This is a genomic window from Sphingomonas sp. Leaf37, from assembly GCF_920939475.1.
Taxonomy (GTDB): Bacteria; Pseudomonadota; Alphaproteobacteria; order Sphingomonadales; family Sphingomonadaceae; genus Sphingomonas.
The window spans coordinates 1-57,671 of record NZ_CAKLAX010000007.1; the positions used below are offsets into that span (position 1 = coordinate 1).

The 57,671-nt window shown below is 61.3% G+C and carries 57 protein-coding genes, 4 pseudogenes and 2 riboswitches (1 of these 63 running past the window's edge); of the genes and pseudogenes, 20 read left to right on the forward strand and 41 right to left on the reverse strand.

Translation table 11 applies throughout. The features are described 5' to 3' along the window. On the reverse strand, nt 1-685 hold a 685-nt coding region (locus LRA87_RS17670), incomplete at its 3' end, for a relaxase/mobilization nuclease domain-containing protein (RefSeq protein WP_230782250.1). Next, nucleotides 682-1,245: a hypothetical protein gene (locus LRA87_RS17675; RefSeq protein ID WP_329958611.1), complete on the reverse strand. Its 564-nt coding sequence runs from the start codon at nt 1,243-1,245 to the stop codon at nt 682-684. The genes LRA87_RS17670 and LRA87_RS17675, both read right to left, overlap by 4 nt. Nucleotides 1,246-1,656: 411 nt before the next feature. Here LRA87_RS17675 and LRA87_RS18525 point away from each other — a divergent pair. Further along, nucleotides 1,657-1,773: pseudogene (locus tag LRA87_RS18525) on the forward strand (IS481 family transposase); the annotation flags it as partial. A 68-nt stretch (nt 1,774-1,841) separates the two neighbouring features. Here the strand turns inward: LRA87_RS18525 and LRA87_RS17685 are convergent. The 5 genes from LRA87_RS17685 to LRA87_RS17705 form a co-directional block, all read right to left on the reverse strand. Further along, nucleotides 1,842-2,333, reverse strand: a complete 492-nt coding sequence (locus tag LRA87_RS17685) for an RES family NAD+ phosphorylase (RefSeq protein ID WP_230782254.1) — start codon at nt 2,331-2,333, stop codon at nt 1,842-1,844. Next, a complete protein-coding gene (locus LRA87_RS17690) occupies nt 2,330-2,764 on the reverse strand; it encodes an antitoxin Xre/MbcA/ParS toxin-binding domain-containing protein (protein ID WP_230782255.1) in 435 nt (144 codons plus the stop codon). The genes LRA87_RS17685 and LRA87_RS17690 overlap by 4 nt, the downstream gene beginning before the upstream one ends. Nucleotides 2,765-2,824: 60 nt before the next feature. Next, nucleotides 2,825-3,331: a TIGR02594 family protein gene (locus LRA87_RS17695; RefSeq protein ID WP_230782263.1), complete on the reverse strand. Its 507-nt coding sequence runs from the start codon at nt 3,329-3,331 to the stop codon at nt 2,825-2,827. A 320-nt stretch (nt 3,332-3,651) separates the two neighbouring features. After that, entirely contained in the window at nt 3,652-4,023 is a 372-nt protein-coding gene (locus LRA87_RS17700) for a hypothetical protein (protein ID WP_230782266.1), read from the reverse strand. Beyond that, nucleotides 4,023-4,160: a hypothetical protein gene (locus LRA87_RS17705; protein ID WP_230782268.1), complete on the reverse strand. Its 138-nt coding sequence runs from the start codon at nt 4,158-4,160 to the stop codon at nt 4,023-4,025. Before LRA87_RS17705 ends, LRA87_RS17700 begins: the two co-directional genes overlap by 1 nt. Nucleotides 4,161-4,409: 249 nt before the next feature. Between LRA87_RS17705 and LRA87_RS17710 the strand changes: the two genes are divergently transcribed. The 7 genes from LRA87_RS17710 to LRA87_RS17735 all read left to right on the forward strand — a co-directional run bounded on the left by LRA87_RS17710 (nt 4,410) and on the right by LRA87_RS17735 (nt 10,045). Beyond that, nucleotides 4,410-4,559 (forward strand): hypothetical protein, encoded by a 150-nt coding sequence (locus LRA87_RS17710; protein ID WP_230782270.1) that lies wholly within the window; start codon nt 4,410-4,412, stop codon nt 4,557-4,559. 57 nt (nt 4,560-4,616) lie between these two features. Continuing rightward, a complete protein-coding gene (locus LRA87_RS18415; protein ID WP_268934884.1) occupies nt 4,617-4,745 on the forward strand; it encodes a hypothetical protein in 129 nt (42 codons plus the stop codon). A gap of 148 nt (nt 4,746-4,893) precedes the next feature. Continuing rightward, nucleotides 4,894-6,450, forward strand: coding sequence for a hypothetical protein (locus tag LRA87_RS17715; RefSeq protein ID WP_230782272.1), 1,557 nt, complete (start codon nt 4,894-4,896; stop codon nt 6,448-6,450). Nucleotides 6,451-6,560: 110 nt separating this feature from the next. Continuing rightward, a complete protein-coding gene (locus LRA87_RS17720) occupies nt 6,561-7,607 on the forward strand; it encodes a hypothetical protein (RefSeq protein WP_230782275.1) in 1,047 nt (348 codons plus the stop codon). Further along, nucleotides 7,604-9,070: a UbiA family prenyltransferase gene (locus LRA87_RS17725; protein WP_230782283.1), complete on the forward strand. Its 1,467-nt coding sequence runs from the start codon at nt 7,604-7,606 to the stop codon at nt 9,068-9,070. Before LRA87_RS17720 ends, LRA87_RS17725 begins: the two co-directional genes overlap by 4 nt. A 94-nt stretch (nt 9,071-9,164) precedes the next feature. After that, a complete protein-coding gene (locus tag LRA87_RS17730; RefSeq protein WP_230782285.1) occupies nt 9,165-9,515 on the forward strand; it encodes a hypothetical protein in 351 nt (116 codons plus the stop codon). Between the two features lie 41 nt (nt 9,516-9,556). Further along, entirely contained in the window at nt 9,557-10,045 is a 489-nt protein-coding gene (locus LRA87_RS17735; protein ID WP_230782287.1) for an RES family NAD+ phosphorylase, read from the forward strand. Here the strand turns inward: LRA87_RS17735 and LRA87_RS17740 are convergent, their stop codons facing one another. Further along, nucleotides 10,046-11,743, reverse strand: coding sequence for a hypothetical protein (locus LRA87_RS17740; protein WP_230782290.1), 1,698 nt, complete (start codon nt 11,741-11,743; stop codon nt 10,046-10,048). It abuts the gene before it with no gap. Beyond that, on the reverse strand, nt 11,740-12,630 hold the full coding sequence (locus LRA87_RS17745) for a phosphatase PAP2 family protein (RefSeq protein ID WP_230782292.1): 891 nt from the start codon (nt 12,628-12,630) through the stop codon (nt 11,740-11,742). The genes LRA87_RS17740 and LRA87_RS17745 overlap by 4 nt, the downstream gene beginning before the upstream one ends. A gap of 471 nt (nt 12,631-13,101) precedes the next feature. On the opposite strand from LRA87_RS17745, the gene LRA87_RS17750 reads away from it, so the two are divergent. Further along, nucleotides 13,102-13,395, forward strand: coding sequence for a type IV secretory system conjugative DNA transfer family protein (locus LRA87_RS17750; RefSeq protein ID WP_230782306.1), 294 nt, complete (start codon nt 13,102-13,104; stop codon nt 13,393-13,395). Nucleotides 13,396-13,987: 592 nt separating this feature from the next. After that, nucleotides 13,988-14,722, forward strand: a complete 735-nt coding sequence (locus tag LRA87_RS17755) for a helix-turn-helix domain-containing protein (RefSeq protein WP_230782309.1) — start codon at nt 13,988-13,990, stop codon at nt 14,720-14,722. A gap of 28 nt (nt 14,723-14,750) precedes the next feature. On the opposite strand, the gene LRA87_RS17760 is transcribed toward LRA87_RS17755, so the two are convergent. Continuing rightward, nucleotides 14,751-15,131 carry a hypothetical protein gene (locus tag LRA87_RS17760; RefSeq protein ID WP_230782311.1) on the reverse strand — a complete coding sequence of 127 codons (381 nt, stop codon included), beginning with the start codon at nt 15,129-15,131 and terminating at the stop codon, nt 14,751-14,753. Nucleotides 15,132-15,510: 379 nt separating this feature from the next. Here LRA87_RS17760 and LRA87_RS17765 point away from each other — a divergent pair, with 379 nt between their 5' ends. From LRA87_RS17765 to LRA87_RS17785, 5 genes are all read left to right on the forward strand, one after another. Further along, entirely contained in the window at nt 15,511-16,089 is a 579-nt protein-coding gene (locus LRA87_RS17765) for a hypothetical protein (RefSeq protein WP_230782319.1), read from the forward strand. Nucleotides 16,090-16,235: 146 nt separating this feature from the next. Beyond that, nucleotides 16,236-17,018, forward strand: a complete 783-nt coding sequence (locus LRA87_RS17770) for a hypothetical protein (protein ID WP_230782321.1) — start codon at nt 16,236-16,238, stop codon at nt 17,016-17,018. 240 nt (nt 17,019-17,258) lie between these two features. Next, the gene (locus LRA87_RS17775) at nt 17,259-17,963 is read left to right on the forward strand and encodes a molecular chaperone (protein ID WP_230782323.1); all 705 of its coding nucleotides are present in this window, start codon (nt 17,259-17,261) and stop codon (nt 17,961-17,963) included. Nucleotides 17,964-18,124: 161 nt separating this feature from the next. After that, on the forward strand, nt 18,125-20,620 hold the full coding sequence (locus LRA87_RS17780) for a hypothetical protein (protein ID WP_230782325.1): 2,496 nt from the start codon (nt 18,125-18,127) through the stop codon (nt 20,618-20,620). Nucleotides 20,621-20,628: 8 nt separating this feature from the next. Further along, nucleotides 20,629-21,594 carry a hypothetical protein gene (locus tag LRA87_RS17785; RefSeq protein ID WP_230782327.1) on the forward strand — a complete coding sequence of 322 codons (966 nt, stop codon included), beginning with the start codon at nt 20,629-20,631 and terminating at the stop codon, nt 21,592-21,594. 195 nt (nt 21,595-21,789) lie between these two features. Here LRA87_RS17785 and LRA87_RS17790 read toward each other — a convergent pair whose 3' ends face one another. The 9 genes from LRA87_RS17790 to rfbC all read right to left on the reverse strand — a co-directional run bounded on the left by LRA87_RS17790 (nt 21,790) and on the right by rfbC (nt 32,317). Continuing rightward, on the reverse strand, nt 21,790-22,791 hold the full coding sequence (locus LRA87_RS17790; protein ID WP_230782329.1) for a site-specific integrase: 1,002 nt from the start codon (nt 22,789-22,791) through the stop codon (nt 21,790-21,792). 309 nt (nt 22,792-23,100) lie between these two features. Next, the gene (locus LRA87_RS17795; RefSeq protein WP_230782337.1) at nt 23,101-24,357 is read right to left on the reverse strand and encodes a hypothetical protein; all 1,257 of its coding nucleotides are present in this window, start codon (nt 24,355-24,357) and stop codon (nt 23,101-23,103) included. After that, entirely contained in the window at nt 24,332-26,428 is a 2,097-nt protein-coding gene (locus LRA87_RS17800; protein WP_230782339.1) for a GumC family protein, read from the reverse strand. Before LRA87_RS17800 ends, LRA87_RS17795 begins: the two co-directional genes overlap by 26 nt. A 124-nt stretch (nt 26,429-26,552) precedes the next feature. Beyond that, a complete protein-coding gene (locus LRA87_RS17805; RefSeq protein ID WP_230782341.1) occupies nt 26,553-27,263 on the reverse strand; it encodes a polysaccharide biosynthesis/export family protein in 711 nt (236 codons plus the stop codon). A gap of 40 nt (nt 27,264-27,303) precedes the next feature. Next, entirely contained in the window at nt 27,304-28,677 is a 1,374-nt protein-coding gene (locus tag LRA87_RS17810) for an O-antigen ligase family protein (protein WP_230782343.1), read from the reverse strand. Nucleotides 28,678-28,865: 188 nt separating this feature from the next. Then, nucleotides 28,866-29,747: a glucose-1-phosphate thymidylyltransferase RfbA gene (gene rfbA / locus LRA87_RS17815; protein WP_230782352.1), complete on the reverse strand. Its 882-nt coding sequence runs from the start codon at nt 29,745-29,747 to the stop codon at nt 28,866-28,868. Beyond that, nucleotides 29,744-30,643, reverse strand: a complete 900-nt coding sequence (rfbD, locus tag LRA87_RS17820) for a dTDP-4-dehydrorhamnose reductase (RefSeq protein ID WP_230782359.1) — start codon at nt 30,641-30,643, stop codon at nt 29,744-29,746. The genes rfbA and rfbD overlap by 4 nt, the downstream gene beginning before the upstream one ends. Before the next feature lie 39 nt (nt 30,644-30,682). Then, nucleotides 30,683-31,732 (reverse strand): dTDP-glucose 4,6-dehydratase, encoded by a 1,050-nt coding sequence (gene rfbB, locus LRA87_RS17825; RefSeq protein WP_230782360.1) that lies wholly within the window; start codon nt 31,730-31,732, stop codon nt 30,683-30,685. 12 nt (nt 31,733-31,744) lie between these two features. Further along, entirely contained in the window at nt 31,745-32,317 is a 573-nt protein-coding gene (rfbC, locus tag LRA87_RS17830) for a dTDP-4-dehydrorhamnose 3,5-epimerase (RefSeq protein WP_230782368.1), read from the reverse strand. A gap of 288 nt (nt 32,318-32,605) precedes the next feature. Between rfbC and LRA87_RS17835 the strand changes: the two genes are divergently transcribed. Then, nucleotides 32,606-33,784, forward strand: coding sequence for an O-antigen polymerase (locus tag LRA87_RS17835; RefSeq protein ID WP_268934885.1), 1,179 nt, complete (start codon nt 32,606-32,608; stop codon nt 33,782-33,784). Here LRA87_RS17835 and LRA87_RS17840 read toward each other — a convergent pair. The 22 genes and pseudogenes from LRA87_RS17840 to LRA87_RS18470 all read right to left on the reverse strand — a co-directional run. Next, a pseudogene (locus LRA87_RS17840) lies at nt 33,768-33,962 on the reverse strand (hypothetical protein); the annotation flags it as partial. The gene LRA87_RS17835 and the pseudogene LRA87_RS17840 sit on opposite strands and share 17 nt — an antisense overlap. An 81-nt stretch (nt 33,963-34,043) precedes the next feature. Next, nucleotides 34,044-35,102: a glycosyltransferase family 2 protein gene (locus LRA87_RS17845; protein ID WP_230782372.1), complete on the reverse strand. Its 1,059-nt coding sequence runs from the start codon at nt 35,100-35,102 to the stop codon at nt 34,044-34,046. Then, on the reverse strand, nt 35,099-36,367 hold the full coding sequence (locus tag LRA87_RS17850) for a hypothetical protein (RefSeq protein ID WP_230782374.1): 1,269 nt from the start codon (nt 36,365-36,367) through the stop codon (nt 35,099-35,101). The genes LRA87_RS17845 and LRA87_RS17850 overlap by 4 nt, the downstream gene beginning before the upstream one ends. 198 nt (nt 36,368-36,565) lie before the next feature. Next, nucleotides 36,566-37,489 (reverse strand): NAD-dependent epimerase/dehydratase family protein, encoded by a 924-nt coding sequence (locus tag LRA87_RS17855; protein WP_230782375.1) that lies wholly within the window; start codon nt 37,487-37,489, stop codon nt 36,566-36,568. A 9-nt stretch (nt 37,490-37,498) separates the two neighbouring features. Beyond that, on the reverse strand, nt 37,499-39,307 hold the full coding sequence (locus tag LRA87_RS17860; RefSeq protein WP_230782377.1) for a thiamine pyrophosphate-binding protein: 1,809 nt from the start codon (nt 39,305-39,307) through the stop codon (nt 37,499-37,501). 90 nt (nt 39,308-39,397) lie between these two features. Beyond that, nucleotides 39,398-40,414, reverse strand: coding sequence for an NAD-dependent epimerase/dehydratase family protein (locus LRA87_RS17865; RefSeq protein WP_230782379.1), 1,017 nt, complete (start codon nt 40,412-40,414; stop codon nt 39,398-39,400). Next, nucleotides 40,407-41,426, reverse strand: coding sequence for a 4-hydroxy-2-oxovalerate aldolase (dmpG, locus tag LRA87_RS17870; protein ID WP_230782381.1), 1,020 nt, complete (start codon nt 41,424-41,426; stop codon nt 40,407-40,409). The genes LRA87_RS17865 and dmpG overlap by 8 nt, the downstream gene beginning before the upstream one ends. Continuing rightward, nucleotides 41,423-42,340, reverse strand: a complete 918-nt coding sequence (locus LRA87_RS17875; RefSeq protein ID WP_230782383.1) for an acetaldehyde dehydrogenase (acetylating) — start codon at nt 42,338-42,340, stop codon at nt 41,423-41,425. The genes dmpG and LRA87_RS17875 overlap by 4 nt, the downstream gene beginning before the upstream one ends. A 250-nt stretch (nt 42,341-42,590) precedes the next feature. Beyond that, entirely contained in the window at nt 42,591-43,904 is a 1,314-nt protein-coding gene (gene rfbH, locus LRA87_RS17880; RefSeq protein ID WP_230782385.1) for a lipopolysaccharide biosynthesis protein RfbH, read from the reverse strand. An 11-nt stretch (nt 43,905-43,915) separates the two neighbouring features. Beyond that, a complete protein-coding gene (rfbG, locus tag LRA87_RS17885; protein WP_230782457.1) occupies nt 43,916-45,016 on the reverse strand; it encodes a CDP-glucose 4,6-dehydratase in 1,101 nt (366 codons plus the stop codon). Then, nucleotides 45,010-45,780, reverse strand: a complete 771-nt coding sequence (gene rfbF, locus LRA87_RS17890) for a glucose-1-phosphate cytidylyltransferase (RefSeq protein ID WP_230782387.1) — start codon at nt 45,778-45,780, stop codon at nt 45,010-45,012. Before rfbF ends, rfbG begins: the two co-directional genes overlap by 7 nt. A gap of 10 nt (nt 45,781-45,790) precedes the next feature. Continuing rightward, nucleotides 45,791-46,780: an FAD-binding oxidoreductase gene (locus tag LRA87_RS17895; protein WP_230782389.1), complete on the reverse strand. Its 990-nt coding sequence runs from the start codon at nt 46,778-46,780 to the stop codon at nt 45,791-45,793. 78 nt (nt 46,781-46,858) lie between these two features. Continuing rightward, complete coding sequence (locus LRA87_RS17900; RefSeq protein ID WP_230782391.1) at nt 46,859-47,824, reverse strand: glycosyltransferase family 2 protein; 966 nt, start codon at nt 47,822-47,824, stop codon at nt 46,859-46,861. After that, nucleotides 47,808-49,097 (reverse strand): sugar transferase, encoded by a 1,290-nt coding sequence (locus LRA87_RS17905; RefSeq protein WP_230782392.1) that lies wholly within the window; start codon nt 49,095-49,097, stop codon nt 47,808-47,810. The genes LRA87_RS17900 and LRA87_RS17905 overlap by 17 nt, the downstream gene beginning before the upstream one ends. A gap of 331 nt (nt 49,098-49,428) precedes the next feature. Then, a complete protein-coding gene (locus LRA87_RS17910) occupies nt 49,429-49,803 on the reverse strand; it encodes a hypothetical protein (RefSeq protein WP_230782394.1) in 375 nt (124 codons plus the stop codon). A 5-nt stretch (nt 49,804-49,808) separates the two neighbouring features. Beyond that, nucleotides 49,809-51,695 (reverse strand): glycoside hydrolase family 55 protein, encoded by a 1,887-nt coding sequence (locus tag LRA87_RS17915; protein ID WP_230782396.1) that lies wholly within the window; start codon nt 51,693-51,695, stop codon nt 49,809-49,811. Nucleotides 51,696-51,740: 45 nt separating this feature from the next. Then, complete coding sequence (locus tag LRA87_RS17920; RefSeq protein ID WP_230782398.1) at nt 51,741-52,709, reverse strand: glycosyltransferase family A protein; 969 nt, start codon at nt 52,707-52,709, stop codon at nt 51,741-51,743. Between the two features lie 60 nt (nt 52,710-52,769). Further along, on the reverse strand, nt 52,770-53,054 hold the full coding sequence (locus LRA87_RS17925) for a ribbon-helix-helix domain-containing protein (RefSeq protein ID WP_230782401.1): 285 nt from the start codon (nt 53,052-53,054) through the stop codon (nt 52,770-52,772). Beyond that, a complete protein-coding gene (parA, locus tag LRA87_RS17930) occupies nt 53,051-53,710 on the reverse strand; it encodes a ParA family partition ATPase (protein WP_230782402.1) in 660 nt (219 codons plus the stop codon). Before parA ends, LRA87_RS17925 begins: the two co-directional genes overlap by 4 nt. 232 nt (nt 53,711-53,942) lie before the next feature. Beyond that, a pseudogene (locus LRA87_RS17935) lies at nt 53,943-54,159 on the reverse strand (integrase core domain-containing protein); the annotation flags it as partial. Between the two features lie 31 nt (nt 54,160-54,190). Beyond that, nucleotides 54,191-54,265 (reverse strand): annotated as a pseudogene (locus tag LRA87_RS18465) (hypothetical protein); the annotation flags it as partial. A 134-nt stretch (nt 54,266-54,399) separates the two neighbouring features. Then, a complete protein-coding gene (locus LRA87_RS18470; protein WP_329958612.1) occupies nt 54,400-54,708 on the reverse strand; it encodes a replication initiator protein A in 309 nt (102 codons plus the stop codon). 598 nt (nt 54,709-55,306) lie between these two features. On the opposite strand from LRA87_RS18470, the gene LRA87_RS17945 reads away from it, so the two are divergent. The 4 genes from LRA87_RS17945 to LRA87_RS17960 form a co-directional block, all read left to right on the forward strand. Then, nucleotides 55,307-55,567: a hypothetical protein gene (locus LRA87_RS17945; RefSeq protein ID WP_230782408.1), complete on the forward strand. Its 261-nt coding sequence runs from the start codon at nt 55,307-55,309 to the stop codon at nt 55,565-55,567. A 436-nt stretch (nt 55,568-56,003) separates the two neighbouring features. Beyond that, a complete protein-coding gene (locus LRA87_RS17950; protein WP_230782410.1) occupies nt 56,004-56,195 on the forward strand; it encodes a hypothetical protein in 192 nt (63 codons plus the stop codon). Between the two features lie 143 nt (nt 56,196-56,338). Beyond that, nucleotides 56,339-56,590 (forward strand): hypothetical protein, encoded by a 252-nt coding sequence (locus LRA87_RS17955; RefSeq protein ID WP_230782412.1) that lies wholly within the window; start codon nt 56,339-56,341, stop codon nt 56,588-56,590. 63 nt (nt 56,591-56,653) lie between these two features. Next, nucleotides 56,654-56,742: riboswitch (glycine riboswitch) on the forward strand. A gap of 8 nt (nt 56,743-56,750) precedes the next feature. Next, nucleotides 56,751-56,831: riboswitch (glycine riboswitch) on the forward strand. Nucleotides 56,832-56,860: 29 nt separating this feature from the next. After that, nucleotides 56,861-57,671, forward strand: partial view of an L-serine ammonia-lyase gene (locus LRA87_RS17960; RefSeq protein ID WP_230782420.1) — the 5' portion only. Its footprint extends 599 nt past the window's final position; only the first 811 of its 1,410 coding nucleotides appear in the window; it begins with the start codon at nt 56,861-56,863; the stop codon falls past the right edge of the window.

The following is a 57,671-nucleotide window of genomic DNA, read 5'->3' on the forward strand; positions in this document are numbered from 1 at the left end:
GATGGAAGCGGCGCCCATCGAAATCGCGACGTGCGATCGTGATGTGAACGTGGGGATGATCGCGATCGACGTGGAGGCCGGCAACCCACGACCGGTTCGCAAACTCCTCGCGTGCGAAGTCCAGGGCGGCCGCTTTCAAACGCTCCGGATCGGTCCCCGACGGCATCGAGAGGATCATCGAAATGGACGTCGCACCTTTTCGTCTGGCGTCCCCGTCCATCTCGAAGTCATGCCAATCCTTCGCGAGGATCTGCATGTCGCGTCCGTCATGCAGCACGACGCCCTCACTGGTTTCAAGCCCGAGTTCCTCGTCGGAACCGTGACCCAGGCGGCTGATGTAAGCGAAGTTGGCAAGGACATGTCCGCCGCCATGCTGACGCCCCGTGATCCGCACCATGACCTCGGGGACGCGACGCGATGTGCGATCCGCAGCCATGATCGCCCGGCCGCTCATCCGGGCCTGCGATCCGCCCCCGAAAGCGTGCTTTGCCTGCACACTGGCACGCGACGTGGCCGACGAAGATACGGCCTTCGGGAACATCGACGCGACGGCCAAGCCGAGCATCGTGCTCCCGGTTTTCGGGCCCTTTGCGCTGCCGCCTCCGGTCCCGAGGCGGTACTTCTTGGGGGAAGCGAAGACGCCCGCCATGGAGTCCATCGTTCCAGAAGAGAAGCGGAAGCTCACGCTCCTGACGCTCGGTAGGTTTCGGTCCAGTACCCGACCTCTGCCCCGATCGAAGCAGATAGGCCCAGCCGGGTCGTAAACAGCAGCGTCTTCAGTTCCTCACATTTCTCGATGAAGGGATCGGCGATGCGGGCGATGTCGAGCGAGCTTTCGGGCTGGTTCGCTGCGTTCATCGCATGAACCGCCTGGTTGATGTTTCTGCCAATCAGAAGCACCTGCTTGCGCAGTTTGACGATCTCAGCCTGGGTGGCCGGAGCCAGTCTCAGCACGCCCGCCTTGTCCCAGAGCTGCCAGCGAAGCGTGCGTTTGACCCACTCGTTTCGCGTCATCCTCATTGGCGCAGACACGGTGTCGATACCTTCGATCTCGCTCCTCCCGAGCCGGACCGTGACGCGAACGAGATCGTCGGGATCCCCCCTGCCCTGGATTGGCAGCACCGGGATGTCGTCGTTCTCCGGAGCCAGCACGGCGCTGGCCAGCACGCTTGCGATCCAGCTACTTCGGGTCTGCCCATTCGCCGCGGCAACGCGGTCGATCTCGGCGACCAAATCGTCCTTCAACCGTAGGCCTACATTCATCTTAAAAGCCCCGTGCAGCGGCGCCCCACGAGCCAATGTTAAACATTGGTGCCGTGAGACATATCCTGCCATCCCTAGTAATTGCCTATCCTCATGAAACAACGACCCCTTTGGAGCTAAATCACTCCAAACGCGGAGGTGATAAATAATTGACTGTGTGCTTGCCACAAATAGCCTTCGGTCTTGTGGTTCCGGCGCAATGCATTTGCACGATCAATCATACCTCCCTGCCATCTCCTGCACTGCCTGCATCGTGGTAAGTTGCTCTCTATTGGAACCGGATCCGAAGAATGGCCCGATCAAGAAACGTCGTCGATCTCGCAACAATCGAGGCTCGGCGGGAAGCTCTAAAAGCGGAACTTGCTCATCGGGACGAACAGGCAAAGGCGGCGGAGCAGACGGCTCGGGACGCTGCGGGGCCTCACACCATACGAGTTCATATGCAAAGCCTGGGCCGACGATCCCCAGCGCTTCACCGTCAACCCGCACCACCAATCAACGGGACCAAACACCTACGGCAGCAGCCGAACCGGCAGCAGCTCACGTAAGCATTTGCAGGTGCGGGTGAGGGCGATCCCTCAGCCGTAGAGCCGCTCGTCCCACCACACCAGTTCGGGCAGATCCCAAGTGATCGGTGCCGCGTCCGGGTGGCGCGGGTTGATCAGGATGTTGCGCTCCAGCCGCGCCGGGATCGGCGGCACCAGCAGCAGCGCGCTGCGTGCCTCCTCGTACCACGCCGCGCCGAACGCCTTGCAGATCCCTTCGTCCTTGCCGTCCCAACCGGGATGCTCGGCCGTCCGGAACACCTCGTAGCGGGTGCCGTTGGGAATGGTGATGCGGATGCAATGCTGGTTGGGCGGCAGCACGCTGTTGGCGTGGGCCAGCTTCTCCAGCATCGCGGTCGAATAATGTTCGGACGTGTAGATCACCGGGCTCGCCGGCGTGTTCCAGCGGCCGGGATAGAGGCGTGCGCCCTCGCTGTCGTAGATCGGGTGTGCGCCCTCGGGATCGCCGATGCAGAAACAGGTGAGGACGCGGTCGGTCTTGCGACCGGTCGCGCGCGCCGTCATGCGCCCCCGCCGTAGGCCGCCCGTCCCAACAGATTGATGACGAGGTCCGCACCCGGCCCCGTCGCCAGCGCCACGTCGAGCGGCGGCTTGCCGTCGAGCATCGGGTGCGGGCGGCCGAGGAATTCGCGCGCCTTTTCGGGCGCTCGATAGATATCGAGCGCGAAGCTGAACACCTTGGCGAGCCGCGCCAGCCGGTCGCCTTCCTCGCTGGTCAGCCGCTGCGAGGTCGACTTGCGCCGGCGCTCCAGCGTCGCCTTGGGGATCAGCCGGAACTTGAAGCGCGGATCATCGGGGGCGACGCTGTCGGCCAGCCGGTCGAGCGCCGCCACCGGCAACCCGCCCTCGATCGAATAGGCCAGCGCCAGCCGCGATGCCGGCTGCCCCGCGGCGACACCCAGCAGCGTCTCGATCGATGCCATTTGCGTCGCCATGACGTACCTCCGTCCCAGATGAACCTGAAATAAGCCTCATCTGGTACTTCGCACGCTCGCTCACGCCTCATCCCGCGATATCGGCTTGCCCTTGGCGGCGATCTGCACCGGCTTGCCGATCACCGGACGGTCCGCGGGCCAGCGTCGCGCGATACAGCGGCCCTTGGCGATGCGCGCGATGGTGACCGCATCGCCCTGATTGCCGCCAAGGACGTGATAGGCCACGGCATCCTCGCCGACGTAGAAACCGACATGGCCGCCGCCCGGCCGCTCGAACACCAGCACCGCGCCCGGCGCGAGCCGCTCGGGGCGCAGCGCCAGCCCCCAGTCTACCCAGGACATCGCCCGCACCGCGATCGGCGCGGCCGCGATCCCGTCCTCCGCCAGACAGGACGCGACGAACACGCCGCACCACGGCACGCTGTCGGCATTGTAGATCATGCCAAGCACGCGGGTGCCGAGCCGCTTCGCCCAGCCGAGGATGGTGGCGTTGTTCGCCGTCCCCGCCGCCTCGCGCGTGCCCAGTCGCCCGCGGGCGGCGCGCAGCCATGCCGGATCCTTCGCCACGTCACGTCTCCCGTCCGGCACCCTGTGGCCCGGCACCCTTTGGCCCGACACCCTGTGGCGCAGCGCCGACCCGCCCGCAATCCGGTCGAGCGGTCCGGCCGCCCGACGACGGCCGGTCAGGTGCGATAGAGCGCGATGCCGAGCGCGAGCATCCCCGCCATCGCCACGCCGAGAAAGACGATCATGACCAGGATGATCCGGCGCACGATGGGACGATTTTCCATAGCGGCGTCCCTAAGCGCCGATCCGCGTCATGGCCACGCCCGCGTCGGGACGAAGCTTACGCATCCGCTCGGGCAGGCGACGCACACCGCTGTCCACTAATAGCCGCCCTGGAACGCGAAGGCGAAGCGCGACGATGCGTCGCGCGCCGACCGGCCGGCGTCACGCGCGGGCGTCACCGCGACGAGCGTCAGCTTGCCATCGGCGACATCGACCGGGACGCCGAGGATCAGGTCCATCGGCTTCGACCACGCGCCGCCATATATCGTCGCGCGCAGCACGACGCGGCCCGCCCAGACGCAGGTGGTGCGCACCGGGCAGCGGCTGTCCTCGATCACCCGCTCGGGCATCACCCGCGGCCCGCCGACATAGGCCATCTGGCCGATCCTCACCGGTCCCTCGATCGCCTGCGGTGCGCTGCATCCGGCGAGGCAGAGGGCCGCAGCGATCCCCGTCCGACGCCTGCGCATTACGTACCGAGCGGATCGAACATGTCGTCCGGATCGACATCGTGGGTGGTCCGCTCGTGCACGTCCGCCTCGGTCTCGGGTCCCAGCGGCGCGCTGTCGGGGCTTTCGACGGGTTCGGGATTGTCCGGGTCGGCCATATGCGCTCCTGTCATTGCTCGTGCGGGTCCTTGACGAACCCCTCCAGATCTTCCGCCTCGAGATCCTCCTGCCGCGTGCCCTCGTTGGCATCATCGTCGTCGGCGTCGCTCGGATGTACGGGGTCGGGCATGTCGCGTCCTCTTGCTGGAACGCCCTCAACGGCTCTCCCGGCAGATCGGCACCCGATCCGCCCGCACACGCGTTCACCGCCATGGAATTATAGACCACGAAATCCACAGGAGCGCATCATGTCCGACGATACCGACACCAGCCCCGACACCGATCTGCCCGCCACGCCGGCCGATGCGGTCACCCATCCCGAACAGCCCCCGATGGACGACGACACCCCTGACGCCGAGGTCGAGGACGAGGCGGCCAAGCTGGGGGATTTCGCCTAGAACGGCAGGCCGATACCGGTTCAGCCTGTGTGAACGCTACTGTCCTATACCTGCGCCATGGCCAGGCGTCCGAACAGCAAGCGTGTGCGCCGCCCGATCGATCGTCCCCGCGGCGAGCGGTCGGCGCGGGAGAGTGTGTGGCAGCGGATCAGGCGCTGGTGGCGGGTGATCCGCACCGGGTTCTGACCGGAGACCATCGTCGACGTGTATACACATCGACATATAGACCTGCATACAGGATGATCGCTGGCGACGGCGTGCGATTTCCGCCGGGCTTCCGGGCGACGCTGATGTAAGACGCATTTCCCGTCCCCTGTCCCGGTATGCCCGCCGCATGACTTCCAGCCCCGCGCGATCCGCATCGCCCGCCTGCGCATGGCGCCGCTTCACCGCGCAGCCCCTCGTCGCACAACCCTTGCCGTGGCTGTTGCTGCTCGCGGCATTGCTGCGGACGATCGCGGCGTTCCAGCCGGGCTTTCATCATCCGGACGCGATCTACCAATATCTCGAGCCCGCGCACCGGATCCTGACCGGCGACGGTGCGGTGACGTGGGAATGGCGCGTCGGCATGCGCAGCTGGCTGCTGCCGATGCTGCTGATGCCGCCGATGGCGCTGGGCGAGGCGCTGGGGCCGGCCGGGCCGTGGCCGGTCGCCCTGCCACGGCTGGCGATGGGTGCCGCGTCGCTGTCGATCGTCTGGTCGGCGTGGCGGCTGGGCTGTCGCCGGTCGCCCTATGCCGGGCTGCTCGCCGGCTTCGTCGCGGCGAGCTGGTTCGAATGCGTCTATTTCGGGGTGCAGACGCTCGCCGAGCCGGCTGCGACCGCCGCCTTCCTGCCCGCCGCGGTGCTGGTCACCGCCGCCCGGCCGACCCGGCGCGGCGCGGCGATCGCGGGGGCGCTGCTGACGTTCGCGGTGCTGATGCGCCCGCATTACGCACCGGCCGCCGCCACGCTCGTCCTCGCCGGCTGTTGGCCGTGGCGCGCGGAACGGGTGGCATGGCGCAACTGGGGCGCATTGATCGGCGGAGCGCTGACGATGGCCGCCATCGGCGCCGGTATCGACATCGCGAACGGCGCGCGCCCCTTCGCCTGGATCGTCGAGAACGTCCGCCAGAACATCGTCAGCGGCGTCGCGGCGCGATACGGCGTCTCGCCGCCACTCACCTATCTCACCTGGCTGCTGCAGATCTGGATCGTCTGGGCGATCCCGCTCGTCATCGGCCTGCGCTTCGGCTGGCGCGCCTGCCCGCCGCTGCTCGCGGCCGCGGCGGTGACGATCGCCGTCCACATGCTGATCGGGCACAAGGAATATCGCTTCATCTATCTGGCGGTGGTGACGATCGTCATCCTGTCGGCGATCGGCTGGAGCGACATCGTCGAGGCCGCCGTCGCCCGCTGGGGAGAGCGGACCCGGCCGCGCCTGCGCCTCGCGGTCGTCGCGGCGTGGGGCATCGCCTCGCTGCTGCTCGCGTTCGGTCCGCTTGCGCAGGCGCATCGCCGGCAGGGCGGGCCGGGATCGCGCGTCTTCGCCCTGCTCCGCGACGATCCGCGGACCTGCGGCGTCGCGCTCGTCTACGGCACCAGCTACGCCGACATCCCGGGCACAGCCGCGTTGCGGCCAGGCACCCCGATAGGGCTGTTCTGGTTCGCCGATCCCGCCGCACCGGGCGCCACCCCGTGGCAGAGCGTGGCGCGCCATCAGGCGGGCTTCAACCGCATCGTCAGCTCGGTCCCCCGAACCGGCTCGCCCCCGCCGGGCTATCGCACGATCCGCTGCGAACCGGCGAGCGACGTGATCGGCATGTGCCTCTACGCCCGCCCCGGGGGCTGCACCGCGACACAGGGCTCGCCGTTCCGGCTCAACCGCGTCCTCGCCCGGATGGGATTCTAGGGGCCGCACCCATCCGGAAAACACGATTACCGCGCCGTTTACGATTTATAAGTCGCTGCCGTCCTACGTCGTGGCGATCAGGATCGGCCAGAGGACGCCCCGGGGAACAGATGGTGAGCGGCTCGACGCTGAAGGCGATCCGTCTGGTCGCACTGCTCCTGCTCTCCTGCGCGATCGCGGGCGCCAGCTTCAGCGGCTACATGCAGAAATGGGGATTCCGCAACGATGCGCGGCTGTCGCTGAAGGCGCATTTCGACGGAACCGTCGAACGCCCGTTCGCCTATCGCCGCCTGTTCGTCGATATCGCCGATGCGGTCGCGCCGCAGCCAACCGCAACCGACCCACACGAGGTCGAGCGCGTCCGGATCGTCTACGCCCTGACCTTCGCGAGCCTGCTGCTGCTGCTCTGGTCGGGCTATCGCCTGTTGCGGGACAGCGGCTTTTCCGCCCTCGTCGCCTACGCCGCCAGCGCCGCGATCGTGCTGCTGTTCCCGATGATCCAGGCGCAGGGCGGCTATTGGTACGATTTCGCCGAAACCGCCTTCTTCTGCCTGTTCCTCGTCGCCGCGCGGCAGGGATCGTGGCCGGCGATGCTGCTGATCGCCGCGATCGGCGCCTGGAACAAGGAAAGCGTCCTCTTCTTCACGCTGACCGCCTGGCCGCTGCTCCGGGAGGAGCGGTCGCGCCGGTTCGCGACGCTGTCCATCGGTGCGGCCGCAACCGTCGCGGGGATCGTCTATGCATGGCAGCGGGTCCGCTTCGCCGGGCGGGGCGGGGGCGCGACCGAATTCCACCTCTGGGACCAGTGGCGCTTCTTCACGCGGCCGGTCGACTGGTTGCTGCCCGACTGGACCTATGGACTGCCGCTGCCGCATGCGCTGGGCATCGTCAGCCTCGGCGCGATCGCCGGCCTCGTCTACACCGGCTGGGCGACGCTCCCCGCCGTCTGGCGCGCGCACGCCCGGATCGCCGCGGCGGTCAACCTGCCGCTGTTCCTGCTGTTCTGCGCCGCGGGCGAGGCGCGCAATCTCAGCATGCTGTTCCCGACGCTGCTGCTGCTGATCGCCATCGCGATCCGGCAGGCGGAGGGGCAGGGGATGCGACCGGATGACGCAGCCTGTCCGGCAAAGGCGTATCCCGTGAGGACGGGCGCATGATCCACAGCGATATCCTGCGCGCGCACCGCGTCCCGTTATGCGTCGATCTCGACCATACGCTGGTCCGCTGCGACCTGCTGCACGAAGCCATGCTTCAGGTCGCCAAGGCCGCACCGCTGCGGCTGTTCGCGATGGCGGCGACGCTGACGCGCGGCCGGCTGGCGCTGAAGGATTATGTCGCCCGCCATGCGACGTTCGACGCGGCGGCACTGCCCTATCGCGCCGACCTCGTCGACCATATCGCCCGCGAACGCGCTGCGGGGCGGCCGGTCCATCTCGTCACCGCCTCGCCGCGGCCGTGGGCGGAGGCGGTCGCGCAGCACCTCGGCCTGTTCGATTCCGTCCACGCCTCCGGTCCCGTCAACCTCAAGGGCGCGGACAAGGCGGCACTGCTCGCCGGCCTCCACCCAGACGGTTACGACTACGTCGGCGATGCCCGCGTCGATCGGCCCGTCTGGCGGCAGGCGCGCCACGCCCTGCGCGCGGGACGCGGCACGCGCATCGCGCTCGACGACGGCCGCGTCTCGGCCGGGGATTTCCCCGATACCGGCCGTTTCGCCGCCAGCCTGTCGCGCGCGATGCGGCCGCATCAATGGCTCAAGAACCTGCTGGTCTTCGCCCCGCTCGTCGCCGCGCACCGCGTGACCGAACCCGGCGCGCTGCTCGCGACGATCCTGGCGATGGTCGGCTTCTCGCTGCTGGCGTCGGCGACCTATCTGCTCAACGACATGCTCGATATCGCGGCCGATCGCGCCCATCCGCGCAAGTGCCGGCGGCCGTTCGCGGCGGGCGACCTGTCGGTGACGCAGGGGCTGGCGGCGTTCGCGCTGCTGCTTGCCGGCGCGGCGATCACCACGATGGCGCTGCCGGCCGGATTCGCGGTTGCGCTGGGCGGCTACACGCTGCTGACGGTGACCTATTCCTTCTACTGGAAGCGCGTCGCGCTGGCCGACCTGTTCGTGCTCGCGACGCTCTATTCGATGCGGATCATCGCCGGCGGGGTCGCGACCGGCATCCCGCTGTCGCCGTGGATGCTCGGCTTTTCGATGTTCGTCTTCCTCGCACTCGCCGCGATCAAGCGCTGCGCCGAACTGGGCGATCGCCGCATCGCCGGCGATGGTCCGATCGCCGGTCGTGGCTATCGCCGCGACGATTTGCCGGTGATCCGCACGCTCGCCTCGTCGTCCAGCTTCGCCGCGGTCATCATCTTCGCGCTCTACGTGACGCAAGCCGACGTCCGGGGGCTGTATTCGAACCCCGCCCTGCTCTGGCTGATCGTGCCGCTGCTGCTCTACTGGCTGGGGCGGATGCTGCTGCTGACGCATCGCGGGGCGATGCACGACGATCCGGTGATCTTCACGATGCGCGATCCCAACAGCCTGATCCTCTTTGCCGCCTGTGCCGTCGTGATGCTGGCGGCGAGCCACACGACGATGCCACCCGGCCTGATCCTGACACCCTGATCCTGGCGCCCCGAACCTGACACCTTGGGCGGTGCCGGCCTCTTCATTGTGCGATAGCACTTTCAGGTGCATATAAACGGCAAGGAGTGCATTCATGCTTGCCGCTTTCCTCGACGATATCCGTGATCGCGACATGATCGCCCCACGCCGCATGGCAGAGCGCCTGCGCGTGCCGATGGCGCGACTGGCACGGCTGGCGCATGTCAATCGCAACACGATGACCGCCAAACCGGAAAGCCCCGCGGTTCAGGCCAAGCTGGGCGAGATCGCACGGATCATCGCCCGCGCAGCCGAATTGTCGGGTGACGAGGGCAAGGCGATCATCTGGTTCCGGCACCAGCCGATCGCAGGTTTCGGCAAGACCGCCGAGGAACTCGTCGAAGCCGGGGAGGCCGCGGCCGTGCTGTGGACCCTCGATACGATGGAACAGGGCGTATATGCCTGACGGCGGTAACACCGGCTTCCACACGCGGCTCTGATCCACGCATGACGATCATGCCCGCTTCACTCACCGGCCGTTTCTGGCGGATGCTCGGCGTCCGCTGGCAGGCCCGCCCGTTCGACAGCGGATCCCACCTGACCGGCGGTCGCTGGAATCCACCCGGCACGCGCGCGCTTTACCTGTCCGCGGACTACAACACCGCGATCCGTGAGATGCACCAGGATCTCGTGCGACCCGGCACGCTCGTCGCATACGACCTCGATGCCACCGCGATCGCCGACCTGCGCGATGCCGATCCCGCGATCCTCGCCTGCGAATGGCGCCGCATCTTCAAGCTGGAGGATGGCGTTCCAGCCAGTTGGGACCTGGCGGGGCAATGCCTTGCGGCAGGAGCGCAGGGCGCTCTGGTTCCTTCGATCCAGCATCGCGGTGGCACCAATCTGGTATTGTGGCGCTGGCACGATGCACGGACCTCCGGCGAAGGTGCCGCATTGACGCTGCTCGATCCCGAAGCGGTGCTGACCGGACGATAGTCAGGCCGCGAACCACCGCTGCTGCCGGCGGACGTCCAGCCCGCACAGGCCGGTCAGCCGGTGCCGGCCGGCATAGGTCCGGACGCGGTGCAGGTAATCGGGGGCATCCGGGTAGGACAGCCGCCAGTCGGGCGGGTTGAACGACGAATAGCCGTTGATCGTCGGCCGGCCGTAATAGCTCGCCAGCAGCATCGCATCGACATTGTGGCGATAGAACATCGCGCCGCGATCGACGCCGTCGCCGCCCCAGGCGAGGTCGATCGCCCGCGCCTCGGCCAGCAGCGGATAGTCCGCCGGCCGCGCCGCCACGACGAAGAATGCGGTGCAGGCGCGGGGCGGGGGGCCGACATCGGCGAGCATCCGCATCTGCGCGTCGCGATCGAGCGCCAGCGGCGCGTCGAGCTGCACCTGCTCGACGAACAGCCCGGCGAGGATCAGCGCGGTCACCCACCCGCGCCGCGGGGCACGATCGAGGAAGACGACGACGATGACGACGATGCCCACCGATGCGAACAGCAGCAAGCGCTGCACCACCCGTATCGCGGACGCACCCGGCACCCAGGAATAGACGTACCACCACGCCGAATGATCGCCTGGCCAGCGCAGCGCGAGCGCGACGATGACCGCGATGGCGATCCCGACCGGCAGCACGATGCCGCTCCGCAGGCGCTCCCGCCCCGCCCACAGCATCGCGAACAGCGTCACCGCCATCATGCCGATCGGGAAACCGAAGCGCGTCTCGCCGCCCGGGAACGGCATGTCGTTGCCCAGCCAGGCCGGCAGGGAACCCCAGACCAGATTGCCCGATCCGACGTTGAACAGCGTCATGATGCCCGGCAGATAGAGGTGGGGGCCATCCTCCCACGCATGCCGCGCACCGGCGCCGACCTTGGGCAGATAGAGCAGCAGCACCGGGATCAGCGCGACGACGCCGGTTGCCACGCAGATCAACAGCGATCGCCAGTGCCGCACGATCGCCGCGAACAGCGCGCGCCGGGCATCCGCCGTCATCAGCAGCAGCGCGACGGGCGCATAGACGACGAGGAACAGCGAGAAGAACCACAGTCCGTAAAAGGCATTGAAGGCCGTCGCACCGTACAGCAATGCAAAGCCGCATCCGCAGGCGACCAGCGCGTGCGGGCGATCCTCGCGCAAGGCGGCGACGGCCTGCAGCGCGAGGAAGCCGAGCCACGGCAGCAGCCCGACGCTGAGCAATTGCCCGTGGTACATGTGGAGCAGCGAGACGTTGGCGGTCGCGAACAGCGCCGCGCCGGCGAGCGCGAGGGGCAGGCGGATGGCGATCCCGCGGCGCAGCAGCACGTACATCCCGGCGAACCCCAGCGCCTTCATCGCGACATGCGACGCAAAGGCGGCAAGGAACGGATCGGCCCCCAGGATCCGCGCGATCGTGAAGGGGATGCCCGGCAGGATATAGGTGTCGTTATAGCCGAGCGTCGCCGGATAGGGGTGGAAATACCCCATGACATCCCACGCCGCCCCCTCGACGAATACGCGATACCAGTGGTTGAGGATCGCGACCTCAATCACGCCGTCGTAGCTGTCGCCGTACAGGACGTGCAGGCCGGTCGCCAGCGCATCGCGAAAGAACCACGCGAGGCACAGCAGCATCGTCGCCGTCACCAACGCGCGCCGCATCAGGGGCGACGCCTCCGCATCGCGGCCCGGCCGGACGCTCATCGGACCAGCCGGCAGGACAGACCGATCGCCGCCAGCGCGACAAGCGAGCCGGCGACCATATCCACCAGATAATGTCCGCCGACGATCAGCGCCGATGCCATCATAAGCGCATTCAGTACCAGCCCCGCTACCCGTAGCCGTGGAACACCCCACCAGCCCCATGCCAGCATCACCGCGCCCGCGGCATGGAAGCTGGGGAAGGTGATGATCCCCGAAATCGCATCGACGCCCAGCGTGGTCAGGCTCCCGTCCCGCGCGCCCGTCAGGATGTCCATGAATTTCAGTGCGTAGGGCGGTGTGCCATAGGCCGGGACCAATGCCGATACGCCGATCGCGACGGCGACGGCGATGATCCACGCCAGCACGAACCGCCACAGGCGTCGCTGGTCGTCGATCCCCACCAGCAGCAGGATCACCGCGAACGGCTGGACGATGATGCTGTTGTAGATCCAGTTGGTCGCGGCGAACGGCAGCGGCCAGCGATCGAAACCGGTCACGAACACCCGCCGGTCGAACCCGAAGAACAGTGCGGCATCGGCTGCCGCCAGCACCCGGTCCGCGATCGGCCATGCCGCGGTCGCGGCGACGACGGCGCAGAGCGGGCTGACCAGCGAGATCGCCAGCATCAGGCATGTCGCCTCCAGCGCCGCGGCGGGTCCGGACCAGCGATAGCCGCGCAGCACCCAGGCCAGCAGCACGAACCCGCCGAGCTTCAGCCCCGCGCCATCCAGCAGCTCCCCCGACCAGGCGAAGCGCCCCGCGACGACGCTCACGCCGATCGCCGCGATGCCGGCGACCAGCAGCAGGTACACCCCGAACGCCCGCGGCTCGACGGCCAGGGCCGATCGCCTGGGTCGGAACGGCATACGAACGAGGGCCAGTCTCATCGCCCCGGCATGCAGAAACATAGCTAAATTTGCGTTTACGGGTGCTTCAATCCGGGGAACCGACGATCGGGCTTATTCCCGCATCGTCATCGCGACTGATCTCGATAGTACAGCGCACCACCTTCTTCGTCCTCCCGGCTGTCATGTAGCAGGCTTGCACAGCTTTGCGGTTGGCGGTGCGATCCGGTCGGCCGCCGCGATGTTGGCGAACGCATCCGGCGCTGCGGCCCGGCTTCCCATTCGGCAAGTCGAGCGTGTCGCGACGACGATCAGGCCCTGCCGGTCACGGCCATGGGCGCGCACTGAAGCCAAGGCAACGGATCAATCCGCTACTGCGGCCTTCGTCGCCTTCGTGACGCTGATGACGAGTAACGCCTGGCTCAAGCATTTCCGGTTATAGCGAGATAGCGACGGACATTCCGGTCCTGCTGGCCGACGCGATCCTGTTCTTGGCTTGACGGTTCAACCGACGTGCCGAGCAACCAGCGGGGCGGTCTGCTCGGCTCCGCCCGTTTCGGCGACCGCGCCGGCGTGCGGAAGCTGGAGGCGAACGGGGAGCTCTTGATCGGCCGCTGGGCGAGGGCGGGGAAGCTGCTGCGTTACGACGGCGCGGCGCATCTCGTGACGATTGCCCCCGCCCGCTCGGGCACGATCATCCCCAACCTGCTGCTGCTCTATCGCTCGGTGATCTGCATCGCCCCCAAAGACGGGAATGCCCGCATCACGGCCTGTGAGCGTCGCCAAGGACAAAGTCTGGTGCCTTGATCCGTTCGGCGTGTCGGGTCAGCGCCCTGCCTGCTGCAATCCGCTCGATACTCATGCCGATGGCTGCGATTGCCGGTGAACCACGTCGTCACCGAGATGGCGCGACAGCGCTTGTTCGTGCGAATCGGCCTCTCCAGTTCGTATATGTTTAATCATCCGCATCGCAGCGTGGCTGATCTCTGCAGATGGAGGATCGGTATGGGTCGAAGTGCAGGGCCGAAACTCTACTCCTATTGAAACGATCCGCTCGACGATATGGACGACGCAACCGTCTTCATCCGGAACAGAATTAGTTCTAACACCCTGTTTACCAACGGATCGGTTATAATTCATACGTTCACCCGTGAAACGATTTGCTGCTCCTCCTGCTTCCGATGCTCCAACGCTGGAGTTCGTGCCGGTGTTCGACACTGCCACTCTTCAGGACACCGACACCTATGCCGCTTGGCGTGAGGGTGGGGGGGATTTGAAGCGGGTGTTCGACACCTTGCCGCTTCAACCGTTCGCATGCTCCGCGCATTGGTTAAGCCTCGGAACAACCGATCTGGGCTTTGCCCAATTCACGTCTCAGCAGTGGACACGGACGCCAGCAATGGCGGCACGCGACGATTACGACCAGATGGTCATCAACTGCCGCTTCGCAGGTGGCGCGCGGGGCGACATGGCGGGACGAACGCTCGACGCCGGTGCCGGCACGATCATCATCAACGATCTCGCCCAACCCCAAACGCATATATCGGAGGCCTCGGACAGCGTAGCGCTGGTTCTGCAACGCGCCGAAGCGGAAGCGATCTTCGGCCCGGTCCGAGCGCTGCACGGCCATGTTGTCGCCCCGCACCACGCCTCGATAGTGCTGTCCTTCATGGACGCGTTGCGCCGCAACGCGCACCATTACCCGATCACCGCAGCCGCTGCGCTAGGTGAGACGGTGGTCGACCTGATCACAATGGCGATCAAGACCAGCCTACACGAGGACGTGAAGGACATCGTCCTTCAGGAGAAAACTCTCGGTGTGCGCGTCCGCTATATGATCGAGCGCGAACTGGGCTCGCCGACGCTCAATGTAACCCGACTCGGCCGGATGCTCGGCATCTCGCGCGCGTCGCTGTATCGGGTAATGGAGGCAGAGGGGGGCGTGCAGGCCTATATCGCCGCACGCCGGCTGGAGAAGGTTGCCGAAGCGCTCCGCGCGACCGGGCCTCAGCAGACACTGGCGACGCTGGCGCAGCGCTGGGGCTTCTGCGACGCGGCCTATCTCGGACGCAGCTTCCGCGAGGCGTTCGGGATGACGCCCGGCGATTACCGCGAGGTGCACCGTCGCCGCTGACGCGCAAAGCGGAGGCCGGCACTGACACTCAGTTGGCGACGATCGCAAAATCCAGCTTGTCGGTGTCGAAACCGTTGCGGCCGGGCTCCGCGACGATCGTCCGGTCGCGTATGCGCGGGCCAGGTGCGCGGCTGACGACGGTCTGCCCCGATCCGTCCAGTGTCACGCGATCATCGCCGATCGTCACCACCGCGCCACGCATCGAGCCGGGCACGTAGCTGACTTGAACGTCATAGCCAGCCGGCGCGTTGCAGAATTCAATCAGCTCGCCAAGTCGATACCCTTTGCCTGCCGGCGACAGGGCCGGTTCGTGGCGCAGCGTGCATTGCACCGGCACCATCATCCGCAGGCCGAAGCCGCTGCTGCTGAAGGTCGCGCCGAAGGCGGAGGACGATGTAACCAGGAGCACGATGGCACCTGCGGACGTTAGGCGTTTCAGCATGGTCTTACCCGTTCCGTGTTACCCCGCCATGCCACTGCACCTCTTAAGATTAAGTTATGTCAGCGATAGCGATCATCTTGCCAGGGAACGAGCTGCACCCATCCTACGTTCCCCCAACTAGCAATAGGTCATCAACCGCTGTTCGGATGCGGAAGTCGCCGCACCGCGCTATCGCTGCATTGATCGTGACCAGCTTATCTCACTGAAAAAACAATGCTTTCTCGTGTACCATAGTATTGGTGCATCATCGTGCAATCTTAGCCCAACCTTATTAACTCTTTATTTACTCGACGGACTAACACCTTGGTAAGTATCTGACCCCGACAGCAAAGGGGGCTGCGGGGACATGGCTACAGGGAAAGGATCACCGCCGCGCAAGCGAGCGGGCAAAGGGATTTGCGTCCTTTTTGCCATGATAGCGTCGGCACTACTTTTCTTCTCGTCCAATGCTGCGTCCGCTGAAGGCGCACATCAGAACCGGCTGCAATTGAGTGTACACGGCAGCATTCCCGAACATTGCGCGATCGGCAGCGTTGGGGACATGGCATTCGGCGATCTCAGCAAAACCGGAATCCAGCGCGTCGCGGCCGTCGGCTTCAACTGTAATATTCCATTTCAGATCAGTATTCGTTCCGCCAACGGCGGTCTTGCCAATGAAGCGTTTCCGCACGGGCAGGGTCCTTACGCCGGGCTGGTTCCGTATTCGATTGCGCTGTCCATTCCACTACGCCGCCCGAACAGCGACGTATTGACCAAGAGCTTTACCAGCACGGCGCTGATGGCGGGCGCGAGCCTGACCAGCGGAGGCGGGATCGCGGTGGACGGCATGCGGCTGACGGTCGCGCTGGCCCCGCCGACGGCCGAGGCCGGCCTGCTGGGCGGGCGCTATTCCGAAACGGTGACCATCACGGTGGCGCCAATCTGATTTTCAGGGTTCGTGCTGCCGAAATCCCGCGATGCGGCAGCACCGAGTAGGCGGTCATTCGAACCGTAAACGACAGATCGCGGCAAAGACAATGTGATGGAAACCGGGCGGCGATCATGCCGAACGGCACTAAAAGGGATAAGAGCATGAAGAGCATTCTGAAGGCCGGCGTCGCCGTCGCCGTCATCCTGTCGTCGGCCGGTGCGGCCAACGCGCAGACCACCAACACCGTGTATTCGGCTGCACCGACCCCGACCACGATTGGTTCGCAGACCTACCCCCTGCCATTCGGTGGGTCGATCACCCTGCCGGTCATCGTACCAGGCAAGACTTCGGCAGAGCAGTTCGCAGCTGGCGTCGGTAGCCGCTATCAGGACAGCGCAACTGTTTCGGGCAATACCGAAAGCGCTAGCACCAGCGTCGTCAACAGCTTCACGCTGACCGGCAACGTCACCAAGGATTGCTCGTTCTACGGTGGCGGCACCACCGCGCATGACATCAACCTGGGCACGATCGGCGTTCGCACCGGCAACAACGACAACGTGTCGCAGGCGTTCAACCAGCGCGATCAGATGACGGTCAACGTTAACAGCGCGACCGCCGGCTGCAACTTCAACAACACCGTCACGATCGCCAAGGACAACGGTTCGGCCGGCCTGCTCAACAAGGCACCGGGCGGCTATGATCCTGCACAGTTCACCGACCGTATTCCCTACACGATCGACGCATCGTGGACCGGCAGCGCGGTGGACGGCAAGACGACGCTGGCCCGCACTCTTCAGGTCGGCGCTCAGGCTGGCACCAACAACCTGCAGAGCGGCGCATGGCGCTCGGCATTCGACATGGACGTGACCATCCCGGCACAGTCGAAGGCGCTGGTCGCTGGCACCTATTCGGACAAGATCACGGTGACGCTCGCCACCATCTGATCCGAAGGATTGCAGGGGCGGGGGACATGAGTCCCCCGCCCTTTTTCTTTACCGATACGCGCTAACCCGTGGCCAACACGCGGTTTTCTAAAAGGTTAGGCAAGTACGATGGCGTTCCGGTGCCGTTTCCTCGCAGCGCGCATGATGCGCCCCGCCGTTCTTGTCCCCATCCTAGCGACAACGGCGATCGTCGCGATCAGCGCCGCACACGCCATGCGCGTATCGCCGATGGTGGTGGAAATGACGACCAAGGGCGCCGGCGCGACCGCCCGCGTCGAGGTCCAGAATCTCAACCCCGGTGCGCTGCCGTTCGAAACGCGGATCACCCGCATCGATTACGACGACAAGGGCGTGATGAGCGAAACGCCGGCGGACGCCGACTTCCTGGTGTTCCCGCCGCAGGGAATCCTGCCCCCCGGCGCGCGCCAGGTGATCCGCCTGCAATGGGTGGGGGACGCCGACATGCCCGCGAGCCGCGGCTATTATCTGTCGGTCAACCAGCTGCCCGTCGATCTGGCGCCCGGCCAGGCATCCAGCGGTGCGCAGGTTCAGGTCGTCTACCACATGAAAGCATTGGTCACCGTCGCCCCGCCCAATGCGGTACCGAAGGTCGAGGTCATCAGTGTAAAGCCGGTGACGATCGCCGCCAAGGAACCGCCAGCCCTGCCCGGCGCGCCGGCAGCGACGACGGCCGCGGCACCATCGCCCGGTATCGAGGTCGTCGTGCGCAACACCGGCACCCGCTACGCCATGATGGCGGGCACCAACTGGACGATCGAAGGCACCGGCACGAACGGCAAGCCGGTCAAGCTGACACTGGCGGGCGACGATCTCAGCCGGGCGATCGGCGTCGGCTATCTCGCGCCGCTCGGCGGGCTGCGGACGCTGCAGGTTCCGACCGGCACCGCCCTGACCGGACCGATCAAGGTTCGCTTCGGCAAATGACGCGGCGGGCGCGGCACCTGTGTGCCGCCTCCCTGATCGCCTTGGGCTGTGCCGCGCCCGGTGCCGCACAGGTCAGTGTGCGTTTACCTGGCCAGGCACAGCCCAATCCCGGACAAGCGTCCGATCCCGGGCAAACGCCACGCCCCTCGGTCGGCGTCCCCTTGCCCGGCGCACCCGCGGGCCCTGCGCAGCAACAGCCACCGGTCAGCGTGCCGCTGCCCGGTGCGCCGGTCGCGCCATCCGTCCCCGCCGTGCCGATCGGCAAATATGGTCGCCCCGACATCAATCCCTATGAGCGCGACATCAACCTGACGGTGCCGCTCACCTATCGCACCCGGCCGCTCGGCGAAGTGCCGGTGCTGCTGACCCATGACGACCGCTTCATCGTCGAGACCGCCCCGTTTCTCAAACTCCTCGACCCGTTGCTCAATCCCGGGGCGCAGGCGAAGCTCGCCGCCCTGCTCGGCAACAAGGCGAGCTTCTCAGGCGAGGAACTGGCGCAGAGCGGCGTGTCGCTGGATTACGATCCGGGATCGCTATCGGTCGTCGTGCTCCAGATCGCGCCCACCGAACGGGCGTTGGAATCATTGTTCAAGACGCCAACCGATGATGACGAGCAGGTTGACCTCGTTCCCGCATTCGTATCCGGTTACGTCAACGGCAACATGCTCGCCAGCCGGCTGTGGGGCGCGAACGGACGTTGGAGCAAGCCGAGCTTCTATCTCAACGGCGCCGCACGGGTCGGGCCGGTGGTGCTGGAAAGCGACGTGCAATATGCCGAGGACTTCGGGCTCGCCGGCTCCGGCTATCGCTTCGATCGCAACTATGCGCGGCTGGTCTATGACGAACCGACGCATTTCCGCCGCTGGCTGGCGGGCGACCTGACGCCGGAAATTCGCGGACAGCAGGGCTATGTCCAGCTCGGCGGCATTGGCGTGTCGCGGCAACGGCGCCGGTTCGACCAATTCCGCTCGGCAATCCTGCAGGGCAACCGCCAGATCGTCCTGCAGCGCAATGCCACCGTCGACATCTATCGCAACGGCGCCCTGATGAAGCAGTTGCGGCTCGATGCCGGTTCCTACGATCTCAGCGCGCTGCCGTTGGTCACCGGGTCGAACGACGTCGAGATCCGCGTCCGCGACGATGCCGGCGGAGTGCAGAACGTCGCCTATCGCTCGTATCTCGATCCGATCGATCTGCAGCCCGGCGACCATGAATATGCCGCTTATATCGGCCGCACCAGTCAACGCTTCGGGCGAACGCCGACCTATGGCGGCCCCCTCTCTTTCACCGGCTTCTACCGCAAGGCGTTCCTCGACAAGCCGGCGATCGGCGTCGGCATCCAGGCGAGTGCGGCCGTGCAGGTGGCGACCGGCCAGACCCAGATCGTCCTGCCCAACGGCGGCCGTATCCAATTCGACCTTGGGGTCAGCCGCACGCGCCGCTACGGCACCGGCCAATCGATCGGCGTCTCCTACGACCAGATTTTCGATCGCGGCGGCAAGATCGACTCGTTCAGCATCCGCGGCGACTATCTGTCACGGCGCTTCGGCGGGCTGGGCTATGCCGAACCCGACAATTCGACTGGCTGGAGCATCAATGCGCAATATGCGCGGGCGCTCACTTTCGACCTGACGTTGCTGATGGGGGCAAGCTATCTCAAAAGCCGGTCGAGCACGGGCGACACCTATCGCCTCGATGCCAGCAGCGCCTACCGCCTGACCCCGCGCTGGAGCGTCAGGGGCGGTATCAACTATACCCGCTACGGCGTCACCAGCACGCGCGAGGGCGTGGGCTTCAGCTTCGGCCTGGTGTACCAGCCGGGTTATCGCGACCGGGCAGAGGCGCGTTACGACAGCGGCACCGACACCAGCACCGTGTCCTACGCGCACTCGTCGACCGGCCAGATCGGCAGCGTCGGCTACGGCGCGTTGGCCGGGCGCGATCTCGGTTCGGCCAACCTTCAGGGTTATGCCGATTATACCGGCAACCGCTTCGATGCCTCGGCCAGTCATGCCGCCTATGGCAACGGCTTCGGCTCGATCACCAACCAGCAGGTCTCGACGGTGCGGGTCGGCAGCTCGATCGCCTTCGCCGGCGGGCATGTCGGCATCGGTCGACGGATAAACGACAGCTTCGCCCTGCTGTATCCCCACGCGACGCTGAAGGGGCGCAGCGTCGTCGCGGGACAGTCGTTGGTCAACAACGACTATCTCAGCAAGAGCGGCCTGCTCGGCGCCGCGGTCAACGGCTATCTGACCTCCTATGTCACGCAGTCGGTGCAATATGACGTCGCCGACGTGCCGACCGGTTACGACATCGGCCCGGGTGTGGCGCGGGTAAAGCCGCCCTATCGCAGCGGCTATGCGTTGCGCATCGGCACCGATGCCTTCGTCAGCGCGACGGGAACGCTCGACATGGCGGATGGCAAGCCGATACCGCTTGCCGGCGGTCGCATCGTCGCCAAGGACGGCAAGGGCACCTCGCAATCGTTCTTCACCAATTCGGTCGGTCGCTTCGCGATGCAGAACCTGCGGCCAGGCGTCACCTATCGGGTCGAATTGTTCAGCACCGCGGACAGTTTCGAATTCGCCGTACCGGCGGACAGCGACGGATTAGTCGACCTCGGGACAGTCAAATTGGGGACGGGAAAATGAGGCTCCGCATGATTCGAACCGCAATTCGGCCCACGATCCGGCGGGCTGCCCTGCGCATCGCGGCGCTCGCCGCGGTCGTCCTGGTGTCCGCGCCTATGTCGGCCCAGGCACAGGTTTCGCCGGCGCGCGCGTCCACCGAATGCCGGCTGCGCATCGACACCGTGGCGACCAACTGGGTCATCGACAATTACGACCCCTTCGCGGGCGGTGCGGCGAACAGCGCGTTCGACGTGTTGTTCGTCAATGAAGGCGACGGTGAATGCCGCTTCTATCCGCGCTTCGACACCGATCAGGCGACGCTGGGCCTGCGCGGCGACGGCGGTCTGCGGATGGGCGCGGCAATACCCTACACGTTGCTCGACACTTACGGTCAATATGACGCGACGCCGATCGCCGGCCGCACCATCCGCCGTACCACCAACCAGCCGGTGGTGATCGCGGCGCGTGGGCAGCAACTGGTCCGCTACGTCTTCGACGTTCCCGGCGAGGGGATCGGCGGAGACGGCCTGTTCACCCAAAGACTGCTGCTTGCCACGGAGGATCTGTCGGGCGTGCCGCTCGGGCAGCGGCAGGTGGTGGTCGGCGTGCGGGTCGCGCCATCGGCGACGTTGAGCCTCGCCGGCGCCTTCACCCGGACCGGATCGCAGGCCGACATCGACCTCGGCAATCTGACCGAAGGGCTGGCGGCGGTGCCGCTTCAACTGCACGTGATGAGCACACGGGGCTATCGCCTGTCTGTGGAATCGCTGAACAGCGGGCGGTTGCGGCTGGCGGGGACGGACTGGACGATCCCCTATACGCTATCGGTGCAGGGCACGCCGATCCGCTTCGGCGAGGGCGCTGGCTATGTGTCGGGCAGCAAGAGCGGGCTTCATCGTGACGTGCTGTCGTTGGCCTTTATCATCCCCTCGCTCGCGAATATGCGGGCGGGCAACTATGGCGACGTGCTGACGATATCGGTGGCGACAATCTAGTCGAGCCGGTCAACCACCGCTTACATGCGGCGTTGGCCGCTAGGCAAAGCCATACAATCATACATGTCGACGTGTCTGAATTTCTACACTTCTACATTTATATATTTCTACGTGCCTGATTGTCGATCACGAGACATGTCTACCGGTGTCTTCAGCATTAACGCGGTGGCGAACGCCCGTACCAGCGGCATCACATCACAAAAAGCGCTCGCCGGCGTGGTCCTTGAACAGCTCGGCATTGCGGACGTAATCCGACAGCACCTGCACCGATTTATGACGGCTGACTTCCTGCAGCTTGAAGATGGTCGCCCCCTGCGCGGCGCCCTCGGTCAGGAAGCCCGCCCGCAGCGAATGTCCGGCGAACTCGGCCGGGTCGTACCCCGCCGCGCCGGCATGATGCTGTACCAGCCGCGCGATCGCACGGTCCGACATCGCCGCGGGCGTCAGCAGATCGGTCCGCGTCAGCCGCCGGAACAACGGCCCTTCGGCATGTCCGGCCGCTGCCATCCACGCCAGAAGCAGCGCCTTGGGCCGAATTCGCGATCCTTCGGGAATGGCGATGACCGCGCCTTGTCGCACCTGATCGGTCTTCGATCGCGCGATCGTCAGCCTCAGTCCCTCGGGCACGATGCCGACATGGCCGACCTCGAGCGCGACGATCTCCGACCGGCGCAGCGCGGCGGCCATGCCGATCGCTAGGATGGCCCGATCCCGTATCGCGCGCAGGCCGTCCCCCTCGATCGCCGCCAGCATGTTGCGCAGCGCAGCGGCATCGGCGGGCCGCTTCTGTCGCCTGGCGCCGCCATGCTCCGTCCGAATGCCGGCGAGCACCTCGGCCAACCGCCCGGCACTTGGCATCGCCGTCGGTGCCGGATGGCCATTGCTGCGATGATGATGCCCGATCGCCGCGATCCGCCGGTTGATCGTCGAGGGGTTGAGCCCGGCGGTCGCCTGATCGCTCGCGAACACCGCGACGACTTCGGGTGTCGCCGGCAGCGCCCCCAGCCCATGCGCGGCACACCACGCCGTAAAAATAGCCCAGTCAGAACCATACGCCCGCCTCGTAGCCCCCGACCGCGCCAATTTGGCGTAGGCGGCGGCTATCTCGATCTTGTCGTTCAGGATTGCGGGAAGCGTTGGCTGCGCGAAGACGGTCGGCAGTGACGTTACACCGGTGGTGTCGTCAGACTGGATCATGAGCGCAGGAGAAGATGGATCAACAGCCATGACGGATGTGTGCCATGCCCGTTTTCATAGAACCAGCGCTATGTCCGAGAATCATTGTTATCGGACATAGCGCTATTCTCTTGCCTGAGGTTGAAACCCTAACATTGCACCCGAGACTGGTCGATCGCATTGCGAGCAAGCGGTCAGTCACTAATTGCGGGTCGGGTCGTTTTCCTTCTTGGCTAAACACCGGACGGCCCATCCTTTCCGGCATGCCGCGATCCACCCTGAGCTCCGGTGTAGCTTGATCATGTCCGCAAGCATGATCATAATTACGCTTCAGCGGGCGGGAGCCAATTCCACTTCTTGGATCTGTCCAGAGAATCCCGTAATTCGATCCGTAGGCCGCGCAACAAGAGATAGAACCTGTATAGGGCAGTCTTTTGGCACATCGAAAGCATCAGAAAAAACAAACCCCGCGCTCTCCTGCTGCCCTTCGATTCTAGCAATTTGTTTCCCGTCAAGGCACGCAACTGACCAATACACATTGGCAGTCCCGCTATTCGAGTATTTTCCACGACTTTTGAAAACATAGCGACCGGCAGGAAGCATTTCACTTTGCCGCAGCATGACACTTTCGATACTGCCAGATGCAGTATAGCCAAACACGTTTCGGCCACTATCTTCTTGTATCGAAGTATTGATTTTACCATCGTTGATAAGCGACCAATCGAACAGAGATGGAGAATTGGTTACGTTATCAAAATTTCCATCACGGACTCGTTGACGAGCAACCCCCGGATGATTTAGCGCATAATAGTCCCAAGCTCTATCAAATTGACCAGCCGAAGCAAGCGCATCTATAGTACGCGCTTGGGTAACTTGTGGAACCGGAATATGGTTAAGCGCCAATTCGCGGAAAAGAAGTACCGTAATAGATGGATCAATGCCGCCGACCGACATAAAATTGATGAAATTTTCACCCCACCGTGGCCGCTGACGCAATTTTTTGACCAGTGCCGTCCGAATGGCAGGCTCGCTACTTGATTTTCCAAGTATCGGAAACAGCATTGCAGCCATGCCCGGTTTCACGCGCAACATGATATCGTAGTGGTTTACTGCTTCCTGAACATCACCGCGCTGAACTGCATCTTCGATAGCCCACATCTGGGTCACGACGTCGCGCCGGGATAGCTTTTCGCTGTAAGAGAACCAGCGCCGCGCTGTTTTGATATCGCCATCGAATTGCGCGATGACTCCAAGCACCGTTGCCGCACCCAACGCCGTCGGATCCTGCTTCAACGCCAGCAGGGCCAGTCGCCTTGGACGGACGCGCTCGGACGCGGTCATATCCGCTTTCATCAGACTGCCTGCAAGACCCGCCGTGATCTGGCCATCGTAAGGAGCAAAAGTGTGAGCTGTGCTTGCGTCCCTCGTCACTAAATATTGTGCAAGCGAAAAAGTTACGCCAGCATAGCTCAGAATCGCAGCTAATATGCCGCCTCCGATCCTCAGCCCCAATGCTTTTCGGGGACGATCCATAGACCGTGTCTGCTTCACCAAAGCCGCATCAGGATTTCGACTCTTCTCGGCCATAGCCATAGCCATATTCATAACCGTAGCCGTAATGTGCCTTACGAGCCTGGAACTTGGTCAGAATTCCTCCAAAAATACGGCCATTTGATCCAGCAAGTCGCTTGATGGCAATCTTGACGAGGCTCGATCGGATACCCTGCGCTTCCACAGCGTAAACGACGCCTTCGACCTGACTGGCAATGAGCAGGGCGTCCGCAAGCCCCATGATGGGAGGAGAGTCGATCACGACGTGATCGTAGCGCTGGAGCAGCAGCTCGATCAGCACCGACAACCTGCCCCCGGACAACAGCTCGGCGGCATTCGGCGGTATCGGCCCGGCAGACATCGCGGTGAAATCGAGACCTTCCATATGGAAGGTCAGGGCATCGATATGGTCGTCCCCGGCAAGAAAATTGCTGAGTCCCACCTTGTGATCGACGCCACCAAGATGGTGGACAGATGGTGAGCGCATATCGCCATCGACCAGGATCACCTTCCGCCGCCCGCGGGCCAGCATGGTGGCCAAGGCCAACGCGGTAATCGACTTGCCCTCACCAGGCCGCGTTGAGGTAACCGCGAAGGATCGGGGCACGCCATGTTCGGTTGTAAGCGCAAGATTGGTTTGCACCGCCAGATAGGCGTCGACCATTTCCGATTTGCGATCCTGGAGCGCCTCCTTCGGAGTGCCATTCGTCACCTTTGGAACAGAACCCAGCAGCGGCAGACCCAACAACCGCTCGAGTTCGGACGGGTCCGAAATCGCTTCGTCGATTTGTTCAAGCGCGAACGCCGTCAGAGCACCAAGTCCGAGACCGGCAAGCAGCGCAATAGCCAGATTGATCAGAAGGCGAGGACTGGACGGCTTCTGCGGAACATCAGCCGGATCGACAATGGATATATTGTTGACACCGACGCCACCGGCAACACCGATCTCCTTGAATCTTTGCAACAGGCCATCGTACAATGCCCTGTTTGTATCGACCTCTTGCTGGTAGATATTATACTGAATGCTGCGGCGACGAAGGTCCAAGTAACTCGTCTTCAGGCTCTCGACTTTCGCCTGAAGTGCACGTTCCCGATCCTGCGCCTCGCGATAATCGGCCTGCTGGGAACTAGTAATCCGGCTTTCTTCACGCGTCAGCGAGCGGTCCAACTGGTCGAGCTGTGACTTTATCGCCTTTGCAGCAGGATACTCCGGCTCAAACTGAACCATCAATCGCTGGTAATCTGCGGCCAGCTCTGCCCGACGCTGACGAAGGGTATTGATCGCCTGATTTCGCAAAGCTTCCGTCGATGCACCTGACCGTCCCGCCTGTGCATAGCGGGCTTCGGCTTGGATGCGGTCCGCCGTAGCCTGCGTCAGTGCGGTATTAAGCGCCGCAAGATTATCCGCGACTATGGAACGCTCGGACGTCGTGGTGCCGTTACTGGATTGCGCCGGCAGATTGATGATCTGCTGCGACGTGGCGTAATCGACCAGCTGGCGCTGGGATTCATCAAGCTTCTGTTTGGCCTGACCCAGCTGTCCTTGCAGCAGGTTGCGTCCATAGGATGTCGCCTGAACCCGCCGCTCCAGATTTGTCTGAATGAAGCTATCTGCCCAAGTATTCACGACCAGTGCCGAGAATGCGCCATCCGGACTAGTGAACTCGATATTGACCAGACGCGAAAGACGCGTCGGATCGATCGTCAGATGCTTCAGCAGGAACTCGCTCGCCACACGCTGACGCTCGACGCGCCCGCTGGCCGGATACCGGTTGTTGACCAAGGTAAAGGCGGGTGTATCATCTGCTATGTCGAACCGCTCGAAGAACTTGGGATCGTCGACTAGACGCAGTTGATTTGCAACACGCTCCGCCAATGAGCGGGCCTCCAGCAAACCGTATTGCGTCTGGTAGAACTCCTGATCGGCGACGCTTGTCTCCCGCTCGACGCCTTCAAAATTACTGACCTTGTTGGAATCGCGCGAAACCTCGACCGTAGCGACCGCCGTGTACTTCGGCGTCATTAGCAGGGTTACGATAGTCCCGATCAGCAGGCAGCCCACCACTATGCCGATGATCGCGTAACGCCATCGGTACGCGATCAGCATGAACCGGCGAATAGGCGGAGTCGGATTGCCCCCCTGATTCAGCAAATCCGTTTCAGGTGATCCGGATACGTCAAGCGCAGTTCCGCGCAAAGATGAGGATAGATTATTCATGATGATCTCAACTTTACTGCAGAATCGCAATTAGCGGAGCAGCTAATATCGGGGATACCGCCACCAGATCCCTAAAGAGGCGGCGTTGCGGTGAGTCTCCAACAACGATGACGTCGTTCGCATAGATCGCCGGATCGTCGTAGGCACCGCGCCGGATGGCATTCATGTCATACAGCCCCGCCATCCTGCGACCGCCGACCGTACGCAGGATCACGACTTCGTCGTCGCGCGCGAATTCGGACATACCCTTGGCGGATGCGATAGCACGCAGCAGCGTCATCTGGTTGGTCACCGGATACAGACCAGGTTCGACCACCTGGCCGTCGATGGTAACGACTTGGCTGACCGAACTCTTGATGTTGACGGTCACCGCGGGGTTGCGCACGGAATGAGCTCGCAAGGCGGACTCGATGGATCCCGCCAGTTCGCTGGCAGTCCGCCCGCGTGCATCGATCGTACCCGCAAGCGGCATGGCGACACGACCGCTAGCGTCCACCTGCACCTCCCGATTGAGTTCGGGAATGTTGAATACGTCGACCTGAATGGTATCAAGCGGCCCGATCAGCGAAGGCCTATCGGGTGCGACGAGATCCTCGCGAGCGGGTGCGGGGAGCGACTCACTATTTTGCACCACCGTCAATTGCTCGGTCGAAACCAATGGCTTTCTACCGCCGCAACCGGATACGATCATGGCCAGCAGTAAGGCCATAGCGATTTTACGCATGCGCTTGAAAAACTTTCAATTTGGGAGCCAGGCCGGATGGCTATAGATGTTCGTCGGATTTAGGTAAAGCGGATGAACCCGCCTCTCCCAGCCAGACACCAGCGATAACGGCAAGGACCATGATCACGGGAGTGCGTGCAGGGTAATCGACTATACTGGCAATCAGTATGATGAGTATCATCGCAGAGCCCAGCTTTGGCAGCATCGTTTCTGATCCTTGAGTGCGCCACGCGCGCCAGCTCATCCTCGTCCACCAGCCGGTACCGAGCAGTAGCAGGACAAGCCCGATTATTCCCGTATCCAGCACGATCTCGACAAAATCGTTATGAGCGCGATTGAAGTACGTCGGCTTCAACAGGCTCAAAGGCTCACGCATACGAAACACGGCATCGAAACCGCCCAACCCGGAGCCAACCGGGAAATACTGCGTAACCATGGCAATAACGGTATTAAATGCCATGCTCCGCATATCTTGGGCAGGATCTATCGTCAGCGCGCGGGTGATCGAAACAGCCCGATCTGCTTCTATGCTGATGGCGATGATCAAAGCTATCGTCGCGATGATACCGGCCGGCACGACGAAGAAGACCCACCGCGGATAGTGTTCGAAGGCCCGGCGCAGCCTGTGTCTGATCATCACTAAAGAGCAGCCAATCGCCACAGCCCCCACGAGCATGCCCGCCCGCGACCCGCTTGCAAGGATGGAAAGGACCAGCATTACGGCGATCGCCATTCCAATGGACCCTTTCCACCGCAAGGAACCGCCTCTGGATACGGCCCAGGCCGCAGTCAGTAGAAAACCGGTGGCCATTACGAGGGCGAAGTGGTTGCGATTCGCCAGGGTCCCGCTGACGTCGACGCTGCCATTCACCAATGGATTTCTGATGCCCAGACCGGCGAACTGCAACAGGCCGACCACCATGGTACAGACGACGAGGCCCAACATGACCTTGATCAAAGAGCCGTCGTCGATCCGGACACGCCCTGTCACGAAGACCAACGCCACCACCGGCACGATCAACGATCCGAGAGCATTAATCGTGCCGGTGGGATAAATTGCCAGCGGTCGCCATGGAGCCGGCTCGCCGGCGATGCTGGCGGCCTCCTGGAACAGACTCCGCCCCGGCAAGCCAAGCCATACGGCCGGTGGAAGAGGAATGATCTGGAATATCGCCAGAAGCACCCCGGCACCCACAAAGACTATAGCCGCATGTCCTCGCCGCACCGTCCAGCCGGATTTGAAGGCGATCATTGCAATCAGGCACGCCCAGGCCACCGCGCGAACAACGGCCTGCCCGGGCACGTTGGGACGGGATGCCCCCCCCGCAATCCACAATGCGGCCACGAACACCAGAAACAAGGCGAGCAACGGATTACGTGTCAACCGGTCGGAAAGGCGATCAGGAGCGGACATCGACGCCGCATATACGTGCTGACGAGTTGCGTAAAACTCTAATCACCAGACGGTTGATCCCTGCACGTAGCTCCATGACGTCTGAACGACGTATCGCGGTCATCGCTCTGATCTCGTGCGAGGGCCTCAGGCCGAGGGCACCTTCCGGCCTTGAACGCCCGCCCGCAATCAGGATGGATGGCATCCTGTCACATTTCAGGATCAGTGATGTCGATGGCACTCAGGATCGCCCGGCCATACGCCGTTTTCTTGAAGCGTTCGCCAGCTGCCCGCGCTTGTTCGGCAGTGATAAAGCCTTGTAGATAGGCAATTTCCTCAAGGCACGCGACCTGAACACCCTGCCGATGCTGGATGGTGCGGACGAATTCGCCCGCCTCCAGCAGGCTGTCGTGCGTCCCGGTATCGAGCCACGCATAGCCGCGACCCATCTGTTCGACGTAAAGGTCGCCCGCCTCCATGTAGAGGCGGTTGAGATCGGTAATCTCCAGCTCGCCGCGCGCCGATGGCTTGAGGTCGCGCGCATATTGGATGACGCGGTTGTCGTAGAAATACAGGCCGGTCACCGCATGGTGCGACCTGGGCCGCTCGGGCTTTTCCTCAAGGCTGATCGCGCGTGCGCCCTCGCCGAATTCGACGACGCCGTAACGCTCGGGATCCTCGACGCGGTAACTGAACACCGTCGCGCCGCTCGGCCGGGCGACCGCGCTCGCCAGCAGGTCCGTGAGGTGCGCGCCGAAGAAAATATTGTCGCCGAGCACCAAGGCCACGTTATCGTCACCGATGAAGTCCGCGCCGATCGTGAACGCTTGGGCGAGGCCGTCGGGGCTGGGCTGTTCGGCATATGACATGGTCAGTCCGAACGCCGACCCGTCGCCGAACAGATTTTGGTAATTGCCCAGATATTCGGGACTCGAGATGATCAGGATATCGCGGATGCCCGCCAGCATCAGCACCGACAGCGGATAATAGATCATCGGCTTGTCGTAGACCGGCAGCAGCTGCTTGTTCACCGCCAAGGTCGCCGGATGGAGCCGGGTGCCAGAGCCGCCGGCGAGAATGATGCCCTTCACTGTGCAGCTCCAATCAGTTCGTTCAGGATGTCGCTCAGGGCGATGCGCCAGTCGCGAGGGGTAATGCCATAAGCGGCGCGGATCGCATCGTGGCTGAGCAGCGAATTCGCCGGGCGCTGCGCCGGGGTGGGATAGGCGCTGCTCGGGATTGGTACGACATCGGCGTCCGGTCCACCGCGCAGCCTGGACTGGCGAAAGATCTCGGTGGCGAAATCCGCCCAGCTGATGTCGCCGGCGTTGCTGAAGTGGAACGTACCGGTGGGCGCATCCGCATCCTCGACCAGCCGCACCGCGATCGTCGTCAGGGCCGCCGCGAGATCGGCTGCACTCGTCGGGCTGCCGCGCTGATCGGCGACGACGTTGAGGGTGTCGCGCGTCTCCGCGACACGGAGCATCGTCTTGACGAAATTGGCGCCATGTGCGGAGACGACCCAGGCGGTCCGGACGATCGCATGACGTACGCCGCTGGTGCGGACCGCGAGTTCGCCGCCCAGTTTGGACGCGCCATAAACGCCGAGCGGCGCGACGGGATCTTCGACCTCCCACGCGCCCGCCTTGTCGCCGGCGAAGACGTAATCGGTCGAGACTTGGACCAGCGGGATGCCCGCCTTCACGCAGCCCTCGGCGAACGCAGCCGGCGCCATCGCATTGACCGCCCAGGCGGTGACCAGATCGGTTTCCGCCTTGTCGACCGCAGTATAGGCGGCGCCGTTGATGACCGCCGCCCAAGGCCGCGATGTGACCAGTCCGAGGATCGCGGCGGTGTCGCGTAGGTCGAGTTCGGCGACATCGACCGCCGTGACCGTCCAGCCCTCCGGCCAGGCGCAGCGCTGCAACTCGGTGCCGAGCTGCCCGCCGGCACCGGTGATCAGTATCTCCTTCGACGCCATCGTCATCGACCCGCCGACATGTATACAATCAGACAAGGTGACATGTCAGGCGACCCCGCGTCGCTCGGCAGCCTTGGCGGCGACCAGCGGCCGCCACCAATCCTCGTTGGCAAGATACCAGGCGACGGTCTTTTCGATCCCTGTCTCAAACGTCTCCTGCGGGCGCCAGCCGAGTTCGTCGTTTATGCGGCTGGCGTCGATCGCGTAGCGCTTGTCGTGGCCGGGACGATCCGCGACCGAAGTGATCTGCTCGGCATAGGAGCGGCCATCCCCACGTGGGCGGAGCTGGTCGAGGATCGCGCAGACGGTGTGCACCACCTCGATGTTCTGCTTCTCGTTATGGCCGCCAACATTGTATGTCCGGCCGACCGCACCGCGCTCGAACACCGCCTGCAGCGCCCGGACGTGATCCTCGACGAACAGCCAGTCTCTCACCTGATCGCCGGCGCCGTAGACAGGCAGCGGATCGCCGGCGAGCGCCTTGGCAATCATCAGCGGCACCAGCTTCTCGGGAAAGTGATACGGTCCGTAATTGTTCGAGCAGTTGGTGATCAGCACCGGCAACCCGAAGGTATGACCCCACGCGCTGACCAGATGGTCGCTGCCCGCCTTCGACGCCGAATAGGGAGAACGCGGGTCGTAGGGCGTCTCTTCGGTGAACAGCCCGGTGTCGCCGAGCGAGCCGTATACCTCGTCGGTCGAGATGTGGTGGAAGCGGAACGCCGCCTTGGCCGCATCGTCGAGGCCCAGCCAATAGGCGCGGGCTTCGGACAGCATCGTATAGGTGCCCACGACGTTGGTCTGCACGAACGCGCCGGGTCCGTCGATCGAACGATCAACATGGCTCTCCGCGGCCAGATGCGTGATGACATCGGGCCTGAACTCGGCGATCGCGGCACGGACAGCGTCGGCGTCGCAGATGTCGCCCTGAACGAAGCGATAGCGGTTGCTGTCCGCAACCCGCTCGACCGTGGTCAGCGTGCCGGCATAGGTCAGCTTGTCGAAGTTAAGCACCTCATGCTCGCTATGCTCGATAAGGTGACGGACGAGAGCCGAGCCGATGAACCCGGCCCCGCCGGTGACGAAGATGCGCATGGGTCAGGTCCTTCAGGCGAGGGGTTCGAGCGGGCGGCCGTCATAGGCGAACGGGCTGTCAAAGTCGGCGAGCAGCGGCTGGACCGCATCTTTTCCCGACAATTCGGGGATCGTACCGGCAGGCATAGCCCAATCTATCTTTATCTGGGCATCATTCCAGCGAATGCCACCATCGCACTCGGGCGTGTAGATGTCTGAGCATTTGTAGGAAACTTCGCAGTCATCCTCCAACGTCACGAAACCGTGCGCGAAGCCGACCGGAACGAACAATTGATGTCCATTATCCGCAGACAATTCAGCGCCTACCCACTTCCCATACGTCGGCGAGCCTTCGCGTATGTCGACCGCAACGTCGAAGATTCGTCCGCGGACACACCGCACCAGCTTGTCCTGCCCATGCGGCGGACGCTGAAAATGAAGCCCCCGAAGCGTGTAGGCCGGCGCCGAGAGCGAATGGTTATCCTGCACGAAGGTGCAGGTAATGCCCAATGCTTCGAAGACCGGAACAGAATATACCTCAGTAAACCATCCACGAGCATCACCATGACGTTTCGGGTAGATCAGGCGGACAGGGTTATTAGACATCCTCGGATTGGTAGCGACATGATTGTGAGACAACAAGGCATGCGGTCACATCGACCGATGGCTAGGTCGACAGACAAGGCATCAATGCCCTTCCAATCGGGCTGATTATCATCGCAGGAACGGCGGATCGCCTGCACCCTGCCCGCGCGTTTTAAGGAATCCGTAGCGGAAACCCATCCGCGTACAAGCGATCGTTCGGCAAGCCGGCCGCCGAACATCGCCACACCCGAGCCTCTAGCGCCCCTTATGTGATTCCCGTAGACGGCGGCATTCAATACGAGTTTACCAATGACATCGTCCTTTCCGATAAGGCGCTCAGCCTACACAAGCCCGGTAGTGATTTTTCTCGCCGCCTGGGGCATCACGCTGTTTCTGTACATCCTCCAGTTCTCGAATATTCTTCTATATGACAGGGGTGAAGCATCTCTGGTCGTTCTGGCGATCACCCTGCCATTTGTGTTCGGTGTCTCATTATCGAAGATACTGAATTTGGGAGGAAATCATAAGAGCAATAGTACGATTCTCATCGACTATTGCCTTGCTGGAAAAACGGAGAATCTTCTAAAGATTACCTTTGCGGGGTGGATTGCAGTTACCTTGGCAGAGATTGGTTATTCCGGTGGAATTCCGATGCTGTGGTCGCTTACTGGATCGTCGAAGACATACTTTGATTTCGGCATTCCGACTATTCATGGCTTGATGAACGCCATTCTTCTGTCGCTGACGACCGTCAGCACCTTCCTTGGCTTAGCGACCAAGCAGAAGAAATATTATATCGGTATAGTATTCCTGCTGGTCTGGGGCGTGATTGTTATTTCCCGCAATCTCATCATCGTCGGGACGCTACAATGCCTCTTTCTGATGTTTTTTATCAAAGGCCCCCCTAAAGGGGCCCGGGTGATCTGGCTGAGCATATTTGGGTTGCTGGCCATCATCGGCTTTGGCTGGATCGGCGATCTACGCAGCGGCGCAGCGGCGTTTTTTGCACTCGCGCAACCTTCGAGCAGCTATCCGACGTTTCTGCCTTCAGGGTTTCTGTGGGTGTACATCTATATAACGACACCACTCAATAATCTTATTCACCAAACCGTTGTCAGCCTCCCTGAATGGAACTGGGGGCTTACGAATTCGATGGCCCTTCTATTGCCGTCGGTTATCCGGAATGTTCTGTATGATAGCAACACGGTAGCAGGAGACCTGGTTACAAACGCATTCAACGTCAGTTCCGCCTTTCTCGATATCTACAGGGATCTGGGATTTTTCGGTATTGTGACGATGTCCTTCCTGATCGGCGCCGTGTCGCAAGCCGCCTATAACGGAAACAGCGTAAGGTCTGTTCTATTTAGCGTCGTGCTTCTTCAGTCGGCGGTACTGAGCATTTTCTTCAATCACTACTTTTATCTTCCCATATTGTTTCAGTATCCGATGATATCCTTTATGGTAAGACCGCTTAGATTGCAGAGATAGGCATTCCATGTTGAATGCGGGACAGAACGGCCCGTGACAGATGATGGTCGGCAGCGAGGGCGACGGCGAAGAAGACGACGGTTGGGCACCAGTCAACGCGGGCGCCAACGCGCCGTCAGTCCCTCAGGCGGCCGAACATGATCTCGATGCGGCTTCGGCGTCGGTGGCGGCGATTGTCGGCTCATCTACGATCTCCTCACGGAGCCTGATCCCGATCCCGCCTCTCACATCCCAACAACCGACGAGCACTATCCGAAGGCTACATACCTCCGTGCAGCATGCGGACGATATAAACCCACTTCGCGTCGCCTTGGGGCAAATCTACACCCGACTGGCGGGCAACGTCCGCCTGTGCGGGAGCCTGCTTCCAATGATTGCGCGCCACAGCCCATTCATGAGCCAGCAAATAGCGCGGCCAATGCTTCCAACGCTGTGGAACAAGGTTTTCGGCGAGCATCCGGTTCCGGAGCCGGAAATTGCGGATCAGGACACCGCCCATCGTATTCAGGTTCATCGAGTCATTCACCTGAAGCCGTACCATCGCCATCGGTGCCCGCACCTGTATAAAACTACTCCTCAGAGCCAGCCTGACGTTGAGGATATAGTCCGCCGGTGGTGCCTCCTGGGGATCGAAACCGCCGAGGCCCAGAACAACGTCACGTTTGTAGAGGCTACCCAGCGAACTACCGGCGATGTTCGACCAGAACAAACGGGTCGCGGTCATCCGGATGTAATCGCGCCCCAGGAACCGCGTGGCCGAAATGAAGGCGGGGCGAACCATGGTGTGAGTCCTGCTCTTGCGCATGGCCTGAGGACGCTGGTCAAAAGGCTCGGCTTGGCAAACGAGTGATTCGAGCGTCGGATCTTGCTCGACATGCTTCATCATGGTCGACAGGAATTCCGGCTTCAGCAGATCATCGTCGTTCAACACGCTGATCCATTCGCCCCGTGCCAGATGCATACACCGGTTCCAGTTGGGAAATCCTCCCACATTTTCACTATTGAGATAATAGCGAACGGGATGCTCGACGGACTGAAGAAATGCCAGGACCGACGCTACGTTTTCGGGACTCGATGCATTGTCGACGACGATGACCTCATAATCCGTAAAATCCTGTTGCGCCCATGCAGATGCAAGCGTTTCCCGAAGCAATTCCGGACGATTGAATGTCGGTATGGCAATGGTCACGCGGCACGGGCGCGGATCGGATCGTGCACGTTCGAACAACAACGCACTTTCCGCGTCGCCCAACGCGACTGCAATTGTTGCCGCACCCGGTGTCAACGCCGGAAGTGCATCATCTACGCGCGCAGTCATGGCAGGATTTCCACTGTTGGATGGGGTGAAGCGGTTTGGATCGGTGGATTGCGCCGCAATCCCATCATCAACCCCCCGACGACGACGGCCTGGGACAGGAGCAGCGCGATCCCGATCGCCATAGGGCTGTCAGGTGCGAAAACGATCGACAGGCCGTAGCCGCCAGCTCCTACAACCGCACTCGCGATGTTCCACGTCATCAAATGACGCGTGTCACCCTGCAACATCGATCTGGCTGCGATGGCCGCAACGATCAGATTGGATCCCTCCATCACGACGCCGAATACGATCAATCCCGCATAACGACCGTAGAGAGGCGACGTCATGAACGGCACCAGCCACGGCGACACGATCCAGGCAAAGGTGGCGACAGCCATGATCAGGGCGGCGGCAAGCTTTACGTAGGTGCCGATGAATCCACCTCCGCTCTGATACACCCGCGGGAGGAAGATCTGGGAAAAAACCTGGCCGGCGGCCATCATGCCTGCCGCACCGATGTTGGCGACCACGGCGAATAGCGCCGCTGTCGTGGGTATGCCGGACCACGGATACATCGTGCGATACCCTTGGAGCTGTAACAGATTGCAGGCCGCGGATATGGATACGGGTGCCGTCGTCGCGACGATGGAGGAACGGCGAAGTGCCGCATCGCCTGTCCAGGACAGTTTGGAAGCAGCAAATCCGGTCAACACGAGCAATTCGACGGCAAGGGCTGCCGCAGCGCTGCCGAAGAGCACGCGCCCCGACGGGGTAAAGGCGAACAACAGTAGCAAAAAGGCTGTGATACGGCCGACGGCCTCGATCAACAGGGCGGCCGCTGCGATGCGACGATGTCCGCGATTGTTGAGAAGGTTGCGTAAACTTGTGCAAACGAACAACAAAACCGCCATTCCGTACAGAAGGGCGACGTCAGCCACGGTCAACTGGCCGAGCACGATGAGCAGCGATCCGGCAGCCAACGCCAGCAAGAGTGCTGCAGCCAACACGCCACCCGTCATCCGCGCGACGGGTCGCCACGGCAGGTGTTCGCCCGCACGGCTGCAATACGCCTGGATGTAATAATCATACGGCACGAACAGCAGAGCGTTCAGCAAGTAGGATAGCGTCGTCAGATAGAAGAAGACACCAAGCGCATCGGTCGTCAACCGACTGGTATAGACTTTGACATAGACAAGGCCGACTGCAATCGCAGAAATACGGAACGCGATCAGCAGTCCGACGTCCAGCAGCAAACGCGAATGACGTCGATAATCGGGAATACGCATTGTCAAATCAACCGTATGATGTCGTCAATTACATCGTTTACCTGATTTGACCAGATATTTTTTCCGCGCACGCGTGGGAACGGGCATATCGTGAAATAATGCTGGAAACCAAAAGCGGCACAGAACCTGTGTATCATATTCAGTTTCCACATCGACTTTGCATACTAAATATAACCTGCAACAAAAAAGAAACTTCTATTATAAAGAAATTATCTTTTTTGCCACATTCTGCACCGTCTGTTCTGAGGTAAAATGCGGGTAATACCCCAAGGATTGAGCAATTTTATTGGTAGAATAGTAATTGGACTTGGACCCGGTGGCATTGATACCGCCGCCATCAATTCGATATTTGAGACCGAATTGCTCCTCGAACAATTGAAGGATCTGTAATTTCGAAATTGGAGCCAGGCTATAGGCATCGATTGCACCGTTATACCCTGAGGGTGCCGCAAGACATATCGCCACCAGCGTGGAAAGATCCTCCTGCCCAAGGTAATCTCGCCACATATCGTTGGCGTCGACACTGATCGTGGTGTCGTTCTTGGCAGCAGCGATCACCTCATTGATGAGAAATCGATGATTAAGGTCGGCATATTGGCTGATATAGTTGAATATCCTGATGTCTATGATCGACATATCCGGGTTGGCCCGATGAACGGCCTCGGAATAGAACTTCGATATGCCGTAGAAGGCGGATACGGTCATATCGTTGATGTTGAAACACGCCGACGATTGCGACGCGCTGGGCTGCGATGCCGACATCCCGAAAGCAGCGCCGCTGCTGAAGAAGATATACCGGCAGTTACGATGCGACTGGAGATAGTCGAGGACGCGGTCGTCCCACTCGCGCGTGATCCGGAGGATGTCGGCCCCCATCGCCGCGGCGCGAGCCGGATCGCCGACACCGACGAAATTGACGACCGCGTCCCACTCACCGTCGACAAATTCGGCGAGCCGCCCGCATTCGGGGAAGGCCGTTATCCCGCGGCGACCAAGGGCGGCACGAATTTGGTCCGGATCGCGGGCAAACAGCGCAAAGCGATAGGGAGCCTGTTTTCCGAGGCTGTAGGCCACGAAATCGGCCGCCAGCATGCTCGTCGCTCCAAGGATCGCGATACGCATGATCGATCCTTACAGTTGCGCTGACTTTTCGTGCATCCCGACGATCATGTGCTCCCGCAGTTCCTCGCGGGGGACCAGCGGTGACAGGTCTTCCAGGGGTGGCGATACGATCGTGCCGTCCGGCCGGGCGGCGAGCGACAGCTTCGGCAGGAAGAGCTGATGTGGATCCATGAATACCTCGCAGATCAACGGTCCCTTCGCCGCCTGCACTTCGGGAAGAACGATATCGACATCTTCCCAGGTCCGGATCTGATAGGCGGGCATGCCCCACGCCTTGGCCAGCGCGCTGAAATCGGGACAGCTCACGCCGCTCTTCCTGTCGACCGCCACCTGCCGGCCGGCGAAGAGATTGGTCTGGGTGTGCTTGATCATCAGATAGCCGTCGTTGTTGAAGATGAACAACTTGATCGGCAGTTCGTGATGAACCATCGTCTGGATTTCCTGGAGGTTCATCATCATGCCTCCATCGCAATTGAGGCAGATGACCTCGCCGCGATCGCGCGCGAAGGAGGCGCCGATGGCGCCTGGCAGGCCATAGCCCATCTCGCCAAGCCCGGTGGAGGTCATCAGACGCTGGCCATCCTTGAAGCGCATGACCTGGTGCCCGGACAGCAGCGCGGTTCCCATGTCGGTCACGACCACCTGGTTGGGCTTCATCTGGTCGGTCAGACGATCGAGGAACTGGTAGGAGTTGATGAACGAGGGCGTGTCGGCATGCTCGGGGCCGATCCACGGATAGGCCTTGCGATATCGCTCGCACTGTTCCAGCCAGACCGCCTTCTCACCGGATGCTGCATCCGATGCCAGCACGGCATCGATCACTTCGCCGGCGTCAGCCACCATCGGCAACGTGACGCGGGCACCGTGCTTGGCGACTTCGTCGGCATCAATGTCGACGACGACGAGTTTGGCGTCCCGGGCGAATTCGTCGAGTACATAACCGATCTGGGGAATGGCCAGCCGCGTACCGATCGCGATCACCAGATCTGCGTTCTGGACAACGAGATTGCCGGCTCGCTGGCCGTAGACCCCTGCCCGACCGAACACCAACGGATGTTCGGAATCGATCAGATCGATGCCTGCCCAGGATACGAGGGTCGGAATGCCCAGCTTCTCGACCAGCGCAGTCACCCGATCGGCCGCACCGGCGAGCCGGATACCATTGCCGAGCCAAAGCACGGGCCGCTCGGCCCCCGCCAGCAGCGCCCATAGATCGGAGATATGCCCGTCGAGGGAGGTCGTCGCTACCTCTGCGGCAGGCGGCGTAAAGGTGCGGAGCGTGTCGGACTCGATCTTCGCCGCCTGGATGTCCATCGGAATGTCGACCCACACCGGACCGGGACGCCCGGTCGTCGCGATGTGATAGGCTTTTTCGAGTTCGTAGAGCACCTCGGTCGGATCCATGACCCGCGCGACGTGCTTCGTGACCTTCTCGACTACCGCACTCGAATCATAGCCCTGCACACCCCAGATGCGCAGCGGGTTGTCTTCGCGCGTGAACTTGGAATTCTCGTTCCCTGAGACAATCAGGCCCGGCAGGGAGTCCATCCATGCGCTGACGACGCCGGTCAGCCCGTTGGTCGATCCGCCACCGGTGGTCAGAACCGCCGCAGTGACGCGATCGGACGTGCGATAATAGGTCTGCATCGCCATCGTCGCGGCCTGTTCATGGTGAACGCACACCATTTCCAGTTCGGACCGGGACCCTACCGAATCGAAGATGTGAGCATTACCGGCACCGATGATGCCGAACAGGTGGCGCATGTCCTTGGCGATGAAGAAATCGGCAATGACATCGCTGATCTTTACAATGCTCACAATGTTTCCTCGAGAATGAACGACGACGCCGGCCCCCCGGCCGGTGTGGTCCTGACGATCGCACCGGTGGATCCGATCGCCGGTGCTAAGTCAGGAATACCAGGCTAGACTGCGCTTGACGGCATCTTCGACCGACCAGGCGGGCTTGATACCGAACTGCCGGGTGGAACGCGCCATGTCCGGCAGCAACGTGTCGGCATCGTGCTGGCGACCGGTCGTGTTCAGGCGGATCTCGAGCGGCCGCTGCGCCTGCCCGACGACCAGATTGGCGAGGTCGAGCACGGTCATCGCATCCATGCCGCCCAGATCGTAGATCTCACCGCTCTCGCCCCGCACCATCTGGTGCAGCGCGACCATCGCCATGTCGCTACCGTACAGATAGGAACGCACGGCATGTCCGTCGCCGCGGATCTTGAGTGGCTGCCCCTCGATCCCTGCCCGCAGGAAGTTGTTTGCGGCCCATGGACTGTCGAGATCCTGGAACGGCCCCAGGAAGGTATAGGGTCGCGTGATCACGATCGGCAGCTTGGCCTGCGTCCGGAACGCATAACACAAGGTTTCGCTGTAGCGCTTGGCTTCGACATAGGCGGTCGTCGGGCTGACGGTCCGCCCCGACGGAACCGTCGTCTCGACCAGCCCTGAACTGACGTGCAGGATCTGCCGCAACCCGCCCGCCTGCTCGGCCAGATGCAAGACGCGCAGCGTTCCTTCGCCAATGACCGAGACGGTTTCGATCGGGTTGGTCGCATGATGACGGCTGTCGGGAATGCCCGCAGCATGGAACAGCCACGCCACACCCTCAGGAATTGCCACCAGCTGACGGATGTCGGTGCCGATCCAGCTGATATCGTCCCGACCTGCCAGGAACGGTGCTTTCCGTTCGATGGCATCGGGACGCCGCGCGACGGCATGAATGCGGATGCCGAAGCCGTGAACGTCGTTGAGATACGTCAGCGTCGAGAGTACCCAGCAGCCGACGAAGCCGGTCGCGCCGGTCACCATGACCTGGCTGCCGCGCAAGCCGGCAAGCGCCGTTAGATTGGTGTCCCCGAAGGATTTTGCGCAATCCGCATAAATGCGTTCCTGATCGCCGATGATGTTACGCAAACTGCCTCCGCTTCGACAGCGCCTCTGCCACTTCGAGAATGATATCCTCCTGCCCCGCCACGACGCCGCGCCGTCCGAGTTCGAAGAAGACATCGCGAACATCGACGTTGAAATCGTTGGCGATCCGCGTCGCCGGCTTCAGGAAGCCGGAGAACACGCCGGAGAGTCCGCTCACCACGCTCGTCGACGAGATGATTGGAACCGTCTCCATGACCTCGGTCTCGGCAAAGGTCGCCAGATCGAGGACCTTGTAGAAATCGATTCCCGTTTCGTAACCCAGCCGGTGCAGGACGGCCACCAGCACCTCGAGCTGCGCGTTCCCCGCGCCCGCGCCAAAGCCACGCGAACAGCCGTCTAGCATCGTCGCGCCGACCTCGATCGCCGCAAGAGAGTTGGCGATCGCACAGCCCAGGTTGTTATGCGCATGGAAACCGACTGGAATGTCGAGGTTCTCGACCAGCAGTCCAATGCGCCGGCGGACGTCGTCCGGCAGGTAATTTCCAGCGGAATCCATGATAACGAGCGTCTCGGCACCATAAGCTTCCATCTTCTGTGCTTCCTCGAGAAGCACTTCCGGGCTCGCCATGTGCGACATCATCAGCACGCCGTAAGCGGTCTTGCCCGCATTGCGCGCGAACATGATGAAGCGGTCGGTAACGTCGGCTTCCGTGCAATGCGAGGCTACCCGAAACACATCAACCCCGGCATCCAGCGCGGGCTTCAGATCCTTCTCGATTGTCGCGAAGCCCGGGATGATGTGCACACCGAGCTGTGTGTTCTTCAAGGATTCGCGCGCAGCGGCCAGCAGTTGCGCATCGGAAGCCGCGGCCTCGCCCAGCTGAAGCGATGACGCGCCAAGACCGTTGCCATGCCCGACTTCAATCACGGGAATGTGAGCCGCCTCTGCTCTTATGCAATAGGCGCGAACTTGGTCAGGGGTTAATTGGTGACGCACTGCATGATTGCCATCGCGCAGTGACGGATCACTGATGAGAATGCGTTTCCCGGTCACTGCACGATCCTCAGGTTGCGGGTTTGATCCCCCTGCAGACGGCGGCCCGCATATTCCTCGGCAACGGCAATCGCTGCGCAATTGATGATGTCGAGATTACCGGCATAGGCCGGAAGATAATCACCACTGCCCGTTACGCGAACCATCGTCACGACCCGGCCATTGTCCAGCTTCGGCCATACCAGCACCTGATAGCCTGGAATGTAGCGTTGAATATCAGCGACTATCTCCTTCAGTTTGGAAGTGAACGCTTCGATATTTGGGTCCTGTACTAGCGCGAACACAGTCGTCTGCATGTGGATACAGGGCACGGCGGGGTTGAGATTCAAAATCGCCTTCGAGCGGCGCGCACCCGAAAATTGCTTGATCGCGCCCTCGGTGGTGTGGATATATTCATCCAGATTACTGCGCGTAGCGGGACCCGCCGATCGCGACGCAATGCTCGACACCACCTCGACATAGTCAATGTCGTCATGCGTCAGACCCAAAGCGTAGGCGATCGGTGAAGACGCCTGACCACCACAGGTCACCATATTCACGTTGAGCGTATCAAGCGACTGGTCGAGATTGACCGAGGGGACGCAAAAACCACCGCGTTTCGCAGGCGTCATATCTATTACGAGCATCCCGGCCGCTTCCAGCGCCGGCGCATGTTGATGATGCGCTGCTGCCGAAGTCGCATCGAAAACGATGTCGAACTGGTCGGGATTGGACAAGATATGGTCTACACCATTCGCGGATACCGGAATGCCTTCGGCCTGCGCCCGTGCCAAACCGGCCGAGCCGAGGCTTCGTCCGATTAAGGCTGCACAATCCAGACGTGCTGATTTCCTCAGCTTGATCGCAAGATCGGTTCCTATGTTGCCGCTGCCCAGAACTGCGGCGCGAAGCTTTCCGTTGGCGGCGAATGTCACCCCACGTTCCTTTCAGAATTTTCGTTGGAATAAACCATTTGCCGTTCTTCCAATATGCAGGCCCGCTTCAGTGCGGCAGCCCATCGGTAGATGCCGCACTTAGCCAATCATGGCATCGGGATAAAGCCCGGATGGATCACCTGCCGATAAGCAGCGCTTGCCGATCACAGCTCCGGGTACCGGACGCACCAGAGGAGAGTGTCGGGATACCGCACGAACAGGTGTCCCGGGATAGTGATCAGAACCTGATCTAGAAATTCAGCCCGAAGAATTCCTCGAGCTTCTCGCCGACATAATCGAAATGCTCCTGACCTAGCGCCGGGAAAAGCCCCAGCCAGAAGGTGTTGTTCATCACCTTGTCGGTGCGCGTCAGGTCGCCGACGACACGATAATTGACGTGCTCGAAATACGGCTGGCGCGTCAGGTTGCCGGCAAACAGGAGGCGGGTGCCGATCTTGTTCTGGTCAAGGAAGCGGGTGACGTCGACGCGCTTGGCATCGACTCCATCACGCAGCATCAGCGGATAGCCAAACCATGATGGATCCGAATTGGGCGTCGCTTCCGGCAGGATGAAGATTTCTTCCATGCCCTTCAGCCGCTCGGTGAGCAGCGCAAAGTTGCGGCGACGGGCCTCGACGAAGCCCTCGGCGCGATCGAGCTGCGCAAGGCCGCAGGCGGCCTGCATGTCGGTGATCTTCAGATTGTAGCCGAGATGGCTGTAGACGTATTTGTGGTCGTAACCGAACGGCAACGTGCCGTGCTGCTGGCCGAAACGCGAACCGCAGGTGTTGTCGCAGCCCGGTGCGCAATAGCAGTCGCGGCCCCAGTCGCGGATGCTCTCGATGATCGGACGCAGTTCGAGGCTCTGGGTGAACACCGCACCGCCTTCGCCCATCGTGATGTGGTGTGCAGGATAGAAGCTGACCGTGGCGACGTCGCCCCACAGGCCGACCTTCTTGCCGTCATAGGTGGCGCCCAGCGCATCGCAGCAATCCTCGACCAGCCACAGGTCGTGCTCGTCGCAGATGCGGCGGACCTCGGCGAGGTTGAACGGATTGCCGAGTGTGTGCGCGATCATGATCGCGCCGGTCTTTTCCGTTATCGCCGCCTCGATCAGGCTGGCGTCGATGTTGTAAGTCGGCACGTCGACGTCGACGAACACCGGGATCAAGCCGTGCTGGATCGACGGATTGACCGTGGTCGGGAAGCCGGCCGCGACGGTGATGACCTCATCCCCAGGCTTCAGGCGGCGATCGCCGAGCTTGTGGCTGGTGAGGCACGACAGCGCCAGCAGGTTCGCCGACGAACCCGAGGTGGTGGTGAGCACGTAGGGCGCACCGAGCAGCTTGGCGAGGCCGGCCTCAAATTCGGTGTTGAAGCGACCGGTGGTCAGCCAGCCGTCGAGCGACGCTTCGACCATCAGCTCGATCTCGGGTGCACCGATCACTTTGCCTGCAGGCGGGATCACGGTTTCGCCGGGTACGAACGGCTTGGGCGCGAACTGGGCTTCGGCATATTGGCCGACAAGCTGGCGGATTTGCTTGCGGAGGTCGTCAGCAGTCATGGAAATCGGTCCTATGCGGCAATGGGTTGGCCGGCGCGTGTGAAGCGCTCCAGCTCGGTAAGGCAATATTCGTGCATGTCGATCCCGGATAGCCAAGCGCGATGCCAGTCGACGATCCGGTCAAGTGCTTCGCCCAGCGACCAGCGCGGTTGCCAGTGGAGGCCAGTGCGCGCCTTCGAGATATCCAACTTGAGATAGCGCGCCTCGTGCGGCTGCACGCTTTCGTCGCAGGTCCAGTCGGCCCCGTCGCCCCACAGGGCGCACATCTTCTCGACGATCCACTGAACGGGTTGCGCATCGTCGTCGCGCGGACCGAAGTTCCACGCCTCGGCTGCGGCCTGCGGATCGTTCCACAGCGCCTGGCAGAGGACGAGATAACCACCGACTGGTTCGAGCACATGCTGCCACGGCCGGATCGCGAGTGGATTGCGGATCAGCACCGGCTTGCCGTCGGCGACGGCGCGCAGAATGTCGGGGACCAGCCGGTCGTCGGCCCAGTCGCCCCCGCCGATGACGTTGCCGGCGCGGCCCGAGGCGAGCGCGACCGGACTGTCCGCACCGAAGAACGAGCGACGATAGGCGGAGACGACGAGTTCGGAGCACCCCTTGGAGTTGCTATAGGGGTCGTAGCCCCCCATCGCCTCATCCTCGCGATAGCCCCACACCCACTCGCGGTTCTCGTAGCATTTATCGGTGGTGACGACGCATACTGCACGTACGTTCGCGGCCTTGCGCACCGCCTCGAGCAGATGGACCGTGCCCATGACGTTGGTGGCATAGGTGCCGACCGGATCGTCGTAGGAGGCCCGCACCAGTGGCTGTGCCGCCATGTGGATGACGATCTCGGGATCAGCCTCGACCAGTACGCGCTCCAGAACCTCGCGATCGCGGATGTCGCCGATGATCGAGGTCATGCCATCGGCAACGCGCGCGACGTCGAACAGCGCCGGGCTGGTCGGCGGGGCGAGCGCGAAGCCGGTGACCTGCGCGCCCATCCGCTGAAGCCACAGCGCCATCCAGCCGCCCTTGAAACCGGTGTGCCCAGTCAGGAAGACGCGCTTGCCGGCCCAGAAGGCGGAATCAACGGTACGGAAGGCCGGCTGGCTCACCATACGCGCCACGGTGCCTTCCGTCCGTCCCACAGTTCTTCAAGGTACAGCTTGTCTCGCAACGTATCCATCGGCTGCCAGAAGCCGTGATGCTCGAACGCCATCAGTTCGCCATTGCTCGCCAGATTGCGCAGCGGTTCCTGTTCCCAGATCGTCGCGTCTTCGGTGATATAGTCGATGACCTTCGGGCTGAGCACGAAATAGCCGCCGTTGATCATCCCGCCATCGCCCTTCGGCTTTTCAAGGAAATGCGTGACCCGCCCATCCTCGATGTCGAGCGCACCGAAGCGGCCCGGCGGATAAGTGGCCGTCATCGTAGCCAGTTTACCGTGACTGCGATGAAATTCGATCGACCGGGCGATATCGATATCGCCGACGCCGTCACCGTATGTGAAGAAGAAGAACTCCTCGTCTTTCACATGATCGGCGACCCGCTTGAGGCGGCCACCCGTCATGCTGTCTTCGCCGGTGTCGACGAGCGTGACCTTCCAAGGCTCAGCACGCTTTTCGTGAACGATCATTTCATTCGCCATCATGTCGAACGTCACATCGGACATGTGCAGGAAATAATTGGCGAAATACTCCTTGATGACATAACTCCGGTATCCGCAGCAGATAATGAACTCGGTGACGCCATGCGCTGCATAGATCTTCATGATGTGCCAGAGGATGGGACGTCCGCCGATTTCGATCATGGGTTTGGGGCGGACGCTCGTCTCTTCGGCAAAGCGCGTGCCGAGACCTCCGGCGAGAATGACTGCCTTCATTCTTTGTACCTTAATTTGAGATGACAAATGCGTCGGAAAAGAAGCGCCGCGTAGGCAGACCCTTTGATACCAACAAGTCTCGTGATGACGCGATCATTGAACTGGAGCCGCATGCATAAACGATTGTGTTTTCCGCGTCAAAACCGTCGTCGATCGCTGCCTGCTGCACATACCCCCGCTTGCCGTCCCAGTCGCGGCCCGGGCCCGATAGCAGGTGATGAAAGCCGATATCGAGCCTTAAAGCGACCGGATCCCAACAAAAGCTTTCCTGTTCGCGATTGCCCCAAAACACCCGGATGTGGTGCCGAGCTGCGCGACTAGGATCTGTCGCCAATTCTTCCAGCAGAGCCTTTACCGGGGCAATTCCAGTCCCGGTCGCCAAAAACGTGATATTTTGAGGAACATCATCGCGAAAGAAGAACGTACCCAGAGGTCCTTCTATGCGGATAAGATCATTCTCCTTGGCACGTCCAAACCAGTACGCGCTAAGATGACCACCAGAATAATACTTGATTACAAGTTCAAGAAGGCCATCTTCCCGCGGCGCGTTCGCCAGCGAATAACTACGTCTAACACCCTCGACTATGACATCAATATACTGTCCAGGAATAAACGCCAAACGAGACGTAGGCGGCGTCTTCAGGACCACCCGCATGATTTTGGGAGCAAGAAGTTCGAGCGAAACAATACGGCTCGGAATCGTCCTGATCTTCAGGCCTGCCAATCGCTCCAGCGGCTCGACATCGAGCACGACATTGCTCACGGCGCCGCGACAGCATGTCAGGATCAATCCCTGCGCAATCTCCGCATCGCTGAGACTTTCCGCTTCTGAGCGCAACGGCACCGTATCGCCGGACAGGGCTGGCGCCTTGCAGATACCGCATCGCCCGGTACGACAACTGTATTCGAGCGCTACCCCCGCCGCCCTAGCCGCATCCAAGATCGACACGGTGGGTTCAGCGGCAAATGATCGACCAGTATTCAGCGTAACGATAGGCATGTGTCGTAGCACCCTGTCATCTGTCATCGGCAGGTACGGCATTTGATTCCGACGGGACCCCATCCGGGGCCGTTTGCATCAATCGCGCCAATAGAACGGTTGCATCGAAAGACGACGCTTCCAGCGGGTCGACAGCCGAGCCTCCCGGCTTCCCATCTTGTAGCCGGCATATTTGGCAAAGGTGCGTACGATCGCGGACGGAAGCTGGAACGGATCGTGCCGCGCTAGATATGCGATTTCCGACTTGATGAATCGAAGCCCCTCTCCTTCCGCAGCGCCGAAGGCCTCGATCAACCAGCGATTGCGTCCATGGAAGACGCCGACATCGAAGTAACGGCGGAACTCTTCCACCAGTGTATAGCCGTGGCTGTGTGTTACCTCCGCATCGCCACGATAGGCGATACGCCAGCCATCGATCAACATGCGACCCGCGACGAGTTGATCTTCGGCAAAGAACGCATCCTCGGGAAAGCCCCCCACGCTGTGAAGCGCCGAACGCCGATATGCTGCGAATGAGTCGGAACAAAAGACCGTCTTGACGCCGGTCTGCTCACGATCCTGAAAACCGCGAACCGCGGATTGCGGTGGGTAGTTCATCAGACGCGCATGCCGCTCGATCCCGCGAGCGACCGTACGGGGCAATTGGCGACCATAAGCGACTCCGACTTGAGGGTCGGAAAAGGCATCGACGAGGCGCATGATGGCATCGTCGCGTTGCGGAATAGCGTCTTGCGTCATCATGACGATAACATCGGCGTCCGGTCGCATTTCGACCGCACGTTGACGCGTTCCACCATGGTTGAAGGTACTGCGATCGATCTCGACCACTGTGGCGCCAAAACTCCGAAACGCCTCGCGAGTGTCATCCGTCGATTGGGAGTCGATAACGAGATAACGTTCGGGCGCGATGCCTTGGCGCGCCAATGCCGGTAGCAGCGCCGGCAAGTGAGGCGCCGCGTTCAGCGTCGGTATCACGATCGTCAACCGACCCTGATCGTCCTGGTGATTCACGTTGGTCGTGGCCGCGTCAAAAGGCATTGTCATGCCGGATGACGAAAATGGTTCTGAACAAGATCCATAAGTCCTTACTCATCGACCAGTCGCGCAAATATTCCAGATCGGAAGCCAAGCGATTGGTCAGGTCGGAAGCAAAAACGGTGGCACCACGATAGCCACGAATCTGGGCGAGGCCGGTAACGCCCGGCTTCACGGCATGCCGATGCCGATACCGTTCATCGATTTCCCAATACAGCTGGTCCGCGGCGCGGGCCGACAAGGCATGTGGCCTAGGCCCCACGATACTCATCTCACCACGCAAAACGTTGAGGAGTTGTGGTAGTTCATCAATGCTATTCCGGCGTATAAAGTTCCCGACCCGCGTTACGCGGCTATCGGAACGCGTCGTCAGGACGCTCGCGGTTGCATCAGAGCGGTCCTGATACATGCTGCGAAACTTGAACATCATGAACAGCGCATTGTCGCGCCCGATCCGCTGCTGGCGGAACAATACCCCACCAGGCGACTCCCAACGGATGGCAATCGCCACAAGAACGAGAACCGGCAGCAGCATTAACAGGGCAAGGGAAGAAATGACGATATCAAACAGGCGCTTCAAGATGCGATCGCGGAGGTGAAGGGGGCCGGCGGATACGACCAACGTACGACGTAGATCGTATGTCCCCACTCCGATCATGCCAATCCGATCAACATCAGGTGCCAATATTTCTCCATCGACGGCCATACATTTCAGTACATGGGCCCAAGCGACGATATGGTCGTCGGGGCAGGACACCAGAACCCGATCGGCATGTGCAACCAGCTTCGCAAACTGATGGAAGTGCATGGGATCGTCGGTCTGGGGATTGAAACCAATCTGCCTCGCATCGACGACGATATCGCCATTGCCCGCCTGCCAATTTGTACCGTCATCCACGACAATAGTACTGAACGGCCGTCCCCCAAGCATACGGAGCAAGATTTTGCCCAATATCAGTCGCTCTGCGACGATGGCAACGATAGCTGATAATGTTCCCGTCCAAAAAACAAGCCTTGAGAAATCGGCTCCAATCTTGAACGAATACGCAATAATGAGCACACTGGCTGCGGCAAAAACTAAAGCCTGAACCGCCTTGGATGCACCGATTCGAGGATCCCTAAGAATTTGCCCGCTATAAGCATGGTTTACAATACCTGACCATAAATATATAGGCAGCAAAACTGTCAATATTGCAATTCCATGGCCAACGAACACTGAACCTATATAAAGGTAGTTTACATACGAAAAGCACAGAAGAAGTACTGCTGTATCGGCCAGCACCAACAGGCCATAGCAGCGAATGCGGAGAGCCTCCGTGCTATTTATCGATATTATATCAGCCTGACTGTCTGCAAGGCGCGCATTGTGAACATTCATCGAAATAAGTTTCCACAAAACTTTGTCATTGATGCTATCTGGGAGACTAGACTCCAAGAGCACTACCAGCCGTAAAGCGCTTTTATCTACAGATACATTATCGGCTTATCCACGCTGCTAGCATAACGACGGGATAGCAGTCTATTTCCGTTTTTTTATAGGTGGCATGATGGCCGCCCCTAGACATCGCGGGCACCTGGAAATTACCCGACGTCATACTATTCAAATCAATCGATCATCGATCTGAAGAAACCTGAGCGACCGGGGCGATCACCTGCGTTCCCGCTCTGGATCCGTCGTCGGCGGTTAATGCCAACGCTTGTGCCGGATCAGCTTCAGCAACCCTGTAACGTTCGACCCTTGTGGCGAGTCGACCACGCACCCGGCTGTCTACCCGGGTGGACAGCCTCCGATTGGACGGTGGTGCATCCTCGACCGTCGTACCGTTAAGACGAGCGCCATACGCCTCACGAACATTCGTCCGTGACTGATCTGCCTGCTCGGCAGCGGCGCTGCCGACAGCAATAGCGATGCCCATAAGACCAATAACAACAAAGCTCATCGGGTGAGCATACCCGAATGACAACCGTCGGACCAGACGGCGGTTCATATCAGCTAAGCTCGCCTGACCTCAAGCCCGCAAAACCGTATCTCACCATCGACACCATACCCACCGAACCCCGCAAAAGCGGCAGCTCCGGCCGGAATCTCGACAACCTGCCGAAGGTACTTCCAGTGTTCTGATACGAAATTTTGGTACGTATCGCAGACGGTCAGGAAGTCGCCACCACCATGCCGAATTTGATGTCCGTTCCCATCGAGGAGCACTACCGCCAAGCCTACATTCCGTCCGGCCGCCGATCGAACCCAGGCCTCTACGAGAAATTTATCGCCACCGCATACGCTGATGCCGGTATCTCGAATCGTCTCGAGCGAGGCCATATTGATCGTGAACAGACCGGCCGCCCCTTTGGCGGCAACCGACAACGACTTCGCATAAGATGGTCGCGGTGAATCGGACGTCAGGTTTGCGACGCCCGCCTTGTCGCCGATGAACCAGAATCCGGCAAGAGTGCGACATCCACGATCGATGCCGTGCCCTTCCAGAAGGTTCGATCCCCTCGTATCGAGAAAATAGCTTCCTCCAGACTCACCTTGCGGTCGCCACTGACAGCGCTGGAAGTGAACCAGATTATTGTTGCCAGCTGCAAGAGGAGCAAATTTGGCCCATTCTTCTATCTGGCAATTGTCGAGCGTAATGTCCGCTTTGTCTGAATCCTCAGGCCCAATTATCAAAGATCGATCGCTGAACGATCCGGTTTGGACATTGCGCAGCATCCGGCAATCTGACACCCGCAACGTTGTTCGAGCGGACGCCCCCTCATCTACGAGGAACTGACTTGTCATTGACTGCGTATTAAGGATCCTACCGCCCGTTATATTGAGTGTTCCACGAACTCGAAACGGTGCGCTAACTTCAACAATGCAATTGTTTACAAATACGTCCCCCCCGTTGACGATCGCGCAGACCGATGTCACCGCCGCAATGCTGTTCTGAATTTCACCCCCATTTATTACCAACGTGCCAGCCAGCGCTTCGAATGCACGATTACCACGAACATCAAATTGCCCTGGTCGATCGCGATCCCACTCCTCGTTGTGAGCTACCAGTTGCGGCATACTAAGAAATAATACGCCGTTCAGGTGGTTCATAAGCAGTGGTTTTTCCACACCTCTGCTAATGTAGCCGTATATCACGTTTTCCGATTGGGCAAACTTGCTGCTTGTTTGACCGATCAGCGCTCCATATACTATGCCACGTTTTGCATACCGTATTTCTAGCCCATATAACTGGTTATATTGTGAGGCGTCATCCTCATTATACCACCATAATGCGCATGCATAATTATTGTTGAAGTTGAGATTGATTTTAATTTCAAAAAAGCGCGACTGTAATCCCCGCATGTGGATAAGGCAGGGCGTTGCCGACTTTGCACCGCCAATCAACTCGGCATGATCAAAATACCAACTTGTCTCACCGCGCCGGGTATCTAGCATGGTAACTAGATACTGACCATTCGGGAAGATCAATGCTCCTCCCCCGATTGTCGAGTCGATTGCATTCTGTATGGCTCTGGTATCATCGATCTGGCCATCGCCGATCGCTCCAAACCATTTGATATTGATCGGCCCATCAAAAACCCGGAGCCAACGGCCTATCCCTTTATCATCTGCTTTATGGGGATTGATAACCGTTCCCCCATTGTCAAGCACCACAGACTGCGCGGCCCAGATGAAAATACCGCCTCCGTCGGGATTAGCTGAAGAATGGTAGCCTTGCACAAAAACAGACAGGCCGTTCTCATCGACGCGGGGCAACCAATTCTTTAATACCGCGACATTGTCGATTACTTGAACCACCTTCGATCTTCTAGCTTCCGTATTAAACCAATCCGCATCGCCTTGAATGGACCCGGAAAACAAAGCCGAAAACGACGCCAAGGATGTTCGCCTTGTAAAAGTCGGACTATCCACCACGATCTCCACTCACTTTGTCATCATTCTCAGAAACATCGGCTTTTCGAACATATATGCCGAGGCATGGGCAAAAGCATATACCAGCGCTTCCTTCATCTTTCGCCCATTCGACGTCAGAGATATTGCTATAAATATACCTGCGAAGGTTTTTAAAAAGCGAGCTGGCTGTCGTCTTTGTCCGAACCGCGCAATCTTGTTTATTCTTACTCGATTGAATACAGCAGCAGGCGTTTCATCATGCGAATGGGCGACGTCGAACTGGCTGTTATAAACGATTGCATGCCCGCGTAATGCTGCCGCAGCTGCCCAAATTTGGTCCTCGCTGGCGATCACATGCTCGAACGAGCAATCCTTCCACACACTGGCTCTAATGAGCGATGCTGCATTGCTGAATGCACCAGCCTTTTCAAGATCTACGATCTTGTCAGCGGTTATAGGAAATGTTCTCTTAAGGTACATGTTCTCATACGAATTAAACCCGGTGTTCGCATTAGGGACTTGTCGAAATGCCATAGCTGCTACGCCGGTGTTTTCATCCATATAATCTAAAGAGCTATCAATCATACTTTTATGGTTCAAAATCACATGCCCAGATAGGAACATGAAATATTTAGCGTTTGCTAGCTCGGCAACGAGATTGCAAGTCTTACCAAATTGGAACTCTGAAGGTGAAATGCTGTATATTTTGTGTGGTATAGGGCTAGAAGCCGCTATCTCGAGAGACCTGTCGGTCGAGCCGCTATCGAGGAATATGATGATACCCCGCCTCGAAGTAGTCTGATATGCAATACTGTTAATTGTATCGATAAGAGTCTTTTCCTCGTTTTTCATGCGGATGAGATAGGCCACATCATAGCCGTTTTGCGAAAGCGAGTGGGATTGGCTTATCAGACGTAACGTCGAAAATAGATCACTATACATTTTGTTGATTCCGCGACTGGATTTCGACTGAAGATTGATGTGCGCCGTTAGATTCATGGAAAACCCTTGAACCTGCGAGGGGAGCTTATCATCAGTCCCTCGATGATACTTCGCCCGTCAATCTCCGAGAGGGCTCTCGCCATGCTTGCGAAGTATGTCGTTGAACGCTTCGGTCATCAGCGCCTGCAGGCTCCTGCCCTGCCGGCGTGCCAACGTGTGCATGGCAAAGGACATCTCAGGGCTGAAAAATCCGGCAATCTGCTTTCGGCCCTGACGGCTGGCGGGCGTCTGGCTCGTGGAGCTGCCAGTTGCCGACGGACCAGCGATAGCCGCAGGAATTGATGCCTGCGGTGAAGAGGCGCTAACGCCCCGAAGATTGGCGAAACTCGGTTTGCGGCTCATGCTGCGGTCCTTTTGCGGGTCTGGCGTGGCACCGACAATCCTACCTGTCGACATGTCCACGCGTATAGTTGCCGGATATCGTCGGCAGCCTTTCCGGCCGGTTCGTATTCCATGACGGTCCTCCCCTCCCCGCTGGCATGACGGTAGACGGCGCGATCGGGGATCTGGATCGGACAGGGGGGGGTGCCGAAGCCTTCCACCAGTTCGCCTGCTTCCTGATAGACCCGTGGTGCGTTGGGTGACCCTGCGGTGAAGACGACGAACGCCGGCTTGCGAAGCAGCTGGACGAGCTTCGCCGTCGTCTGGATTGCCGACAGGTCGAATGCGCTCGGGCGGCACGGAATCAGCACCAGATCGGCGACCTCGACTGCGGCACGCGCGGCGCTGTCGGCGTGCGGAGGCGTGTCGATGACGATGAAATTCGCCCCCTGCCCGTGCGCAGCCTCGACCTTTGCGGCCAGGCGGGGCGGCGGGCTGTCGATCACCTCGGGCGGTGCATCTTGGCGCCAGGCCGCCCATTGGCTCGCGGTGGCCTGAGGATCGGTATCGATTATGAGCGCCACCCGCCCCGCGTCTTGTGCGGCCGCGGCGAGATGGAGCGCGAGCGTCGTTTTGCCCGCGCCGCCCTTCTGACTGATGATGGCGATGGTCAGCATGTATCCTTCTCTACGTGTCTACACCCCGACGTGGCAAGTGGTCGACAAGTCGGATTGTCAGCTATCTTGTCTCGTGCGGTTTGAGAATCTGGCAACGTCTGCACGAGGACCGGTTCGTTTTGCGCATGTGCCATCACAATCGAACCGGCAGTGATCTGCTCACCAACGCTCTACCAGTCATGACTGAAGCCCGGGGTTGGTATGGTGCCCCCTCGGGGCAGCCTTGCACAACCCTCCTGTGGTTGTAGTCATCGCGCCATAGCCGCAGCACCGAGTGGGTATGGCAGAGCGAGACGAACAGCGTCTCGTTGAGGCATTCGTGACGCAGACGGCCGTTCAAGCTTTCAACGTATCCGTTCTGCTGCGGCTGCAGGGCGCGATGTAGTGCCACTCACAGGCCGGTCCTGCGTCCATCTCAGGATTGCGCGCGACTTCGTAGATGCGTCGCTCGATCGGCCCCAGCTGGAAATAGGCCGCGGTATAATCCAGCACGTGGCGGTCAAGCAGGATCGCCCGGAACAGCCAGTCGCAAAGCCGGACCTTGACCGCCTTCAGCCGGCGCTCGCCGCCCTTGGTCGTGGCATAATGGAGCTTCGCCTCGGAGAGCCACGAGAAGAAGCCCCCCTCCCCTCCCCGCCCGCTTCGATATCAGTCTCGATCTGCGTGCCCTTGAGCCGATCGAGCGCCTCTTACAGCCGGCTGTAAGAGCGCGCCGAATGGTTGCTGCGAGTAACCGAGAACAGGCCGTGCGGTGAAGACGAAATCCTGCTCGACGCTTCCCCAGCCTCCAGCTTCGCCGCCATCAGGCTAGCGATGTAGAGCACGATCTCCTTGTCGTAGATCGTCGCGACACCGCTCGCCGGGGGCCGCACCTCAATAGACACCATTGCATGATCGTAGGTCAGCAGCTTTATCCAAGCGTTCTTGCTGAGCGCGAATAACGGGAACGCCATCAACGATCGCTCGCCGCGAATTCTTCCGTGCAGCGGGCTGTCCATCACGAACAGGTCGCCCTGCGGCACGGTGCTGGGCTTGCCGGACGGCGTGGCGGGGAAGCGGTCGAACGGACTATGGTCATTTCCTACTCAAAAGCAAAGATTTGGCACCCCAGACCGGATTACCGAAGGAAAATGGGTGATGCCGTCCATCATTCGTGCTTTCGAGTAGGAAATGCCCCGATCCGGAATGTCGTCTTCCGCGTAGGCAACATGTCGGTTTGTCGATATGTCGATCCGTAGACAGAGAGATGGGCAGGCCGCGAGGTGTCCGGCAAGGCGGATGCGGCCCTGGGGGAGGGACGACGGGGGCGACACGATCATGAACGCGTAAAAGAGCGCCACCACCATGGCAGGATTGGTGACGCTCGCCGCTTGCGGCGGAAACTACGGTGCGGAGGAAACGGCACGGCGAGGCCCGCATCGACACCTGTCCCGACGATCCCAAAGCTGGCCGTCAGCCTATCCGCGACATCGCAGACGACCAGCATCAGCGATGATGACTCGGGAAGGCCGCTCGGTTTCACTGCCGCTGTATCCGGCACGACCAGCGATACGGTAATCGCCGACCTTCAGTACGATCGTACGCAACTGGCGCTCGATGGCGACGTCATGCGGACGAGCGACGGCAGGCTACGCTGTTCGGTTCAAGCCTGTGTCGATGCTGGCGCAGGGCAGCCATACAAGCAATGTGACGTTCGGCGCGGCGGCACGGCCGCGTCACCGTATATCCGGATCGACGCAGGCGTTCAGCTATAGCCTGACCACGCAGCTCGCGGACTGGACGACCTACCAGCACAGTCCTGCGCACAGCGGTTACGTCCGGGCGACCTTTGACCCGGCATCCTTCCGCAAGGCCTAGGAATGGTCCCCGGCCGCCACGACGCGGGTCAGCGCGATCTCGTCCGTCAACGACCTTGCCTATGTCGTCGCCCAAGAACGCGACGGCACCGCCGTATTGCGTGCGCTGGCAACCAGTTCCGGCGAGCAGCGCTGGTCCTATACGATCGGCGCAGCGACCTATTTCAGTCCGCCCGCCGTCTTGTCTATCGATGCGGTCACCGGCGAATATGCCCCGCCACAGTCGCTGTTCGGGGCACAATGGTCGACGTTCCTCCGGCCGGTTCCGTACAGGATGGCCTGTACATGTCAGCGGGCTATCACGGCAGCGTCGTCTATGGCTTCGGCTATACCACCCGTACCGCCTGGGGACGGAGACCAAGGGGAGCATCTGGGACGGCGAGACGCCCGCGGTCGATGACGGCACCGTCTCTTATTATTCGGGCAAGGCGCTCGAGATGATCGACCGGTGGACCGGCAACATCCGCGCCAGCCTGATCGATCCCTTCTTCCAGAACAGCTTCTACAGCTATTATGGTGCCCCGATCCTGGGCTCCATGGGCAACGTCATGGCCTATTCCAGCCAGCGCAGCGCCTCGATGCCCTCGATGCTGGTCAACTGGTCGATTACCAATATGGCGTACGTCTGACGTAGCGCCAACACCTATTCGACCGCGCCGGCGGTGGGGAGAGGGCGGAGCTACCTGTCGCGCAGCAATCCAGGTGAGCTCAACGTGCTGGACGAAGCGACGGGACGCCTGCTGTGGGCTAGGCGCCTTCCATCGAGGAGCACATGATCGGCAATACGATCCTGACCATCAACCTCGTCTTCGTCAGCACCACCAAGGCCATCTACGCCATCCCTGTTCAGGGGAGCACGCACATGCCGGTCTGGAGCGTCACCGGGGGTGGCGAGATGGCGCTGACAGCGGACGGTACGCTGATCGTGACGGGACAAGAACTGGAATACGGTTATCCCTGGGCGCTGACGGCATATCGGCTCCGCTTAGCCGACAACCCTACATGTCATTGTGTTGACATGTAGGGTTGTCGTCATAAACCGTTGGAAATGTGGCCTTGACCCCGGATGACGACTGAAGGACAACCGGCCATTGATATGGGAGAGACCGGGCGACACCCGGCGCCGAAGGAGCAACCGCCCCGGAAACTCTCAGGCCAAAGGACCATGTCGACGCCAGGACACTGGCTGGACATCTGGAGAGTGACGCCATCCGGCGTCCGCCGACGGGATAACGATCTCAGGCGCAAGGGACAGATGGGGCATGCAGGCCGGTGACACCGGCGGAAGGACCGCATGCGCAGCCAACCCGTCACCACCCCGCTCGACCGCAATGTCGATCGTCCGATCAGCGTTGCCGAACTGTTCACGATCGGCATCGGCCCGTCGAGCTCGCACACCGTCGGGCCGATGCGGGCCGCGTTCGACTTCGCGCAGCGTACGCTGGGGCAGGGGGCACGTCCGCAACGCGTCACCTGCGACCTCTATGGTAGCCTGGCACTGACCGGGCGCGGTCATGCGACCGACACCGCCACGATCCTCGGTCTGGCGGGCTGGGAGCCCGAGCGGCTCGATCCCGACGCTGCAACCGGCATTCTGGCGGGTATCCGCGAACGCCGGCAGCTGCCCCTCGCCGGCAGTCACGATATCGCCTTCACCGAGACCGACATCGTCTTTCATCCGCGGCAGTTCCTGCCCGAACACCCCAACGGCATGACCTTCACCGCGACGTTCGCCGACGGGTCGGTGCATGGCGAAACCTATTTTTCGATCGGAGGCGGCGCGATCCTGCGCAAGGGCGCGCCGGCTGCAGCGACCAACGTTGCGGTCCGTTATCCCTTCACCTCCGGTGCCGACCTGCTCACGATCGGCGATGCGAGCGGCCTGTCGATCGCCGACATGGTCCGCGCGAACGAAGAGGCGTGGCGCGCACCGGCGGAGACCGACGCCTTCCTCGACGCGGTCCGCGTCGCGATGAGCGCCTGCATCGACCGCGGTATCGCGCAGGAGGGCATATTGCCCGGTGGCCTCAAGGTTCGACGCCGCGCGCACGCCATCGCGCAGGGGCTGACCGGTGACGTGCCCGGCAGCAACCCCGCCGAGGTAT

Bases quoted from the DNA above. Each gene is read 5' to 3' on its own strand.
- LRA87_RS17685 (WP_230782254.1), bottom strand. From the start codon at position 2,333: ATGACGGCGCGCGCGACCGGTCGCAAGACCGACCGCGTCCTCACCTGT.
- LRA87_RS17690 (WP_230782255.1), bottom strand. From the start codon at position 2,764: ATGGCGACGCAAATGGCATCGATCGAGACGCTGCTGGGTGTCGCCGCG.
- LRA87_RS17700 (WP_230782266.1), bottom strand. From the start codon at position 4,023: ATGCGCAGGCGTCGGACGGGGATCGCTGCGGCCCTCTGCCTCGCCGGA.
- LRA87_RS17705 (WP_230782268.1), bottom strand. From the start codon at position 4,160: ATGGCCGACCCGGACAATCCCGAACCCGTCGAAAGCCCCGACAGCGCG.
- LRA87_RS17710 (WP_230782270.1), top strand. From the start codon at position 4,410: ATGTCCGACGATACCGACACCAGCCCCGACACCGATCTGCCCGCCACG.
- LRA87_RS18415 (WP_268934884.1), top strand. From the start codon at position 4,617: ATGGCCAGGCGTCCGAACAGCAAGCGTGTGCGCCGCCCGATCGATCGT.
- LRA87_RS17715 (WP_230782272.1), top strand. From the start codon at position 4,894: ATGACTTCCAGCCCCGCGCGATCCGCATCGCCCGCCTGCGCATGGCGC.
- LRA87_RS17720 (WP_230782275.1), top strand. From the start codon at position 6,561: ATGGTGAGCGGCTCGACGCTGAAGGCGATCCGTCTGGTCGCACTGCTC.
- LRA87_RS17725 (WP_230782283.1), top strand. From the start codon at position 7,604: ATGATCCACAGCGATATCCTGCGCGCGCACCGCGTCCCGTTATGCGTC.
- LRA87_RS17730 (WP_230782285.1), top strand. From the start codon at position 9,165: ATGCTTGCCGCTTTCCTCGACGATATCCGTGATCGCGACATGATCGCC.
- LRA87_RS17735 (WP_230782287.1), top strand. From the start codon at position 9,557: ATGACGATCATGCCCGCTTCACTCACCGGCCGTTTCTGGCGGATGCTC.
- LRA87_RS17740 (WP_230782290.1), bottom strand. From the start codon at position 11,743: ATGAGCGTCCGGCCGGGCCGCGATGCGGAGGCGTCGCCCCTGATGCGG.
- LRA87_RS17745 (WP_230782292.1), bottom strand. From the start codon at position 12,630: ATGAGACTGGCCCTCGTTCGTATGCCGTTCCGACCCAGGCGATCGGCC.
- LRA87_RS17755 (WP_230782309.1), top strand. From the start codon at position 13,988: ATGGCGGCACGCGACGATTACGACCAGATGGTCATCAACTGCCGCTTC.
- LRA87_RS17765 (WP_230782319.1), top strand. From the start codon at position 15,511: ATGGCTACAGGGAAAGGATCACCGCCGCGCAAGCGAGCGGGCAAAGGG.
- LRA87_RS17770 (WP_230782321.1), top strand. From the start codon at position 16,236: ATGAAGAGCATTCTGAAGGCCGGCGTCGCCGTCGCCGTCATCCTGTCG.
- LRA87_RS17775 (WP_230782323.1), top strand. From the start codon at position 17,259: ATGACGACCAAGGGCGCCGGCGCGACCGCCCGCGTCGAGGTCCAGAAT.
- LRA87_RS17785 (WP_230782327.1), top strand. From the start codon at position 20,629: ATGATTCGAACCGCAATTCGGCCCACGATCCGGCGGGCTGCCCTGCGC.
- LRA87_RS17790 (WP_230782329.1), bottom strand. From the start codon at position 22,791: ATGATCCAGTCTGACGACACCACCGGTGTAACGTCACTGCCGACCGTC.
- LRA87_RS17795 (WP_230782337.1), bottom strand. From the start codon at position 24,357: ATGGCCGAGAAGAGTCGAAATCCTGATGCGGCTTTGGTGAAGCAGACA.
- LRA87_RS17800 (WP_230782339.1), bottom strand. From the start codon at position 26,428: ATGCTGATCGCGTACCGATGGCGTTACGCGATCATCGGCATAGTGGTG.
- LRA87_RS17805 (WP_230782341.1), bottom strand. From the start codon at position 27,263: ATGCGTAAAATCGCTATGGCCTTACTGCTGGCCATGATCGTATCCGGT.
- LRA87_RS17810 (WP_230782343.1), bottom strand. From the start codon at position 28,677: ATGTCCGCTCCTGATCGCCTTTCCGACCGGTTGACACGTAATCCGTTG.
- rfbD (WP_230782359.1), bottom strand. From the start codon at position 30,643: ATGACGATGGCGTCGAAGGAGATACTGATCACCGGTGCCGGCGGGCAG.
- rfbB (WP_230782360.1), bottom strand. From the start codon at position 31,732: ATGCGCATCTTCGTCACCGGCGGGGCCGGGTTCATCGGCTCGGCTCTC.
- rfbC (WP_230782368.1), bottom strand. From the start codon at position 32,317: ATGTCTAATAACCCTGTCCGCCTGATCTACCCGAAACGTCATGGTGAT.
- LRA87_RS17835 (WP_268934885.1), top strand. From the start codon at position 32,606: ATGACATCGTCCTTTCCGATAAGGCGCTCAGCCTACACAAGCCCGGTA.
- LRA87_RS17845 (WP_230782372.1), bottom strand. From the start codon at position 35,102: ATGACTGCGCGCGTAGATGATGCACTTCCGGCGTTGACACCGGGTGCG.
- LRA87_RS17850 (WP_230782374.1), bottom strand. From the start codon at position 36,367: ATGCGTATTCCCGATTATCGACGTCATTCGCGTTTGCTGCTGGACGTC.
- LRA87_RS17855 (WP_230782375.1), bottom strand. From the start codon at position 37,489: ATGCGTATCGCGATCCTTGGAGCGACGAGCATGCTGGCGGCCGATTTC.
- rfbH (WP_230782385.1), bottom strand. From the start codon at position 43,904: ATGACTGCTGACGACCTCCGCAAGCAAATCCGCCAGCTTGTCGGCCAA.
- rfbG (WP_230782457.1), bottom strand. From the start codon at position 45,016: ATGGTGAGCCAGCCGGCCTTCCGTACCGTTGATTCCGCCTTCTGGGCC.
- rfbF (WP_230782387.1), bottom strand. From the start codon at position 45,780: ATGAAGGCAGTCATTCTCGCCGGAGGTCTCGGCACGCGCTTTGCCGAA.
- LRA87_RS17895 (WP_230782389.1), bottom strand. From the start codon at position 46,780: ATGCCTATCGTTACGCTGAATACTGGTCGATCATTTGCCGCTGAACCC.
- LRA87_RS17900 (WP_230782391.1), bottom strand. From the start codon at position 47,824: ATGACAATGCCTTTTGACGCGGCCACGACCAACGTGAATCACCAGGAC.
- LRA87_RS17910 (WP_230782394.1), bottom strand. From the start codon at position 49,803: ATGAACCGCCGTCTGGTCCGACGGTTGTCATTCGGGTATGCTCACCCG.
- LRA87_RS17920 (WP_230782398.1), bottom strand. From the start codon at position 52,709: ATGAATCTAACGGCGCACATCAATCTTCAGTCGAAATCCAGTCGCGGA.
- LRA87_RS17925 (WP_230782401.1), bottom strand. From the start codon at position 53,054: ATGAGCCGCAAACCGAGTTTCGCCAATCTTCGGGGCGTTAGCGCCTCT.
- parA (WP_230782402.1), bottom strand. From the start codon at position 53,710: ATGCTGACCATCGCCATCATCAGTCAGAAGGGCGGCGCGGGCAAAACG.
- LRA87_RS18470 (WP_329958612.1), bottom strand. From the start codon at position 54,708: ATGGACAGCCCGCTGCACGGAAGAATTCGCGGCGAGCGATCGTTGATG.
- LRA87_RS17945 (WP_230782408.1), top strand. From the start codon at position 55,307: ATGGCGACGTCATGCGGACGAGCGACGGCAGGCTACGCTGTTCGGTTC.
- LRA87_RS17950 (WP_230782410.1), top strand. From the start codon at position 56,004: ATGATCGACCGGTGGACCGGCAACATCCGCGCCAGCCTGATCGATCCC.
- LRA87_RS17955 (WP_230782412.1), top strand. From the start codon at position 56,339: ATGATCGGCAATACGATCCTGACCATCAACCTCGTCTTCGTCAGCACC.